The sequence below is a fragment of the Cytobacillus depressus genome, from assembly GCF_008923245.1.
In the GTDB taxonomy this organism is placed as follows: Bacteria; Bacillota; Bacilli; order Bacillales; family Cytobacillaceae; genus Cytobacillus; species Cytobacillus depressus.
Genome location: NZ_WBOS01000019.1, coordinates 1 through 57,671, shown reverse-complemented (window position 1 = coordinate 57,671; position 57,671 = coordinate 1). Strand labels below are relative to the sequence as shown.

Below are 57,671 nucleotides of genomic sequence, written 5' to 3'. Positions count from 1 at the left end.
AATAAGTGATCAATACCTTTGTAGTATAAAACGATATTCTACAAGATTCAACAAAATTCACCAATTTCACAAAAATTTCTACGAATAGGTAAAATAACCCTTGTTATGAGGGGATTTCCTATAATTAATTAACAAATAACTGGAGGACCTTCATCAACTCAAGATAAAGTAAATAATGAAGTGAAACCTCTTCTGCAATCTGGATTTAGAATTCAGGGGTATCGTGACGCAGGAGCTGGTTCGCAGTATATTGGCTGGAATGAAGGCAGATGGTCACTTGCCATACGCACCCGTACAAAGCAAGGTGGATAACTCAATAGAGTCGAGGAAACAATAATCTTGATCCAAATAGATGAGGTTTAGGTTAGTACCTAAACCTCATCACATAATCAGTTTGGAAAATTATTTTACTGATGCATTTGTCAAATAACGTGTTTTTAGTTGTGTCGATAGCATTTCAAGTCCGATGGCAACAATTAAGATGGCGTAAGTAATGTAACCAACTTCACGCAAATCAAAATAAAATCCGGAAGCCATGAACAATTCAAACCCGATTCCGCCCGCTCCAGCAGCAGCGCCCATTGCGACCGCCACAGTGAAATTCGTCTCGAAGCGCAGAAAAGTCCATGATAGAAGAGATGTAGCTGTTGAAGGAATCACTGCATGCGTGACGATATGCCACCAATTCGCTCCGCTAGCCCGCAATGCTTCTAAAATACCATCATCCATTTCCTCAAAAGACTCGGCAAATGCTTTCACCAAAAATGCGATGGTATGAAGTAACATTCCTAAAATGGCTGCCTCACTTCCAAGTCCTGCTGCAATCGCAAAAATCAACACCCATAATACTGTCGGTACTGCACGTATAAAAGCTACCATCATTATGATGCTGTTTGAAACAACCTTTGATGATAAATTCTTTGCCGCAAATAAGGCGATGAACAATGAAAGGACCGCGCCTAAAATGGTCGATAAAAAAGCCAGTGCCATCGTCACTACAATTTGGTATATAGCTTCCACAAATGTAAAGTGACTAAGCATTGGCTGTAAAAACATCAACTTCAAATTATAAAGCGTTGCCAGTGCCGCTTCGATTAACACAATCCCTTTATAATCAAAGGTTAGAAAACCATAGATTGTTAGAAAAAGAAGTGTGACAAACGTACCTATCATGACAACCTGAGACTTATTCCACACTTTAATTTTTATTTTCCCTGCCTGAGTCCTTTTCAAATTAAAACTCAGTTCACTTTCCATCGTGGTCATTATAAAATTACCCTCCTAACATAATTGGACACGAGTTCGATTCCGATAACAACGATGACAATGCTAATTGTAATTAGGCTCACAACGTTATAATTCATGCTCTTATAGTACAAATCAAATGCGAACCCTATCCCTGTTCCCGTCAAAATACCGACAAGCGTCGAGCTTCGAATATTCGTTTCAATCATGAATAAGATCCAGCTGATCATCTGCGGAGAACATTCTGGAAAGACGGCTTTCGCTACCACTTGAAAATAAGTAGCACCCGTAGCGCGCAGTGCTTCCACCGAGCTACTGCTTGTTTCATCAATCGTTTCAATAAAAGCTCGTGTCAAAAAGCCGAACGTAGCAAGAAATAGCGCAAAATAACCCGTCAATGCGTTTTGACCAAATGATAAAAGTAAGATTAACGCCCATGCAACGATTGGGATATTTCGGTAAACTGAGGCGATTATTCTACTCAAATTCCCGAAAAAGTCATTAATCTTCGTCGTACGTGAACCCATTAACGCCAATAGGAGAGCCAATACACTTGCAGTTGTCGTTGCAGTTATGGACAGAAAGATCGTTTCGATCAATTTATCCATAATGGACGGCAATTTTTCTAATGCTTGTTCCGTAACGATTAAATTCGAACCTATCCAATTGAACGCTTTAGGCATGGTTTGTATGCCGTGCAAAAAATCAAAATTTGTCATTTTTGCAGATAATATCGTAATTCCAATAAGAACAACAGCAAAAATCGTCATATAACGTTTCTTTTTCCTAAAAATCGTAAGATCCATAGATATGCCTCCTATTCCATTATGAGCTCTCCAGCTTCAGAGCCATAAATCATATGAATTGCATCAGATCTTAACTCACTGGAACCCCCATCGTATACGACTTTTCCACTGTTCAATCCAATAATCCGATCCGAATATTTTTTAGCGACATCAACTTGGTGCAAGTTGACAATACACGTGATATTCAATTCTTTAGAAATCGTCTTCAAATGATCCATGATCACTTTGGAAGCATTCGGATCCAATGAAGCAATCGGTTCATCACAAAGAAGGAGTTTTGGAGACTGTATTAATGCACGCGCAATTCCTACACGTTGTTTTTGCCCCCCACTAAGCTGGTCACATCTTTTATAAGCATGTTCTTCCATTCCGAGCTTTTTGAGTAAATTGAATGCCTGTAATTTTTCATCCTCAGTGAACAGTCCCAAAACACCCTGAAGTGTGGATTTATACCCGAACCTTCCATGCAGTACATTTTCAATGACTGTTAGACGGGATACTAAATTATAATGTTGAAATATCATCCCGATCTTCGTTCGATGTTTACGTAAATCCTTTTTGGTTAATGACATGACGTTGACATCGTCAAAATAGATTTCTCCCTCGGTTGAATCGATCATCCGATTGATACAGCGAAGGAATGTTGATTTACCTGCTCCTGATGGGCCGATTATTGATACAAACTGCCCTTCGCCTACTTCCATATTGATATCCGATAAAACTTGCTTGTCTTTTTCATATCGTTTGGAGAGATTATGAACATGTAACAAAGCCATTTTAAAAAAACTCCTTGTATCGATATTTGGTAACTAACAGCAAAGAAAAAAGCATGCGCCAAGAAACTGTCTACACTTTGGTACATGCTTTTTTATCTAACAAGCTACTTATTTCGACAATTTTCGAATCGGATCGAACCAAGAATCCTCTACGACAACGAACTTTTCATCTGCTGTTTTCTTGAAAAGACCCGGTGTATCAGAACCATCTGGAACAAAGATTTTTTCATTTTTCGATACTTCATCCGACACTAAAATTTCTTGAATCTTCTTGAAATCTTCTGCGCTTAAACTATCCATGTTTGCAGCAAATGGTGCATTTAATACGGGTGTCACATTAATCAATACAAATTCTTCTCCAGGAACTGTATTGAAAGGTTCAGCGGCATCCGCTTTTACTTTATAGATAGAGCCTTTCTTATTTGGTTCCCCTTGAGCGATTTCAATATAATTTCCAACACATGTATCACAAAATGCAGCTACTTCTGCACGTCCGCTTAGCAAGTTAACCGCAGATCCTTGGTGTGAGTCGCCATATAATACTTCTTTGAAAAATTTTCCGCCTTCCATTAAATCTTCTGGCTTTAAATCTTTCCATTTATCCTCTTTCGAAAAATACGAGACGATATCACTAGATGGTACTTTAAATCCTGATGTTGAACTGCTTGATACGAACGAGAATTGGGAGTCGATAATATTATCAATCGCAAAATCCCCATTCACTTTATATTTTTCAGCGTCTGCTTTTTTTACAGCCAACCAACTATAGTAAACTGCATCATCAATTGTGCCTGATTTTCCACTTGGTACAATAAGAGGCTCAATTTTGTTATTTTTGTTTTTCGCCTCGATATACCCTTGTGCACCCATGAATGCAAGTTGAGCATTGCCATTAGCGATTGTTTCAATTGCAATGGCATAATCCGTTGTCAATTTATGCTCTACTTTTTTACCTGTCACATCTTCAATCACTTTTCCAATTTCATCACGTGCCGCTTTTAAATCATTGCCAGACTCGTTCGGATACCAAACCATCGTTAACTTATCACTAGAGTTCGCACTACTTGAAGAACAAGCCGCCAAAATTGTTACAAGGAAAAGAATTGATAAAAAAGTTAGTAGATTTTTTTTCATGATTTTCTCCTCTTATTAGGTTGTTTAGTATGATTATTTCAGCTCGTGAGTTTTAGTGAGAAGATGTATGTCTTAGGACATTTTAACAACCACCCTTTCGTCCAAATCGTCTACATCTACTAGTTCACCATATTAATAGAAAAAAATCCCAATATTTACAGTATCTTTATACTATCTTTATATTCATTACATAAAAACTGATTCAAGAAGTTCATTGGGACTTACAAGATCCCCTATCATAATCGGTGTGCCATAATCTCCATGAAAATCGCTTCCGCCAGTTCGAACTAGGCCATAGTCATCTGCATACTGATCCACTCTGTGTTTATCTTCTTTTGAATGATCAAAATGATTGCGTTCAATTCCGTCGAGTCCGTTTTTCACAAGCTCTGGAATTAATTCGTATGAATCAAGTTGTCCAGGATGAGCCAACACCGCATAGCCATTGTCCGCCTTGATTGCCTTGATTGCTGCAACTGCATCCTCGTATTCAATATCTCTTGCACATATTCCGTTTCCTTTAAAAAGCGATTGATACAGTTTTTTATAGAGCGGTGTTGTAAAATGATGATCAAGTAAACAATGCATTATATGCTGTTTGTAAATGACACCCGACATCATCGCTTTTTTCTCAACATCCTCAAGCCGGATATTGTAGTTATTCTTTTGCAGTTGCTTAATTTGCCATAGGGAATTCTCATGTCTCCTTTTTAATAAAGGATTGCAAAGCTCCTGGATATGTACCGCGTCTTTATCAAACTGATAGCCGAGAATATGCACTTTCCGATTTCTCGTAAAATCATAAGCAGAAATTTCGATACCAGGTACGACTGTTATGCCATGCTTCTTCCCTTCCTGTTGGGCAGCTTCAATGCCAGCGATTGTATCGTGATCCACTAGGCTCAAATGGGTAATTCCTCTCTTTGAGGCCAATTCCATCAATTCTTCCACCGATGAGGACCCATCTGAATAGTGGGAGTGAACATGTAAGTCCGCCTTCATGCAAATCCCTTCCTTTTAAACGAGCGTTTTTTCCTGCAAATCATACACTTTATCACATAATCCATCCATGAATTCCAAATCATGAAAGATCCCGATCAGCGTCGTTCCATCTGCTTTCAATCGTTCAATCACTTCTCGCACCTTCAATTTCGAGGCATCATCCAAGCTTGCTGTCGGTTCATCCAACAATAATAATCGGGGGTTTTTCACAATGGCACACGCAATATTCAAGCGTAATTTCTGCCCACCTGAAAACGTATTCGGGTAACTATCCCATAGCTCGGGATCCAATTCAAAATGTGACAGAGCATCTATAGCCGCCTGCCGAGCTTCTTCTTCTGGCTTCCCCATTTCAATGACTGACTGTTCCACAAGTTCACGCGCTGTCGTTCGTGGCATTACATTCAAGAACTGCGATACATAGCCAATCTCATGTTTACGCAAATATAAAACTTCTCTTTCAGATAGCTGCGCTAGATCGACAATTCCGAACTTATCTGACCTATACAGAACCTCACCTTTTTCAGGTAAATAGGTTCGATAAATGCTTTTTAAAACGGTTGATTTCCCACTGCCGCTCTTTCCGACAATGCCAATGAATTCACCTTCGTTTAGAGTAAATTCGATGTTCTGAACAGCCTGCATAATTTTGTTTAAATGATGAATTGTAAAGGATTTACCCAATCCTTTTACTTCAAGCAGTGGTGGCATTGGATTCTCCCCTTTCTTCATATTTTTTCTATGAACTTTCCAATATCACTCTTTGAATAAAGTAATCTCTTTTATTTTCAACGATACATCGTCCTTGTAATCAATTTTCCATCTACGATGGAAGCCGTCACTACCGGAAAGCCATCATCCATTTTCTCGATAATGATAAGATCCGCTTTCTTACCTTCCTTAATGGAACCAATCTCATCATCAATTTGAACGGCTTTTGCCGGGTTTAATGTAACGAGCTGAAACATTTTATGAAGATCCTGTCCATATTCGTCACTCAATTTGAAAATAGAATGCAATAACGCAGCAGGATAATAATCGCTGCACAAAATATCAATTGTCTGTTCCTCAATCGCCTCAGCTGCTGATAAGTTTCCGGAATGTGAGCCTCCAAGCATGACATTCGGTGCCCCCGCGACTGTCCATAAGCCCATTTCTTTCGCTTTCCTCGCAACTTCTATCGTCGTTGGAAATTCACTGATTGTCGTCCCATAGCTTTTGACTAACGACAGCTTCTCTACTTCGTCATCATCATGCGAGGCGACAGCAATATTATTGTCCAAAGCAAATTGTGCAATCTCTTTTATTTGATCCAGCGTAATTTTCTCTTTATTCATGCTCTCAGCTATGAGTACGTCCGCTTCTGCATTCGTCATGGAACGGAAACCTTTCAAAGTTTCACGATAGATTTCCAAATTTCTATATTGTCCTTGTCCCGGCGTATGATCCATGAAGGAAATAAGATGGACTTTTCCTTCCTCAATGTTTTGTATAAACCGATCTACTGCCTCAATATTGTCAATTTCAAACCGTGCATGCATTCTATTGCGGATCAAATGCTCACTTGTATGTGTTTCGTTGATAGCATCGATGAGCCGGTTAACGTTTTGCGGATTGCGAATCGGTTTATGAGAAAACCCATCGTCCTTATAGATGGAAAGAGAATGGAACATGGTTGTAATCCCATGACTGATTAGAATTCTCTCTGCCTCTCGGATGCCCATATTAAAGTCCATTAAACTTGTAGGTCTTGGTGAAATAATTCCTTCAATATAATCAGAATGGATGTCAACGAATCCAGGTGAAATATAGCCGCCTTGTGCGTCAATGATTGTGTAATCATTGAACTTTGCAACGTCTTCCTCGGAAATGATTGCTTTGATTCTTTCATTTTCAATAACGACAGCATGATGTTGAAGAATTTGTTCTTCCATAATGAGTTGGCCATTTGTCAGTACGTACACATTAACACTCCTATCAGAGGTTGTTCAAAAAGTCCGGGAAAAATTCCTCGAAAAAGAAGAGCGCTTTTTCTTCGTGCGATTTATATTAGAGAAGATAATTCAAATAGCTGTCGAATTTCGGCGTCAGCTTACTTCTCCGCTCCTCACATATCAAAACCATACGGTCCGGTGCTCGAAGGCTGCGCTTCCTTGAACTTCTCGGCTCTTTTTGTCCTCCTTTTTGAACACAAATTATCAGATTAAAGAATAGACAAGTTGTTGCGTATAAGCATGCTGTGGATCTTCCAAAATCTGATCCGTTAATCCCTGTTCAATAATCGTTCCATTGAGCATGACAATCGTCCGGTTTGCAAGCATTCGGATGACAGCAAGATCATGAGACACAACAATCATGCTAATGCCAAGTTCCCGCTGAATCTTTTTGATTAAATCAAGGACGCTTGCTTGTACCGATAAATCTAGTCCTGTCGTTACTTCATCCAGCAAAAGAATAGGAGGATTATTGGACAATGCTTTCGCAATTTGAACACGTTGCTGCATTCCGCCTGAAAACTTTTTTGGTTCATCTTTCATACGAGCAAGTGGAATATGGACATGCTCAAGTAATTCTTTACTTCTCGCTTCCATTCGATTGACATTTCGATCACCAGCCGCAATGAGTTTTTCAGCTATATTTCCGATAGAGGAAAAATCCATTTTCAGTCCAAGCATCGGATTTTGGTATACCATGCCGAGAATTGTATCTCGGATAAAACGTTGTTGTTGAGAAGATTGTTCAAATACATTTACCATCCCGTCTTTGTAAGGGTTTATATACCCTTCCCCACTTGTTACGGTTTCGTCAAAATACAGGCATTTCATCATCGTCGATTTTCCACTTCCGCTCTCACCGACGATGCCAAGAATTTCACCTTGATAGACATCAAACGAAATATCACGACAAGCATAGACCGTTCTGCAATGTGGACAATAATTTTTCTCTAGCACTTCCTCATGAGCGTTCGTACAAATTGAACATCCTGGACCATATTGCTTCGTCAAGTTTTTCACTTGTAAGATAGGCTTATCTTGCATGTTCAACTTCCACCTCCACTTCGCGTCCCTGCTCATTCAAATTAGCAAGACAATAGCTCGTATCATTGCATTGGTAATAGGCCTCGCCCGTTTCTTGGTTGACCAATTCATCCATAAATACATTCGTCGCATGACATAGATGACAATGCTTTCCGTCGAATGATTCCACTTCAAATGGATGATCTTCAAATGCCAGTGAAGTGACATTTGTGTAAGGCGGTACAGCATAAATTTTCTTTTCTCGTCCGGCACCGAGTAATATCAATGAGTCCGATTGGTGCATTTTTGCATTATCAAAACGCGGAATCGGACTCGGCGCCATGACATAACGATCATGGACGAGCACAGGGTGATCTGCATTCGTAGCCGTTTTTCCGTACTTCATAATTTGTTCAAACAATAATAACCATGCTCCGCTATAATCATTCTCCGCATGCAGTTTTTTCGTTTTATATTCACTTGGTTCCACCCAACGCAAAGGTTCAGGAATCGGAACTTGCAGCACCATAATTTGCTTTTCTGTTAATGGCACTTCTGGAATTCGGTGCCGGGATTGGATGATTGTTGCTTCGCTCGTTTCGATTGTTGTCGCGACTCCCGTCGTTTTATGGACGAGTTTCTTAATATTCACCGCATTGACCGATTCATCAGCACCTTGGTCGATTACTTTCAGTACGTCCTGTTTTCCGATAATCGACAAAGTAATTTGTAGCCCACCTGTTCCCCAGCCGCGTGCAATCGGCATTTCTCTTGAAGCAAACGGCACTTGATAGCCAGGAATAGCAACCGCTTTTAAAATGGCCCTGCGTATTTCTTTTTTGGAACCTTCATCAAATAAAGCGAAATGGGTTTGTGGTTGCATTATTTTTCAGACTCCTTTTTAATTTTCCGCATACTATCCAGCTTAGATTGGAACGTGACGTAATGCGGCAATTTCAAATGGGATATAAAGCCGCTCGACTCGACCGAATCGATATGAAGCAAAACGAATTCTTCATCCTGTGTCGGGTGACCTTGGCTTCCGACTTCTAAGCTCTGATCTAAAATGCTCATGGCAATTGCCTTTGTTTCGTTCTGTCCATAACAAATCCCATAACCGACTTCAAATTCAAGTTCTTCCGTATTATCTTCTTTTTGAATGGAAATCGGAACGAACGCTTCCACTTCGGTCACTTTGATTTTACCGATATAATAATCATTTTCGATTTCATCTGATGAATCTGCGGGGTGGCTGATCGTTAATGGCAGCTTGCCGACACGCAATTCTCCTACTGTCGGATGGACTGCGCCATATCCCCGAATGGATGCATAGCCGAGCGACGTAATAGCGCCCGTTTGTCCTCGCGTTAATACTTGAAGTCTTTCACCGCGCGTCGTCGGAAACTGAATACTTTGTTTCGTCACATCAATTGGTTCAGTGTTATCGTCTGTCACTTCGGAAAGTAATTTTTCTTTTCGAAGATAATCGACCACCTTTGGCAATGACGTTAAATCAGACTTCTCAGTAACAGTCATTTCCTCATTCATATATTGCTCAAGCCATGCTTTCATTGCCGATTCCGTTTCATCAATCAAATCAAAGTCCATTAATCGATGTGTATAATCATACGATGCACCTAAAATTTGTCCGCCGGGAATGTCTTTGAAACTCGCTGATATTCTTCGTTCTACCGCCATCGTGTCCGGCTCTACAACTCTTGTATAATAGTGCCTTGGCAATGTGGAGCGATGTGCTCGCAAAAGGAAAACAGCTTCCTCCATATTTCCTTCCGATTGTTTAATAGCGAGGGCTGCCAGAAATTCCGAATATAGGCTGCTTTCTGACATTACTTGATCGACCATTCCGCGCATCGTTGCCATGATTGTTTTAATTTCCAACAGTTCCTGTAAGTGGATCCGTTCAAACGTCATCCGTTTAATCGATTCTTCAATTGCTTCCGTTCCGCCCTTTACTGCTACATACGCCATTTAGGACACCTCGCAATTGTCGATTATTGTTGTTCTTGGCAAGCACATTATGTTGCTTTGGTGGTCAATTAGTATCATATCCACGCCAAGCGGGTATTCTTTATTAGCCTTCGCCCTTCCAGATACCCACAACTCACTTGCAGTAATTTGTACGTTTTCCTTAGTCTTAATTCCGGGTCCGTGTAGCGTAAGTTGGGGGTCATTTGACAACTTTTCCATCTCAATAATAATCGTCGCGGATTGTTGCGGGTTTGTTAATGTCCCTTTTTTTGCTTGATTAAAAACTTCGCCTATCATTTGCGGCTGGACATCTTGCAGGATAAATATATAATCCGCCTTGTGCAGGTCAGTTGCTTTTGACAATGTATAAGCTGAAAGCACCTCTTCGATTTCAGCTGCATTTTCGCCGATAATATGAAAGCGTACTTCTGCATCCAATAATGTCATTGCACCTAGAAACGTTGCATGACGGCAATTTCCCAGTTGCTCCATCTGGTTTCCTATGTCGTCAATATTTTTAATCGTTCCCGGTCTCGACATGCAATGGAGAAAGGTACGAAAAACTTCTTGTGTATCATGCACTACGTCAATGACCATTTTTTCACTCCTATGTATTCGTTTTTATATCAAACGTCCATCATTTCAAAATTGACTTTTGTTTTTAAAATGGATGCTTCTTGTGTAGTTCGATTATGACGGATTCGTTTTTCTTCCTCTTCAAAGAGCAACGTCCAACCTTTCGTCTCCACTAAATTCGCTTCGTATGCCGCATCAATCACCGCTAACAAATAGGACAACTCTTCTTCATCCCCGACAACGATTCCGACGCCAAATGCCTGATTGATCTGTACCTTTGTTTCAGTAACGAGCACCTCACCAAGGTAAAAAAGAGTTTTTTTGGCCGTTTCCCTCATGTTGACCATCGTTAACGCGTGATGTGGTTCAGCTATAATGTGGATCGTATGGTTACGCTCAATTTCGCACACCAGTTCTCTTGCCAAATGACGTGAGCCATCAATAAGAATTTCTGTCCGTTTACGTCGATTCATCCTCTCACTCCTTCACAAACCCATCTTATCTTGTTGCCAATTGAGGTAGTGTTAAAGGTTTATTAAAAGAATGTAAATGTGAATAAATAAAGTGAAGCCTCTGTCAAATAGTTTGACAAAGGCTTCTCTTTATTTATTCAGCTGTAATGACATAGGTAAACGAGTCACTGCGGTAGATGATTTTTGTATATTCGAGTACAGTATGTTGATTAGCATCGATGCAATCACTCTGAAGAACAAATAGTGGAACAAGTGGTGCACAATCGAAAAGGGAACGTTCAACATTTGTAGGGAATGAAATGCTGACATTGCTTTTGCTACTCAAAAAACTAGTAAAACCTTTCTCCTCATAATAAGCAAACATGGACTGAATATAGGCGCCATCGCTTTCGATTTGTGGGAAAACACTTTTCGCTACGTATGATACATGAAGGGCAATCGGTAACCCGTCGATGATCCGCAATCGAGAAATCTTGTAAACGTCATCGTTCTGTTCCACGTTCAAGCAAGCATAGATTTTTGGATCATAGACAATTTTTTCACAGCCAAGATTTTGAGTTTTTAGATCGTAGCCTGCCTGTTTCATTTTTTCACTAAAACTTGAACTCCCGGTTAGATGCAATTCAATCTGGCGCTGTTTAGGCTTTAAAAAACGCCCCTTCCCTTGCTTTGAATAAAGATAGCCCATATCTTCCAACTTTAAAAAAGCATTCCTCACTTTGATTCTCGGCACACCGTAGTGGTCAGCAAGTTCATTTTCCGATGGAAATTGATCATTCGCTTTATATTTCCCTTGAACAATCTCTTGAATCAGGTTATCGATAATCATTAATTCGATTTGTTCAGCCATCGCTTCTCCTTCAATTCCGTTAGTTTTTATACATACGTCTACTTATAAGAGCTTAACGAAATATGCTACTCAGATGAAGCTTTTCTTACTAGCAATATTTAAAAATCTCCCATCCGTTCGATGAATAGATGAGAGACCTGATTTACAACAATGGGAGTTTCCTCCAACTTATGGAAAACCTCTATTTTATATTCCCCTAATTTATTTATCCTTTGAAACAGCATTATAATTTTTGAGCTTTGAAAATGGTTTTTTCTTTTTTAAGTACTTTTCGTTAAGGATAATAACCTTCATATTATCGCCGGGTGTGTATTTTCGATAGACTGATTTATATTTTTCAAATGCGAAGTGCCCTAAAATATAAATAGGTAAGATTATGAACAGAAGGATTATTATTTGTAGAATATAATTGACTTGATTTCCAATAACATAAGTTGTCATTACAACATGTGTCACAAAAGCAACCATTAAAATTATAACCACATTACATATATGAAATGGGAGTACATCTTTTTTTTCCTGAAACATCCGCTCTAGTTCAAGTTTGATAAAAAGAGTAATAAATACTGATAACACAATTACAAAAAGGGAAAATAAATATGCAAAAAAAGTGTACATTTTTTTCCGATTCCCTCCCGCTCAACCAATATGATCACTCAATTTTAGATGAGATAACTTCTTCCTTATCAACTTACAATATCTTCATTGTAACACAAGAAATGAAAAAAGAGGTTTCTCATAAATTTGCCCGATTTATGAGAAACCTCAGTAATATCCCCTTTTGTTAGTAACCAACATAAAACCTTGTGTAACAATGATTCAATAGATGAGGTTACATCATCCCGCGAAAAAGTATTATAAAGCTTTCTCTTCCAATATATATGTTGATTCCGCGCTGTCTTTGTTGTTATTAGCAGATATAATTTTCTAAAGATGAATGATTGGATAAATCCATGGGAGGATGATGGATGTAATAATAGCTACAAGTCCCATTGCTACACTTGACACCGCTCCTTGAATAGGACCTTCCATCATTGCTTGGCTCGTACCTATTCCATGAGAAACAGTTCCTAACCCAAGACCGCGTGAAAACGGGTCAGAAATTTCCACTAAGTTTAAAATGATCGGCCCCATCACTGCCCCAAAAATACCTGCAGTTATAACAAAAGCAGCCGTAAGTGAAGGATCCCCGCCAATATGGACAACAGCTTCAATCGCAACAGGGCTTGTGACTGCTTTGACAGCAGATGCCGCTTGGATTGTGTCAGATAGCCCTAATGCTTTTGAAAGCCATACGGCAGAAGTAATCGTTGATATCGTTCCGATCACCAGTCCCAGAACTGCAGGCTTTAATTTTTCTTTAATAATTTCCCGATTTTTATACATAGGCACTGCAAGAGCAACAGTAGCGGGTCCTAATAGAATAGTCATCCATTCTTTTGCTGGTACATATTGTTGATAGCTAATATCCATTAAACTAAGAAACACAATTATGATGATAGTAGCTGTTAAAATAGGGGTTGTTAATGGCGAAGAAACACGTTGTGATAGTTTTTTTGCGCCTATATATACGATAATTGTAATGAATATATTAAGCAGAGTGAGACTGTCCATGATATGTGCGCTCCTTCCTAGTTAGAGCCCTTTCCTTTTTCGATAAATACTGTGTTGTTCCAGCTGTTATGACTAAACCAACGACCGTACTTCCGGCTATCATCAGGACTAATTCTAATCCATGAGCTTTAATTAGCCCTCCATAGTTGATTAAACCGACAGCAATCGGCACAAAGAAAAATCCCAAATGCTTATTTAAAAATCCTACACCTTTCTCGATATGCCTTAACTTAATGATTCCGGTTGATAACATCGTATATAAAATGATTATGCCCAGCACACTAGCTGGTATCGGCACATCAAAAGTCTTAATAATGTAACTAGAAAATTCATAGATTGCCCAAATAAAAAATAGCTGAGCAAAAAAAAGCAAAGCACTTTTCACAATATAACATTCCTTTCGACTGCTTAATTTGAAGAGTAAGTATAATTCAGGACCAAAAAAAGAAACCTAAAGGTCGTTGGAATGACTTTACAAGTCGTCCCATTGAACTTTAGGTATCTTCATTTTTTCGAGCTCACAGTAAATAACTGAAATAGACAAACCAACCTTTCTATTATAACACTTTGTACTGAAGAACGTTATCCTTTTTCGCTCGCTCATACGCTAATATAATAACTCCAATGATATTTAAAACTACGCCGAGCCAAGTTCTTCCGTTCATTTTTTCCTCCAAAAAAAGAACGCAAGTAGAGCTAACTATTTATTCATTAGATAGATTCATTCTGACCGTAAAAACAAATGGTTAATGTAGCCGAATCTTGTCAATATCTACTCATAATTTGTAGATATTTCCCGGGAATTTGTTGAAATTTGCAAATTAGTGATTTCGTTTAATTGATTGGGGGCGAGGGGGGGAATTTCAAATGTATTAGGTATTGCAATCTCTGTTTCACTGGTTGCTTCTAATCTTTCTTTTTGTTGATTCACAAGGGCTTTAGCTGTATCGTTTAGAGACTTGCCCATATCAGGTAACGCAATAAGCGCTCCGATGTCGGATTGAACAAAGATACGCGGATTGCCCTCTTGGAAAAGAATGCTCGTTCATTCGGTTGTATATCACGTCGCATATCGACCTCCTTTTCTATTAAATAAGAAGGTTTTTACACTTTTTTGCAAGTCATATCGCCCAGCGATACGAAACAAAAAAGAGCCAATCAGCCTCTTTCATGAGGATTCCTTTAATCTACTCCAAAACAATTAAGTAACTATTGGAGTAGAAGCGTTAATACTGCCCCTTTGATCTTTTCAGTCTTTTAACAGGATTTTATCCAATTCACGTACTTGATCATATGCTTTTATTAGATATTCAGGCACCAGTGTTCTTCCATATTCCCAAGCATTCTCTTCGATTTCTGCTAAAAGCTGTTCCTTTTCTTTTTCTTCACCATAAATGAGAGTCTTTAAAACTCGTGGATTTTTCCTAAATTCTAAATAATAACCAAGCTGAAGATAAAGAATAAGTTTCACAAAGTTTTCATCCGTTTCTTTAATTTTAAAATTAATTTTTGCGTTATATCCGTTAATTTGTAAGTAGTTAAACTTTATCGTATTTGTCGCTATGTTATAACTCATCGGTGCAGTAAGCTTATCGCTGGATTCAACATTTATATTTAGTTTGAGTTCTTGTAATGTACTATTAATTATCTTCTCAATATTCCACATATATAGCATTATTCTTCACCATTCCTTAAAAAAACATTTTCAACAATCGCAATAAAACCCTCTTACTTCAATTTAATATATCCTACCAAAAAGTTGTTTTAATCAAATTGAAGCATATATCAATTTCTTAAACGAATTTTCCGTAAGCCGTTGCCTTTTCCAAAGCAAATATAAAATTGTCAAATTGAAGTCATTTTAACATTATAATACGCTGGATAACGTGACAAGAGTCATTTATCATGGGCGCGATTCACTGTCACTCCCCGATTATTCTTGTTTCACATTAATGTTTCACGGATTGACTTGTACATTTCTATTTCATTTATTATTAATCAAACGTTTAATTAACAACAAAAAAAGCTTCTTAAAAGTCAAACGACTCATGAGAAGCTTCTTTTAATTGGTAAGGCGTTATTACATCATACCTCCCCTAAGGTGAGAGTGTGTAATTTCTTTAACGTTATGTGCAAAAGGTGTGGTATATTAAGGTTTTTGCTAATGAGAAATGTAACATCTTTCACGGGATTTTATCGTTTTTCACTTGAATGCGTTAGCAAATTATTAGCATTGATAATTTGAATTCTATAGTCTGTCTACTTTCTTATCCGAAAAAAACAAATGGTTATTAAAATGCTGCTAATTTTTGTCGATATCTACTCATAATTTGTAGATATTCCCCGGGAATTTGTGGAATTTGAAAAATAGTGTTTTCTTTTATTTGAGTGGGGTCTAGGGGGGATTTTCAATGTATCAGGTATCATAATCTCTGTTTCATTGGTCGATTCTAATCTTTCTTTTTGTTGTTTCACAAGGTCTGTAGCTGTATCGTCTAGGGACTTATCCGTATCGGGTAACGCTATAAGCGGTCCGATGCCGGATTGCACAAAGATACGCAGATTGCCCTCTTTTAAGAACCTATATCCTTTTCACTCTAAAATATGTCCATACTCTTGAACAGTGGGTGTTGCATTCCCACTTCCTTGGAAAAGAATGCTCGTTCATCAGATGTATATCATGTCGCATATCAAACTTCCTTTTCTTAAAAATGAAGGTTCTGGGGATTTTATTGCTAGGTATATCGCCCAGCGATACGAATCAAAAAAAGAGCTTTCCAGCCCCTTTCTTGAGAAGCACTATTAAGTACATGTTGAACTGTTGGAGCCAGGAAACCTTGGTTTTAACAGACACATATCGTTTATCAGTTGGATATCACTTCACTCCTGGCTGCGAGTTCAAAGGTTCATTCTAATCTTTCTTTTTGTTGATTCACAAGGTCTGTAGCTGCATTGCCTAGCGACTTATCCGTATCGGGTAACGCTATAAGCACTCCGATGTCGGTTTGAACAAGATACACGGATTACTCTCTTATAAGTACTCGTATCCATTTCACTCTAAAATGTGACCATACTTTTGAACAGTGGGTGTTGCATTCCCACTTCCTTGGAAGAGAATGCCGTTCATCAGATGTATATCATGTCGCATATCAGACTTCCTTTTCTTAAAGATGAGGGTCCTGGGGATTTACTTGCAGGTTATATCGCCCAGCGATACGAAACACAAAAAAAAGAGCCGATCAACCCTTTCTTAGGGAACTCCATCAGGGATGACTCATGTTTTTATTGAGTTTCTTAACCGCCTCAACTCCCATTTTATTCAAACATTCTTTTTTTCTTGCTTCAAGTTGTGTATATTGTTTAGATTCATATCGCTTAAATTTTCTTCATCAAAAATTTCCTTCCACAAATCTTTACACAGTTAGGCATAAAAACCTTAAACAGACACCTTATTTTCTAAATATGGAGAAAAGCCCTCCCCATTTTTCTTTAGGTTTCTGTATCGCTTCTTCTAATCGTTTATTAAAATCATTTTGTGAACTCCATTCTTTTTTCTGTTCGTCACGCATATTTTGTATTTCTTTTTGTAAGAGTTCACTTTTTTGTTTTTCTTGTTGCAGCAATGTTTCGTAATGGATATTTTGTTGTTCAGTTAATTTTTCAATTTTAGCACTAGTTTTTTGCGCTGAATTTCCTATACTAGAACTTATAACATGATGATCTTGCTGGAGTCGGGAAACCTTTGTTTTAAGCTCTGACATATCGTTTGTTAGTTGGACATTCATCTCACGTGTGGCTGCGAGTTCATTGACTAAAAACATAAAGACCTCTTTTAATTGATTGGGATCATGAGGTATATTTCCATATGTATCGATTAAGGCAATCTCTTTTTCATTGGATCCTTCTAATCTTTCTTTTTGTTGATTCACAAGGTCTTTTGCTGTATCGTCTAGGGGCTTGTCCGTATCGCGTAACGCTATAAGCGCTCCGATGTCAGATTGAACAAAGATACGTCGATCGCCATCTTTTAAAAACTCATATCCATTCCGCTCTAAGATTTGGCCATACTTTCGAACAGTGGGAGTTGCAATCCCTACTTCTTCTGCCACTTCCTTGGAAGAGAAAGCTCGTTCATTTGGTTGTATATCACGTCGCATATCGGACCTCCTTTTCTATTAAATATGAAGGTTTTTAGATTTGTTTGCAAGTTATATCGCCCAGCGATACGAAACAAAGAAAGAGCCGTCAGCACCCTTCTTGAGGGATTCTATTAAATGGGGCTGTTAATATTGAACCTTACAGAAAATATTCAATCCCCAAAGTAACAAGTAAAAGTAGAAGAGATTAAATTTTTGGAAGAAGAGGCCGATTCTTCCGCCTGCTGATTCAGACAGCCATTAACACAACCATGAAACCATAAATACTCATATCACGGCAAACATGAAAGAAAAGGCCTCCCACCAGTTTAGTAAACTGATGAAAGACCTTCTCTAATAATTGGGGTTTTCATTTAAAAATGACGTTATACGGTGGGAACTGCTTAGAAAATTTATTTATCTCTTTCCTTTGTCATAAATTTCACCTAATGCTCTCGGAGCGCGATTTGATTTTGAGAAAAAGATTAATAACAATAAAGTTAATACATACGGTAAAATCATGAATAAATCGGTGAAACTACTTGGTAATGCCATTGACTGAGCAATAAACGCACCCCCAGATTTTGCAAAACCAAATAAAAGACAAGCGGCTAAAGTAGGGAGAATCCTCCAATTACCAAAAATTAATGCAGCAATAGCTAAGAAGCCATATCCCATATAAATATTTGAAGAAAAGTTAGCTGAAATGGAATAGGCAAAACACATGCCGCCTAGACCTGATAATAGCCCCGATATTAAAACCGCAGAAAACCTAATTTTCAATACATTTACACCTGCTGCATCAACCGAATGAGGATTTTCCCCACTCGCTCTTAAGCGCATGCCAAATCTTGTTTTATATAAAAGATACCAAGCAAAAAAGGCAATCACGATGATAATCACTTCAAACGGATACACATTCGTAAAGACTGCACCAATCACTGGGATATTGGCTAAACCTTCAATCGTAAACCGCTCCGATACACCTAATCGAAACTTGTCCGAAGCCGCTCCAAATACAAGTGCATTTATTTGTGTCGTTAAGAAAGTCGTTAGTGCTAACGCTAAAATATTTATCACGACACCACTGATCACTTGATTGGCCTTAAACTTAATACATAACACAGCATGAATAATGGAAAAAGTCATTCCGCCAATCATCGAAAATATTAATGCCACGTAAAATAGATTTTGAACATCCATGCCAGAAGCATTTGCGATTAAAACAGCTGACAGCGCTCCTACGAATGCCCCAAAACCTTGAATGCCTTCAAGCGCTAAATTGATAATGCCACTCTTTTCACTATATATTCCGCCTATTGCCAAAATAAAAAGTGGCAGAGCAAAGGATAATCCATCAATAATTATTGTATCCATTATGATTCACGCTCCTTTCGATCCACTTCTTTTTCCTTCAGGCGTCTGACTTTAAACTTCAAGTATTCACCACATGCACTAACCAATAGGATTAACCCAATGATCACAGAAGAAATTTCTTGTCTAATTCCAGCCTGTGAACTCATATACGTGCTTCCTTGATCAATAATAGATACTAAAAATGATGAAAAAATAACACCAATTGGATGAGAGTTTCCTAATAACGATACAGCAATGGAATCAAAACCGAGACTTGATAATACTTTTGGTTGTATGGAAGAAAAATGACCTAAATAATAAGTGACACCTGCAAGACCAGCCAAACCTCCTGACATAACCATGGCTAAGACTGTATTTCTTCCGACATTAATTCCTGCATATTTTGCTGCATTACGGTTGGAACCTACTGCTTTCATTTCAAAACCAACTACTGTTTTGTCCATCACAAACTTTACTAAAATAGCGGTAATGATGGCTAAAATAAAGCCTAATGGAATATCCATTTTCAAGTTGGCAATTTCGACATTTACTAAAGTTAATCTTGCTGCTTCTGAAATATATTGGGATTGTCTTGAAACTGGATCAATATAAAACATTTGAATAAAAAAGCTTATGACATATTGAGCAATATAATTTAACATAATCGTAGTTACTACTTCATTAATGTTAAATTTATATTTTAGCCAGCCTACTAATCCTCCTATTAATCCTCCAGCGACCATTCCGACTAACAGCACAAGCGGCTTTGCGATGACAGCATCTAAACCACTATAACCAACTATAATCGTCGCTAAAAAACCAGAGACAAGCATTTGACCGGAAACTCCAATATTAAATAGACCCGCTTTAAAAGCAACAGCAACTGCCAAGCTCGCAAATACTAACGGAGTCATTGCATTTAGCAAACTTAAAAAATCAGTCACCATGCTCTTATAGCCAGCATAAGAAGGCTTAGGTAAGATTCCAGCCCCTTGGAATAGGTTATAAAATGCCTGTATGGGGTTTTTTCCAATTAACAGGATAACAACAGCCGCAGCTATAAAACTGATTAATATAGATACTAATGGAATGGAGATAGGTTGCCATTTCTCATTACTTAATGGTCGAATAAGACTATAACTGAAGAATTTTTCCTTTTTATCTTTACTCATGCTTTGCCCCCATCATATATTCGCCGACTTCATTCGTCGTTAATGATTCACTACTAGCAATTTTTTGAAGTTGGCCATTATATATAACTCCAATGGTATCCGCTACATTCATAATTTCATCTAACTCTAATGAAATAAGTAAGACTGCTTTTCCTTTATCTCGTTCTTGAATCATCATTCTATGAATATTTTCAATCGCACCAATATCTACTCCCCGTGTTGGCTGAACGAAAATCATAAGTGGCGATTGTAATTCGATTTCGCGAGCAATAATCGCTTTTTGCTGATTACCGCCACTCATCGAACGAACTTGCGTCTTAATTCCTTGCCCGCTTCTAATATCATATTTATCAATCATATTACTGCCGAATTGCTCAAATTCTTCTTTATTTAAGATTCCCTTACTAGAAAAGGGCTCCCTATAGTACTGCTTTAAAGCTAAATTCGTTGATAAATCAAAATCCAAAACGAGTCCAAAACTTTGTCGATCTTCAGGGATATAAGATATGCCAGTTTCTGTTCTGTTTCTTATACTTTCATTCGTAATGTCCTTACCTTCGAGGAGGATTTTTCCACCACTAACCTTTGTTAATCCAGCAATGGTATCCGCTATTTCAACTTGGCCATTATCTGCTACTCCAGCAATAGCAAATATTTCGCCACTGTGTATCGTAAAGGAAACATCTTTAACTACTTCAAATCCATCTTCATTTTTAACGGTTAGATGTTCGACCTTTAATACTTCCTCTTTAAACTGAGCAGGTACTTTTTCGGATTCAAAATTGACCTCTCTGCCTACCATTAATTGTGCCATAAGATTAACCGGTGTTTTCTTCACATCCAACACGTCAATTAATTTGCCTTTGTTCAATACGGCACATCGATCGGCGACTTTCTTAATTTCTTCTAGCTTATGTGTAATTAATATGATTGTTTTTCCACCGTTTCGTAGACCTTCGATAATACCAAGTAAGAAATCAATTTCTTGTGGCGTTAAGACTGCAGTTGGTTCATCAAAAATAAGGATTTCTGCTTCACGATAAAGCACCTTTAAAATTTCCACCCGCTGCTGCATCGAAACAGTAAGATCCGCTATTTTTTTCGTAGGATCCACTTCTAGGCCAAAGTTTTTAGACAGTTCTTCAATTTTACGATTGGCATTTCGAATATCTACGTATGGAAAGAGACCTGCAAACTTTTTGATGGGCTCGATTCCTAAAGTAATATTCTCTGTAATCGTATAATCAGAGACTAACTTAAAATGCTGATGGACCATTCCAATGTTAAGCTTTGCCGCATGATTGGGTGAGCTAATTTGGACTTTCTCACCCCGAATATAAATTTCTCCTTCATCCGGTTCGTACATACCACTAAGAATACTCATCAAAGTTGATTTACCGGCACCATTTTCTCCAAGTAAGGCAAAAATTTCTCCCTTTTTAATGCCAAGGGAAACATCATCATTCGCCACGATGCCAGGAAATCGTTTGGTTATATGCTTCATTTCTACAATATAATCAGACATCTTTCGTCTCCTTTATATAGGAAAAGTAATTTAAAAGAAGTTCATCATTCCCTAATGTTTATTAAACAGGGAAAATGATAAACTTCTATTTGTTCATTTCAATATTCTGTATCTATCTATTTATTTTAATCCTGGAAACTTATCTGGAGTATGGCCATTAAAGTTAGATGCAGGTACGATTGTACCATCTTTAACTAACTCGTAAGCTTCATTCATTTTACTTAGAGTATCCTCAGATAATTGATGACGCCCTTCTTCTTTAATAAAACCAGTTGATTCTGTATCTGCATAAAGAACAACATTTCCGCCTTTAAAGCTGCCATCAACAACAGAATTTAATACCTTTTCAACATTCTTACTCATGAATTTTACACCAGATGTTAATACGATATTTTTAGAACCATTCACACCGTCATCATATTGGTCAACATCGCACCCAATCACTTTTACATCGCCTTTAGCTTCTTTAACTGCAGTGAATACTCCATTACCAGTACCACCTGCTGCAACAAAGATAATATCTACACCTTGTTTAATTAACGCATTTCCAATCACTTTACCAGTTGCCTCATCTGCAAAAGATCCGGCATAGTTACCACCAACATTAGCGCCGGTTACATCCGTCCCTGCATAACCTGATAATTCAACACTTTTAACATCTTTACCATATACTTTATTTACATAATTCACACCAGATTCAAAGCCAAATTGGTAATTTACATTTGAAGGATAAGCGATCCCATTTACAACCGCTACTTTATTTGATTTTGTTTCAAGTGCTGCAGCCATTCCTGCAAAAAAGCCACTTTCTTGTTCAGCGAAATTCATGGCATATATATTATCAAATTCTTTTTGGTCCCCTACAGGTGCAGGCTCAGAGTCATTTAAAATAAATATTTTATCAGGATTTTCTACTGCAATACTAGAAATTCCAGCAAATTGAAACCCAGGTGTTACAATCACATCATAATCTGCCACAATATCAGCAACAGCTTGTACAGCCGCAGCCAGATCACCAGTTTCTTCTCTAACAGCCTTTACCGTTGCTGTTGGATGCTTTTTAATAAAGTTCAAAATACCGTTATAGTTATCTTCATTAAAGCTGCCATCATCAACGCCTGAAGGGCTTGTTACAATGGCAATTTTTAATCCTTCTTCACCTTTTCCTGACTTAGCTTCATTTTTATTAGCTGAATCATTTCCGCATGCTGCCATAACAACAGTCATTAAAGCAATGAATAAGATCACTGTCATTTTCTTTATATTTTTTTGCATTGAAAATTTCCTCCTCTGTTAATCATGTTGAATTAATTACTTGAGTAAAAAATAAAAAGCACCGAGTTACACCGGTGCTTGACTTTAGGAAGGTAGATTAATGGAAATAAAAAATAAACTTATCTCCATATGTATATACACAACCTCGTAGTCAAGCTATTTATGGTAGCTTGGTAGAAACTTTCGGGCCATATCCCCAATATTATACGAGAATAATATTTAATTTTTACTAACTCATAGTACCACCTAAAGTCCCAATCCGTCAATAAAAAAATACGAACATTATACAGGTAAAATCGGTTAATATTCGCAAAGCGAATGTAAAACCTTTGGAATATTCACATAAAGCGAATTTTTGTTAAAAATATCCTAACATAAAGATACAATAATGAAGTAGGTGCATGAAATAACTCCAGCCTAACAAAAAGAAAAAAAGCCTCCCACAAGTTCAGTGAACTTATGGGAAGCTTCCTTTATTTTTCTCAATGTTAGGATGTCAACTTACTAACAACCCCAGTCATTTCAAGGGTTTGAGGGCGTTATTTCATCATGCAACCGTAGGTTGAGAGTGTGTAATATCGTTAACGAAAGGTGCAAAAAGTGCGTTAAATCAAATACATCATACGGAAAACTTACAATTATAGTAATCTTTTAAAAACAAAATATTCCAATAGGGTTACCCTATTGGAATATTTAATTTACCTGTTTCTAATTATCTAAGAGTGTTGGAACGGTAACAAACTCATAGCCCTGTACGCGTAATTCGTCAATGATTTGAGGCAATGCCTTAACAGTTTCAAATTGCCCGGATGCATGATAGTTATGTTGAAGGACGATAACTCCAGGTCTAGTGTCTTGCTTCACTCTTGATACAATTTCTTCTGCAGACACTCCACTCCAGTCCTTTGTATCGGCCGTCCACATGATCGAACGGTAGCCTTGTTTATTAAGCATTGCTACCTGTCGATCTTCAATTTCTCCATATGGCGGTCGGAATAGTTCTGGTTTGTACCCTATAATTTTCTCAATTTCTGCGGTAGTGGACTGTATATTTTTGTTAAATTGTTGGTCCGTGAGTTCAGGTAAATGCGGGTGATCCCAAGTATGGTTGCCTATAGCATGCCCTTCTTTGTAAATTTGTCTTAATTGTTCTGGATACTTCTTGGCTCTCTCACCTATCACAAAAAAGGTAGCCTTTACACCCTTTTGCCTTAAGATTTCTAAAATTTGCGGGGTATAGATATCTTCTGGACCATCGTCAAAAGTCAGGGCGATTCTTTTCTTACTAGTGTTCCCCATATAAATCATTTCATTTTTTATTGGAACATTGAATCTTTGATTAGGGTAAATCCAATTAGGATTTTCAATTGTTGGGTTGACTTCTAATAGCTCAGGTATAGAGACTCCGAGTTTAATAGAAATTTTATAAAGCGTGTCCCCTTCACTAACTATGTACGTTTTAGGAATTTCTAAGTATTGACCTGGTTCAATTACAGTAGTTAGCAATTTGTTCAAATTAACAATCTTTTCTACTGATGTTTCATACTTGTTGGAAATTTTCGAAAGGTTATCTCCTGATTGAACTATGTAAGCCTCAGCTATTGCAAATTTATCAAACATTGGCAGACAAACTAAGATAAATGCAATTAAAATGGTAGCTTTTTTAAGCATGATTTCACCTCCTCCCGAAGTTTTTGAAAATGTTTGATACACATGAAATAAAAAGCAATACAGATCAAGATAACGATAATACTCCTATTAGCGGGCGCTATTGATTCTCTTCTTCCTGACTTTTATTCAGAACATCAAAAATAGCGCTTGTTAAACTATGCGTCCTTTCAGCATCATGCCCCAGCTCCCATAGCATCAAACCACCAAATTCGTTAGCAAGAGCAAGTTTGGTTTTCTTTATCATTGTCGTTTCTCCATTATAATGATAGGTCGTCCCGTTCAAATTAACTTTGTCTCTTTCAGCATTTGTAGGATCATGATTAATGATAGCATTATAAGGTGATTGCCTTTTCGTTAAGTCTTCTGGTTGTGCATAAAGAGGGACTCCTAATACTAACTTTTTCTTCGAAATTCCAAGTTTGTCAAATAAATTAGACCAATAGCTTACGATATTCTTAGTGAATGGATACGGTGATAAATTTGCAGCATTATATTCCCCGTCCCATTGACCGTCATATGCCATGATATTAACGTAGTCAACATAATGAAACATGGATGGATCATAAACGACTGATTGAACTTCTGTCCCTGTCACACTATGAATCATTGAATATACGGCTATCGATAACTCCTTGTCATTTAAGTGTAACTTTTCTCCCAATGTTTTTGTAAAAACAGCTAGATAATGTGCGTCCTCTTTTGAACGCGGGTGCTCAAAATCAATATCAATCCCATCAAGATTCTCTTCATTCGTTAGTTCAATTAGTTCGTCAATAAGCTTTGTACGAGAAGTGGGATTTGCTATGGCAGTTTTAAAATAGTCATAAGATTCTCCACCTTCCAAGTGGCCCATGCCGCCTACAGCAATCATCACTTTTGTATCTTCTTGGTGTGCATTTTGAACCGTTTTGCGAAGATTTGATACGGCCTTCTCACCATTAAATATGAGACTTCCATCTTTTTCTGGATGGACAAATGAAAAAATAATATGTGTTAACTTCGTATAATCGATCGACGCGGGATCTCGAAAATCCTGAATATATCCTATTAATACTTTTGAATCGACAGGTTCTACCTGGCTTTGTGTTTGTGTCTGACCTTTTTCTGTATTGTTACTTGTAAATATAGATACTAAAAAAAATCCTCCTATAAAAATGAGCAATGCTACTATTGTTAGAAGGAGGTAGTGTTTCTTCATTCAATAACACCTCTTTTCGCAGAAAATCGCCTTTAAAAATAGTAGCAAAAAGAACTGTGAATGGGATGTAATGAGGTGGAAATAGTGTAAGCCACCTTATTATTCTAATTAGAGTTAACAAGGTAGCTTATTGTTGTTATAAATCTTTACTAAGCTGTTTAGTCCAAATAAAACTTGTGGTCGAAAATCAAAAATGTCCATTTATGATAAAGTGATTCTTTTGCATCGGAACCTTCAAGCTTGAAATCCATAGGCATAGACCGCTAGATAGAAAGTTATTGCTTGTCAATCTCAAGGTGTTTTTTCAATTCATTGGAAAGTTCATCGAGCTTTTCTTTATCTGGTATAAAAATGTAGGATTTATTTATTTTCGAATCTTTTCCATCGATTTGGTGCTGTACTATGTTTTGAAGGGACTTTTTATAATTGGATTGAATTTCCCACATATCATTGAAAGTCAAGTTTGTTTTCACGTTGTTTTCAATAACTTTAAATATATCATCAAATTTCGTAATAGAGGATATGTGGGATCCCTTATCAATCACAGCTTCAACTACTTGACGCTGCCGAAGTTGTCGACCAAAGTCCCCCCGTGGATCGTCTTTTCTCATTCGAGAGTACCCCAGGGCTTCTTTACCATTCAAATTGATCGTGCCTTTCGGATAATGAACACCATAAATAGTAAAATCTAAATCATTATCTACTTTCACTCCTCCTACTGCATCAACAATATCTACAAAGCTTTTCATATCACCCTTTATAAAATAATCAACAGGAATACCTAAGAACTTTTCTACAGTACGTATGGCCATTCCAGAACCGCCCAATGCATGAGAATGGTTAATCTTATCTTTTGTTCCTTTCCCAATTATCTTAGTATACGAATCACGAGGAATGCTTACCACGTGCATGGATTGACTATGAGGATTAATCGTTAATAAGATTAATGCATCAGCCCGTCCATGTAGTTGTCGACCTTCGGGATCATCAATTCCCATTAGTAAAACCGAAATGGGATCCCCTTCTTTAATGTTAATCTTTTCAAGTCGTTCTTTAGATTCGTATTTTACTTGAATACTTGCTACAGTTGACGTTACCATAGACCATAAGTAATATGTGAAACCGCCTGCCCCTAAAAGTAAAATAACAATTGTGGTTAATATAATAAGTAATATTTTTTTTCGCATTGTTTACCTCACTTTAATAAATCCAATGGATTATAGATTATTTGTTTATATTAAAAATAAGGAATTATAAACTTTTGAACTGTGGATAAGCGCTTCGACATCCAGCGTAAGCGTCCCAGCGACTAATAAACTTCCCCCTCCTACTACGAAAAGTCAACATCGAATCGCTTACGCTCTTCGTGTTTCCTTTATCTCATTCGGAGAGGCCAAGTCCATACGTCGCTAAACGGGCACTTACGCTTTTGTTCTGAAATTGTTAGTTGGACCAATCGGGCTTTTACGGGCAGTTATCCCCCACCTAGATTTGCTCGTTTACTCTTGTAACCTTTAGGTGGGGGTCTTACTGCCGTTTACTCGGGATAATAAGTAGTTGTCCTGAAAATACATACTCTCTTAATTATTGGACTATGCTACAGATTTAGTATCAGTTTGATAGTCTCGTCCCGTTCGATCTACTTTATTCCAGTCCTTGTTGAAGAAATAAGCAATACTTCCATACATTACAATGTACATAATGATAAAGCGATAGATAAAAATATCTAGGAGAATAGTAAAGATTAAGCGAAATATATCTTTCTTTTGAAATCTAAATCCGTAATACTTACCCACTCCAATTGCCACCAAATTATACATAAAATGAAATAATAAAATGTAAAGTAAATTGGTAAGAATATGTAAAATACCAGAAGAAAATGGATTAAAGATACTATTTACCACAAATAAACTCGTCATAATATAAGCAACAATGGTTCTACCTATAAAAGATTCAAATATATAGAAAAACGAGACTGCTTTAGTAAATAAAGTTTTACAAAAAAAAGAACGGAAATGGATGACACAGTCTATAAATGCCTTTTGCCAGCGTACGCGTTGTTTTAAAAAATCCTTCCAGTTTTCAGGTAATTCTGTATAAGCAACAGCATCTGAAATTAGCGCAATCTTCTTATTTTTTTGTTTGGAGACGTACTGATGGATGCGTAGTGTTATGTCAATGTCTTCTCCTACCGTTGAACGATAACCTCCTACATTAATAAGTGCTTGTTTCTCAAAAATACCAAATGCTCCTGATATGACGGCTAAAGCTTGAAAACGTGCAAGTGATAATTTTGTAACATAGAAAGCTTTTAGAAAATCCAATGTTTGGAGACGTACTAGCATGTTTGCATGAACTAAAGACAAATAGCTCAAAGGTTTAGATGTTTTTGCTTGTAGAACGTGCACGACTCCGCCTGCAGCAACGACGTCCTTATCTTCAAAGGTTTTGTTAATCACTGATAAGGCCTGATCTGTCAAAATGGTGTCTGCATCTAATGTGATAACTAAACTTTGACTCGAATATTCAATGCCTGCATTTAAGGCATCAGCTTTTCCACCATTCGTTTTATCTAAAACGTATATATAAGGGTAAAGCTTGGATTGAAAAACATTTTTTACTTTTTTATGGGACAGCTTTCTGAGTGGGGATCTAGAACATGGTGTTAATTTTAGAAACTTATTCAATAAAGAAAGTGTTTCATCCGTTGATCCGTCATTGATATAAATTACCTCAAACTGTGAATAAGGTAATGATTTCATACTGTTAATCGAAGTTTCAATAATTCCCTGTTCATTGTAACAGGGGACTATTATACTCATCCCTTTTTCTTTTTCTATTTCTACATTACGATTATCATCTTCGCTTTTTTCCCGAAACCAAGGCAAACAATGGAGTAAATGAAGCACGGGGAAAGCATTACCTAAAAAGAACAAAAATACGAGAATATCATCCCAAAAAACAATCGAACTTATAAAATCAATAATCGAAGGAGCTTTATCTTGCTCACTTGATATTGAATTGGCGTATACCACTTCCTTAAAAATAAAATCATTTAGAAAAAGAAATAATAATGATATTTTCTTTAACAATGATCCGTTCACCACCTCACTAAATTGTTATACTATCAGAAAATATGGAATAGAAATTATTTCTATTGGAAATTTAGAATAAATTAATATGAGTAATTTTGTTGTTATAAATGAAAAGTTATAAAAGTTAAATATGGATAAAAATGAATAATGATGAAGGCTTTAATACTATTAAGTAATGCGAGGTTTGTGTAGTAGTCAAATTAAAATCCGAAATACGCTTTTATAGATATTAAATGGGCATATAATCTGGATCTAAATACCTGTAAAATATGTTTTCTTTGAAATCCAAATGAAATTTTCAATTCTATCAAACTCGTTCTTCACTTATCTAGTTGTAGAATAAAATCAATACTAGCAACTGAAGTTAGTGAAAATTACTATACAAAATAATGCCGAAATTCATATCCTATCCCCTGATTTTTATAATTCCATGGATTCGCAGACCTTTATACCAGTAAATGGGGTAATTGGTAGAGGATAATCTCGATGTTCAATTTTTTATGATTCTTTCCTAACGGTGTAAGAGATTTATAGTTATCCTTTTTTTTACTTTTTTAACTCCTTTTACAATTGAAACAGAAATATTACATTCTGTGAATTTTCGATTAAATCAGTTTCCCTCCCTTTGTTTTCTGGTAATATGAACTTGTTTTGAAAATTTAGTGAGGTGGTGAACGGAATTTTGTTAAAGAGATTATTATCATTATGTCTTCTTCTGAATCTTATTATTTCGGGGGGAGTGGTACACGCCAATTCGGTATCCAGTGAACAAGATAGTACACCTTCAGTTACTGATCTCATAGGTTCACAAGAATTTTATGGTGTGAGTGCCTCTAATCCCTTCGCAGTCGAAGTGGGGATGAAAGTGCTTGAAAATGGAGGGAATGCCGCTGATGCTGCCATTGCTGTTTCCTACACGCTTTCAGTTGTTGAGCCATTTGGGTCAGGGATTGGCGGCGGTGGTCAAATGCTACTTATACCGCCGAAGAAAAATAAACCTGTTGTTTATGATTATCGAGTACAAGCCCCATCTGCTGAGAAATTGGGTGATAAAACATCAGGTGTCCCCGGTTTCGTTAAAGGGATGGATATGATACATAGAGAGTATGGGTCAAAGCCATTTGCTGAACTGATTTCTCCTGCAATTGACTTCGCAGAGAAAGGAGTTGAAGTCAGTCAAGAATTATCGGAACGTCTTACAGGCGCCGCTGCCCGGATGCCGCTAAAGGACTTGCCGCATTTCTATCCTGATATGAACCCCTTACAACCGGGGGAAACGTTAATACAAACGGAGTTGGCGAAAACTCTAACTAAAATCAAAGAAAACGGTCCAAACGCTTTTTATGAAGGTGAAATAAGTGAGAATTTTATAAAAGCTGTTCCATACATAGATAAGAAGGATTTTGACGACTATGAAATTCAGAAACCAGAACCTGTGAAAGGGAAACTGAAGGAATGGACCGTTTATTCTGCCAGTCCTCCTCTTACAGGAGTATCGTTTGTTCAGTCGTTAAAACTCGCTGAAAAAATGAATATAGCTGAAACAAAAGGTGATGAGGGTCGATTCATACATTTAATGGCAGAAATCTCAAGAGTCACTAACAATGATAAAATAAAAGAAATCGGAGATCCTACATTCAATAAAATAGATGTGGATAAACTTGTCAGTGATGCTCATATCCAAAAACTTGCTGATAATATTTCTCCTAACAAGATCTCAACAGCAAGAGAGGATGACGGGGAAAAGGTTAATGATTCCCATACAGATACGACACATTTTGTCATTGTCGATAAAGAAGGAATGATGATATCTGCAACTAATACATTGAGCAATTTTTTCGGAACAGGAAAATATACGGATGGTTACTTTATCAATAATGCCATTGAATATCATTTTAGCACTAAAAAAGATTCACCAAACCGTTATGAACCTAATAAGCGCCCAAGAAGTTATTCTACTCCGTCAATTTTGATCAATGGAGAAAGAGCTATTGGGATTGGACTCCCTGGAGGAGCAAGAATTCCGTCTATAATGGCAGAAGTGTTAGCCAGATATTTTTATCTGGATCAATCATTGGAAGATGCTGTGAGAGCTAAAAAGTTTTATGGTACAGATGAATATCTATATGTAGAAGATGGTTTTCCTGAAGAGTTAAAAGTAGACATGAGAAACCGAGGATATAAGGTTCAAGGAAAACATGTAGCCATCTACTTCGGTGGAATTCAAGCGCTTGAAGTGAACAAAAAAGAAGGTAGCATTCATGGAATTGCTGATTCACGACGAGGCGGAACATGGGATGCCAAGGGTAAAAGCGCTTATATAGTTCAAAAAGGGGATTCCCTTTGGATAATTGCTAATAAGTATGAAACATCGACAGATGAGATAGTAAATCTAAATAAATTGCAGTCTACTGACCTTTATCCTGGTCAACAATTAAAAGTTCCTAGACAGCAGAATACATACACAGTTGTTTCAGGGGACACATACTATGAAATTTCACGTAAACTTGATATTCCGATGTCTGAGTTAGAACAAGCCAACCCAGAAATTGAAAATCCTCAGTGGATTTATCCGGGCCAAAAAATAAATGTTCCATAAAAAGGTACAATAAAAGTAATTGAATGACTATAAACACAGATTCTGCGTTTAAGCTAAATCTGTGTTTTTTTCGTTTTCCCTCCTACTAAGACCACGGTAGTACCCTAACATTTGATTAATTTGTTCATCACTATAGACATTGATACATCTAAAATGTGTATCTCCACGTTACGTAAGAAATGAAAAAAGAAGCCTCTCAAAAGTTCAGTGAACTTATTAGAAGCCTCGATTAATATCCTCTATGTTAGCAAAATGTAGCATTTACTCTCATCTTACTTACAAACCCATTCATATCAAGGGTTAGAGGCACTTATTACATCATGCCGCCCATCTTTTACTTAATTTCCGCGCATTTTCACTAACTTTCATACTTACGATTTTCTAGACAACATCCTAATAATAAAAAGGGTTTACTCTCGTAAATCTTCATATCCAAATGTATTTTTTGTTATTTTGGTGTGATTTTTAAAAAATCACAAGTTTATTGTGGGTGATCTACTAGATCGCTCCACTAACCTCGTTTCAGACATTCAACGATTTTAAGTCTATAAGCCTAAAAATGTTCATAATCTAACACTACTAGGCTTTTTATGTTTATCTATTATCCAGCGTTTTAAACATTTAGGCTTCTTGCACCGTTTTGGTACACTGGATATTTTTCTTCTAATAAACAGATCATTTGCAAGAAGCAATTGAGCTAATTACACAAACGCGCCCTATTGCGAAATACTCTTACTCTGAAAATGGCTTGGAAATCCAAGCTCTTTTCTTGTGAATTGATAAAGGGTGCCCCCCTTTAAAAGTTATACTTTTGGGACACCCTCTTTTAAGTTTTTATTTATATCTTTTAATCTAAAAAAAACATAGAACAAAACCATATTGCTCACATGCTTCTTTATAAGAATAACAATGAAAAATGACAAGCTTTATAGAAATTTAAGATGCTAGTATTTTTTTCATCTATTTTCTCATTTATCCCAGATTTTAAAATCTCCATAAAACCAATCCTCCAGCTTTTCCCCAACACCGCTATGATGTTCTGCAGATATCCGATTATCTCTTATCCCCTGAAAAATGCTAAGATTGTCTCCATGCGCGAGGGCATAGGTAACGAACGGATAATCAACCATTGTATTGTTGTCTCCATGTACGAGAACCCAGGTAACGAGTTGTTTAACTCATTCGAGTCATAAAAAAATAAAAATTTATCCAATTGGATAGTTTAATTGCTCCATGATATCGCTACACTTCATTTCAATTCGGTGTAAATCATTAGGCTTAGTCGTTCCCTTATTTAACCCCTTTATTTTAACATCTAGGACGCTATTAAATTCTTCCATCGTGATATCAGCTACATCTAAGATCGTATTTAAGGTTTTCGGTTTTCTCGCTACAATGTCTTCGTATTTTAGAAAGTATGCATTAGGATCATTTTTTGCTAGATTAATATAATATAATACGTGATTTCTCCACTTTTTTATAAACTTTTCTAGGGAATGATTGTAAACTTCTTTTTTTAAATGATTAGAATGGCTTCTCCACACATCTATAGGATTACGAACGAGTAATATAATCTTGGTATGGGGGTAGCATTTCCTGAATAATTCCAGTTCAGCTTGACCGTATCGTACTTCCTTAAAACCAATAATATCATGGGTTTTATTATGTTCCGCGTAAAGGTTATCTAAAAAAGCTTTTACTGAATGATGTACAGCATTGTCAATAAATTTTTTGGATGGATTCATAGTGGCGATCCAGTTAGATGGATTTTCATTAGTTTTAAAATAAACTTCTCTTTGGTGTTCAAATTTGCTTGCGTAATCACTTAGCTTCTTTTCAAGTTCACAAAAATTTGTTAAAACCCCATTATGCTCTCCCCAAATTAAAGTTTTCATTCGTGCATTAAATATCCGCTGTAACAATGTTGATCCAGAGCGATGTGTAGCTGCGGAAATCAGAATATCCATTATTTCACTCCTTTTGCAGATTGAAATTTATTGTTTCTAGTTAAATTCTCTTCGATTCTAATATATATGCGAAAATATACATTTAAGGAGCTTGGGAAACATGGGGTATATAATCATTAGTTATCATTATATTAGAACAATTTCTTCTGAGTTTCCTTCCAGATACTTTCCATGCATGGTGGTTATGGCCCTTTCGTATATAGACATAGTTATATGGATTTGTTGTACAGATTTTAAAACCTCTTTTTTTTGCATCTTTTAAAAAAGCATTGTCTTCTCCCGAGTTTTTTGCTGGAAACTGAACTTTTTCAAAGACTCTTTTTCGAAACATAATAGTCCCCCCTCCTATTGGATTCCAGGTTTTTCGAATACACAGACGTTTATCCATTTGTATGTAAGTAAACACTTTAGATTCCCCTACGATATCTGCTTGTTTTTCCTCAAATACTTGCATTGCCTGAGCTATATAGTTCGGAGAATAATAATCATCGTCATCAAATTTTGCTATGATTTCATATTTTGCTTTGCTGACAGCAAAATTCAAGCATTGTCCTAAAGTAACTTTCGCAGGAAGTTGAAAAACAGATACTTTAGAATACTGTTCAGCCTTCTTTTTCCAGGTGCTTATTTGGGCTGCCATTTTTACAATTTCGCATGGGGAATAAATTCCATCGGAAGCGGTGGTATGCAAATGCAGATCAAAGCGGCCATTCTCAACGATTTTTTTTGTTTCCAATCAAATTCACTCCTTTTTATCCTACTTAAACAACATAGCTGGTTTCCTAGATACAAGAAAATCCAGCTATGCTTTTCTAGAATATAATCTTTATACCACTAATGAATAAAATCACTGCCAAAATGAATCTAAGGGGTTTTGCCGGTACTTTTGTGGATACTTTACTACCTAAGATAACTCCCGGTATTGATCCTATTAACAGGTTAACTACCAAGAGAAAATCGACATTACCAAGACCTGCATGCAGGATTCCAGCTACAGTTACTAAACCAAAAGCATGTGCAATATCTGTGCCGACGACACTCGATGTTCTAATACGATAAATGTATAACAGTGCAAGTGCAAATAAAGATCCTGACCCAATCGATGTTAAACCCACAATAAACCCTAGAAAGAAACCAATCAGAATCGTTAGTACTTTTTTTCCTTCTACAGGATTTTTCGTTACTTGGCCAGTTTCGAAACGATTACTAGAAAGGTTTTGAAAAACCATTGCCGCAGCTACGAAAATAAGAACATACCCAATCGAATGCTTAATAATCAGTTCTAGATTTTCAAAATAAGAATCAAAAACTTTAAGTAAAACGATAGCGATTACTGCACCTGGAATACTGCCAAAAGAAAAATACAACACTAACCAGCCATTAATTGTCTTCTGTCTCCAATGCTGGATTGTTCCAAACAGTTTTGTTATGGAATTATAAAATAGGTCGGTTCCAACAGCTACGAAAGGGTTAATCCCAATTAGCATTAGCAACGGGGTCAAAAGTGATGCTCCCCCTACCCCAGTCAAACCAACAAGAAAACCAACAAACCCCCCCATAATAATAATTGATACTTCCATTTTCACTTCCCCAATCAAATTCTTATAGGAAAATGCATGTTTCCAAACTGTTGATGAATGTTTACTTCCTGTTACAGAATATGTATACATCTATTAAGTTGGACTAGTTATTTTGCTGAAAAACAATGTTGATCATTGAATATAGTAAATGAAACCTAGAATACCAATCACCATATAACAATAATTGTAAGTTTGATTATCGAAAAATATTAAGCTCCCCCTATTTTTTACTTCTTGGGCTTGTGTTTGTTTTAACACATGCCGATTCCGATGTCTCAATCCATACATAAACTGTATTACGAATAAAATTGGTTTTTGTTTAACGAAATTTTTTATATGGAAGGAGAGTAGCTTCTTGAATAATAATGACGAGACAAAAAATAATGTTTTCTGGCATCAATCAGCTATAAAAAAAGAAGATCGAGAAAAACAAAATGGTCATAGAAGTATAATGATTTGGTTTACGGGGTTATCAGGATCAGGGAAATCTACAATAGCCAATGCACTTCAGCATAAATTATTTGAAAAAAACATCAATGTTTATTTATTAGATGGGGATAATCTCCGTCATGGTATAAATAAGAATCTTTCATTTACTGCTGAAGATCGACAAGAAAATATTAGGAGAACAGCTGAAATAGGAAAGCTGTTTGTAGATGCTGGAACCGTGGTACTTTCAGCACTCATTTCTCCATTTGAAAAAGAGAGGTTAAACGCACGAGCGCTTTTTAAACAAGGTGAATTTATTGAAGTGTATGTCAAATGTTCAATTGAAGAGTGTGAAAACAGGGATCCGAAAGGACTTTATAAAAAGGCAAGAAAAGGAGAAATACCCCATTTTACTGGAATTGATCAGCCTTATGAAGAGCCAAAAAATCCTGAAATCGTTATGGATACTAATAAATTATCAATTGGTGAATCAGTTGAAATTCTTATTTCATATCTTTTCGATAAGGCAGGCCTCTTACTAAATATAAAGGAGTGATTGATTTTGACATTAAGTATTCCTCACGGCGGTAAGTTAATAAATCGAGTTGATTTAAATTACAATTTTTCTGCACTTGCATCTGAGATTGAAATGGATGCAATGGCACTTTCCGATTTAGAGTTAATCGCAAATGGAGCATACAGCCCGCTGGTTGGTTTTCTCGGAAAAAATGATTATGAATCGGTATTACAGAACATGAGATTGGCAAACGGAATTGTTTGGAGTATCCCGATTACCCTTCCTGTTACAGAGGATACAGCACAAAAGCTAAAGATAGGGGAAAAAGTGAGACTTACGTTTGAAAATGAAACTTATGGTGTAATAGAGCTTCAAGAACTATATACACCAAATAAAAAAGAGGAAGCAGAAAACGTCTATCAAACAGCTGACCCTGAGCATCCTGGTGTCAAAAAACTCTTGCACCGTTCCAATATTTATGCCGCAGGACCAATTGTTTTAACAAAATTTCCACTCAAACATCCTGATTTTAAACGCTACTATAAAACGCCCATAGAAGTGAGAAAGGAATTTCAACAAAGGAATTGGAACACAGTGGTTGGATTCCAGACAAGAAATCCTGTTCACAGAGCACATGAATATATCCAAAAGACAGCACTAGAAATGGTTGACGGCTTATTTCTAAATCCTTTAGTGGGCGAAACAAAACCCGATGATATTCCAGCAGCTATTCGATTGAAAAGTTATGAAGTGTTGCTAAAAAACTATTATCCTAATGATCGTGTATATTTAGGTATCTTTCTTGCATCCATGAGGTACGCTGGTCCAAAAGAAGCAATCTTCCATGCTCTAGTTCGCAAAAACTATGGCTGTACACATTTCATTGTTGGGCGAGACCATGCCGGAGTTGGCAATTATTATGGAACCTATGATGCCCAAAAAATCTTTAACCAATTTAACCTGGAAGAGATTGGCATAACGATTCTTTCTTTCGAACATAGCTTTTATTGTACAAAGTGCAAAAGTATGGCTTCTAGTAAAACGTGCCCACATAACAAAACAGACCATTTACATCTATCAGGTACAAAGGTTCGAGAAATGCTTCGAAATGGGGAAATGCCGCCTCCAGAATTTAGCCGCCCAGAGGTGATAGAGGTCTTAATCAAAGGATTACAGGATTCATAAAGAAAAAGAGCTGTTCAAAACAGATAACAGCTCTTTTTTATGAGGGAATGGCATATTGGTCCACCCCTTTTTTATAGAATTGGCTTATCGTTTAGAGATAGCCGTTCATCAATCCATAAAAACTCTCTATTCTGGGCACGCTCCATAATCAGCTTTTTCATTTCTTCTAAATTTCCTCTATTATTATTGTAACGTTTATATAAATTAACATTTTTGTGATAGTTAGGGTTACCACGAGATCCGACCTTTGGATGCCATAAATGATAGATGGAGGTTGCTTCTGGCCATTTATAAGGTCCACATACAGTATTCATTGCATCTTTAAATGCATTATCTTCTTTCCCCCATCCTGCAAACCTTTCATCAAATCCCTTTACCATATTAAAGTTTTCTTTAGTAACAATGATTACTCCGCTAATTGGTTTAGCCTTCTTAAATTTGCGGTCATCTATAAAATCTTGATATGCAAATTTTAGCAACAAAAAAAGACTACCTCCTTTAAATAGGAAATAGTCTCTTTCTTACAAACTATTTATACATTGGACTGCTTCACAAACTCAATGAAAAACGGGGGGAAAAATAGCCTTAACTATTTCTCAAATGTATGGCTTAAAAGCCTTACATCATGCCGCCCATTCCGCCCATAGCGCCCATGTCAGGCATTGCAGGTGCGTTTGGTTCTGGTTTGTCAGCGATAACTGCTTCAGTAGTTAGAAGCATAGCAGCTACGGAACCAGCGTTTTGAAGAGCTGAACGAGTTACTTTCTTCGGATCTACGATACCAGCTTCGATCATGTTAACCCACTCGCCAGTAGCAGCGTTGAAGCCGATGCCAACATCTTCGCGCTTTAAGCGGTCAACGATAACAGATCCTTCAAGGCCAGCGTTTTGAGCGATTGTGCGTACAGGCTCTTCCATCGCACGTAATACGATGTTGATACCAGTTTGGATATCGCCGTCTTCTTGAAGAGCAGCTACTTTGTTGTAAACGTTAAGAAGAGCTACCCCACCACCAGATACGATTCCTTCTTCAACAGCTGCACGAGTTGCGTTTAGAGCATCCTCAATGCGAAGCTTGCGCTCTTTTAATTCAGTTTCTGTAGCAGCACCAACTTTAATCACTGCTACTCCACCAGCTAATTTAGCTAAGCGCTCTTGAAGTTTTTCTTTATCAAATTCAGAAGTAGTTTCTTCTAATTGAACGCGGATTTGGTTTACACGAGAAGCGATTTGTGCGCTGTCTCCTGCACCTTCAACGATTGTTGTGTTTTCTTTCGTTACAACAACTTTAGAAGCACGTCCTAAAGATTCGATTGTTGCAGATTTAAGATCACGGCCTAATTCTTCAGTGATTACTTCACCGCCTGTTAGGATCGCGATATCTTCAAGCATAGCTTTACGGCGGTCACCGAAGCCAGGTGCTTTAACCGCTACTGCATTGAATGTTCCACGAAGCTTGTTTACTACTAATGTAGCAAGCGCTTCCCCTTCAACATCTTCTGCAACAAGCAATAATGGCTTGCCTTGTTGAACCACTTGCTCAAGAACTGGAAGAATTTCTTGAATGCTTGTGATCTTTTTATCTGTGATTAAGATATATGGATTTTCTAGAATAGCTTCCATTTTATCTGAGTCTGTTACCATGTATGGAGATGCGTATCCACGATCGAATTGCATACCTTCAACTACATCAAGCTCAGTAGTGAAACCTTTTGATTCTTCGATTGTGATAACTCCGTCGTTGCCAACGCGCTCCATTGCTTCAGCGATTAATGCACCAACTTCTTTATCATCAGAAGAAATTGCAGCTACTTGTGCAATGGACTCTTTGCCTTCAATTGGCTTAGCGATCGCTTGTAATTCTTGTACAGCTGTAGCAACTGCTTTTTCGATTCCTTTGCGGATACCCATTGGGTTTGCACCAGCAGTTACGTTTTTAAGTCCTTCGCGGATCATTGCTTGAGCAAGAACCGTTGCAGTTGTCGTACCGTCACCAGCTACATCGTTTGTTTTGCTTGCAACTTCAGCAACAAGCTTTGCACCCATGTTTTCGAAAGCATCCTCTAATTCGATTTCTTTCGCGATTGTAACACCGTCATTTGTAATTAACGGAGAACCGAATTTTTTCTCAAGAACCACGTTGCGTCCTTTTGGTCCAAGAGTTACTTTTACTGCGTTTGCAAGAGCATCTACACCGCGAAGCATCGCACGGCGTGCATCTTCAGAGAACTTAATGTCTTTTGCCATTGTAAAAAAACCTCCTCATAATATTTAAATTTATCTTTAAAAAAGTCTTAAGCTAACTGGCTGATTAACCAATTACAGCAAGAATGTCATTTTCACGTAAGATTAAATACTCTTTGCCTTCGTACTTTACTTCAGTACCAGCATATTTTGAGAAGATAATACGGTCACCAGCAGCAACTTCAAGAGCTACTCGCTCACCGTTATCAAGAACGCGGCCAGTTCCTACAGCAACTACATTGCCTTCTTGAGGCTTTTCTTTTGCAGTGTCCGGCAATACGATGCCGCTTGCAGTTTTTTCTTCAGTTTCAACAAGCTCGATAATAATTCGATCACCTAGTGGCTTTAACAAGTGAAACAACCTCCTCAAATAAATATGTAAATTTTTAGTTTATTAGCACTCTCGTCAGTTGAGTGCTAACACAATTATTATATTAAAGAATCTCCTCTCTATTTGCAAGAGTGAAGCACAAATTTTTAGCAAAAAATATAAAAAAGTACATTTCAGCATTTGTAAAAGTAAAAGGCACAAATAAAAGTTTAACCTTAATAAGAAGACATCAAACGGTTTTCTTAAGTCTAATATTTGATACGAAAACCTTTTTACGGGTAAAATGAAAGGTAGGACATTGAATAAGGAGATAAAATATTGAAGAAAGAATTTTGGTATATTCTCATTGCTTATATAGGTATGCAGTTATCGAGCTTTATTGGGGTCCCATTCATTGTATATTGGGGAACGTTGTATGGCAAAAGCATGGCGGACATGGAGACATTAGCCGTAACCTCTTGGATCGTTTTCAGCTTTACAATCACATTAATTCTTACATTAGTTTTACTTCGAAAAGAAATAAAAGCTAGCTACTCTATGAGAAATACGGCATCTGTTGGTTCTTCCATTGCTTGGGCTATCGGCGGCGTGTTTCTGGCATTGATCGCACAATCGATTGCGGCAAATATCGAAACAATGATCGGGATTGAAGTGGGCTCTGAAAATACGCAGCAAATTATTCGTCTCATTGAAGCCGCTCCCGTTGTCGTTATTATTAGCTCTGTCATTGGCCCAATTTTAGAAGAAATCGTCTTCCGAAAAATCCTTTTTGGCACCCTGCACAAGCGTTTAAATTTCTTCTTTTCAGCTCTCATTAGTTCGGTCATTTTTGCGCTTGCTCATTTTGAATTTGCACATATTCTTTTATACTCTGCAATGGGTTTTACCTTTGCCTTTTTATATGTCAAAACGAAGCGGATCATTGTACCAATGTTTGCGCATGTCGCAATGAATACTTTTGTCGTTATCATCCAATTTAATAAAGATCAGATTGAAAACTGGCTAAAAGAAATGGAGAAAATTCAAAGCTTTATCGGAGGATTTTTATGAAAAGAACACCATTGTTTTCAGGCATCATTTATATTATCCTAGGGATCCTCTTTACTTATATCGCGATCCAAAACGTCCAAAGAGACCAGAACTGGGGAATGTTTACTTACTTTCTTATTATTATCGCCACTTTTGACTTAGGCACTGGATTACGGATGGTTGCCTTTCACTTCAAAATCGTAAAAAGCCAACAAAAAAAATGAGCATCTGTGTGCTCATTTTTTTTATTCCTCTTCTGTAGGGTAATGCTTTAAGAAGTAAATTAGCGATTGTAATTCAACAGCTAGATCAATATGATGAATTCTAATGGAGGACGGTACAGATAACCGGGCAGGTGTGAAATTCAAAATCCCCTTCACACTTCCTTGTACAATCCGATCAGCAATAGGCTGAGCGGCTAGCGCAGGAACAGTTAGAATAGCAACCTGTATTTGCTGCTCCGCGATTACCTTCTCCAGATCATCCATATGGTAAATTGGAACATCGCCAATAAAAGTCCCTACTTTCCCCTCATCCACATCAAATGCAACTTCAATCTTCGTATTATTATTTTTAAGAAAATTATAATGTAAAAAGGCCGTTCCTAAATTTCCTACCCCAATAAGCGCTACCTTCGTTAGTTCATCTTGATCCAATGTTTTCCGAAAAAATGAAAGCAAGTAATTGACATTATAGCCATATCCCTTTTTGCCCAATGCACCAAAGTAAGAGAAGTCCCTCCGAATCGTAGCAGAATCGACCTTTACCGCTTCACTTAATTCTGCTGAAGAGACTCGCTGCTTACCAGAAGCGTGCAAATTTTTTAAGAATCGATAATATAAAGGAAGCCGCTTGGCTGTTGCTTGTGGAATTTTTAATGACTCATTCGTCATTATATATTCTCCTCTCATTAACCTTGGCATTTGCTCATTCTAACGGCAAATGTTTTGATTTTTATATTCTAGGCAGTGGTCACAGTTTTTTGTTCCCTATATAGAATCTCTTTTGAAATCTCCATTTTTTCCGCCTGTTTTTTCAACTAAATAGGTTTTACCGATAACCATCCCTTTATCAACCGCTTTACACATATCATAGACGGTAAGAGCGCAAACAGACGCAGCTGTTAACGCTTCCATTTCTACACCCGTATTCCCCTTTGTTTTAGCCGTTGCAGTAATTTGAAGTATGTATTCTTCTTGATCCACATTCCATGAGAAAGAAATATCAACCCCAGTTAAAGGAATCGGATGACACATTGGGATTATTTCCCACGTTTTCTTGCTGGCCATGACACCCGCAACTTGAGCAACCGCGAGGACATCCCCTTTTTCCATTGTATTCGATGAAATTTTTTCATATATTTCTTTGTTAACTGTAATACTTGAACGGGCGATGGCAGACCGGGCAGTCACCGGCTTTTCACTGATATCTACCATTTTTGCTCTGCCTTCTTGATTAAAATGCGTTAAATCAGACATTTAAAACACCTCACATCAAAATCATACACTATTTTTATGTAAATGTGTAAAACACTTCACAATTAATTCCTTTCAACCTTACACACATTGCCCAACATTTATGAATGAGTTACACTATTTTTATACGTTAAGACAATATAAATTGTCAGCGCGGAAGATGACTCGACGCAGTTGCCAATTTTAGGAATTAAGTACGACGGACAGGATGTCCTAGTCGGGCGAAGACATCCGGACGTGGCTGCCATGAGCGCGATAAGTTCAACTACGCCTCTGTCTTCGCCTTTCCAAGGCTCGCCAATCGGTGAGTTTTCCTTATAATACTGAGGTGAAAAAAATGATTTTATTACAAGTTAACCAATTAATAAAGAACTTCGGTGCAGAAGTGATTTTATCGAATATAAAGCTTGAAGTGCAAACGAGAGATCGAATTGCTCTAGTTGGACGGAATGGAGCCGGCAAGTCTACTCTTTTAAAAATAATTGCGGGACAGCTTTCTTATGATTCTGGTGATCTGATTAAGCCGAAGGAAGTCGAGATTGGCTACCTGGCACAAAATACAGGCCTTGAATCAGAACGGTCCATTTGGGATGAAATGTTAACTGTGTTCGAGCCTCTGCAAAGACTTGAAAAAGAATTGCGCAGGCTGGAGACTAATATGTCGGATCCGGAAGCCATGGCTGATCATGATAGCTATAATCGAATATTACAAGAATATGATTTAAAACAAGTCCAATTCAAAGAACAAGGCGGCTATCAGTATGAGTCGGATATCCGTTCAGTCCTCCACGGATTGAATTTCCAATCGTTCAGCCATGATACAAAAATATCGACATTAAGCGGAGGACAAAAAACAAGACTTGCTTTAGGGAAGCTGCTTTTAAAGAAGCCCGATATTTTAATTTTGGACGAGCCTACAAACCATTTAGATATTGATACGTTATCCTGGCTTGAACAATATTTGCAAACATATGACGGCGCCATTTTAATCGTCTCTCATGATAGATATTTTCTCGACAAGGTCGTCTCGCAAGTTTATGAACTATCAAGAAATCAAATAAGGAAATATATTGGAAACTATAGCTCTTATCTTGAACTGAAAGCAGCAAATTATGAACGAGAGCTCAAGCAATATGAAAAACAGCAGGAAGAAGTGTCTAAGCTCCAAGATTTCATTCAGCGCAATCTAGCACGGGCCTCCACAACGAAAAGAGCGCAGAGCCGAAGAAAGCAGCTGGAGCGCATGGAATTAATGGATCGTCCATTAGGAGACGAGAAGTCAGCCTCTTTCGGCTTCCAGATTGAAAAGCAGACTGGAAATGATGTTTTAAAAGCAGATGCAGTTGCTGTAGGCTATCAAGGCGAAGCAATAAATAAAAATATTTCTTTTCGCATCACCCGCGGAGAGAGCATTGCCCTTGTTGGCCCGAATGGCATTGGTAAATCCACATTATTAAAAACAATTATTAAGAGTATTCCTTCCCTTGCTGGAAATATTCACTACGGCTCCAATGTGATGATTGGCTATTACGATCAGGAACAAGCTAAACTTACATCCAATAAACGGGTGCTTAATGAGCTCTGGGATGAATATCCGCTGAAACCTGAAAAGGAAATTCGGACCGTTTTAGGAAACTTCCTATTTTCGGGCGATGATGTCCTTAAAACAGTCTCTACTTTAAGTGGAGGAGAAAAAGCACGTCTAGCATTAGCCAAATTAATGATGCAAAAAGCCAATTTTTTAATTTTAGATGAGCCGACAAACCATCTTGATTTAGATAGCAAGGAAATTTTAGAGAATGCCTTAATCGATTATCCCGGAACATTGTTATTCGTTTCCCATGACCGCTATTTCATTAATCGAATTGCAACGAAGGTTCTTGAGCTTAGCAATGATGGAGCGACTGAATATCTCGGGGACTACGACTATTATGTTGAAAAAAAGGAAGAGCAAAAAGAGCTGAAAGAATTGGATTTGGCTGAAAAGGCCTCCTCCACTACTCCAATACAGCAAGATAAAACGAGCTATCAGCTGGATAAAGAAGCTAAAAAAGTTGAAAGACAAAAGCAAAGACGATTAGAGGAAGTTGAAAAGCTGATTGGAAATTTAGAAACAAAAATAGCTGAGCTCCAACAGCTGCTTTGCGAACCGGATGTGTATCAAGACCATGAAAAGGTTATGGAGATCACAAAGGAAAGTAACGCGGCAAAAGCGCAATTAGAAGAATTGATGGAAGAGTGGACCGTTTTGGCGGATTAAAAGAAAAGCGGAAGCGCCTTCGGAACAATTATAGATCAAATTGTAACTGCTATGATTATTCGAAGTAGCTTTCCTTAGTGATTAGAATTTTGGACCAGAAGTTTATTCACTTCTGGTCTTTTATTATCCACATCTTTATTCACATAAGACAAACTGAAATATAGGGCTTCCACAGACTTTTCCACATTATCCACAAAAACCACGTTTTTTATCCACATTATACACAGAAAAATTGAATAACTCTGATTTAATCCACAGAAAAAGCCCCTATTTTAAAGGGACTATTCTCTCAGTACTCTAATTGTGGATAGTTATATCGAGACCTGGATTAGCATTCAGAGCCATTGTGGATCGAACACCTTTTTCAAATAGAATACTTCCGGCCGCAGCGATCATTGCCGCATTATCTGTGCATAATTTTAAAGGAGGGATAACTATCTCTACATTAGGCAATTTATCGAATGCTTCCTGCAAAGTCTTACGCAAACCTTTATTGGCAGCAACTCCACCAGCTAACAACACTTGTTTTACTTTATATTCTTCAACTGCTCTAAGAGTTTTCGTTACTAATACATCAATTACACTTTCCTGAAAACTCGCAGCTAGGTCCTCTGGGGATATCTTTTCACCACGTTGCTCAGCATTGTGGACAGTGTTGATAACCGCTGATTTTAATCCACTAAAACTAAAATCATAGGAGCCTTCCTCTAGCCATGCTCTTGGCAGATTTATAGCTGGATTCCCTTCTTGGGCAAGTCGGTCAATATGTGGACCACCTGGATAAGGCAAATTTAGCGTTCTTGCTACTTTATCATAAGCCTCTCCAGCAGCATCATCCCTCGTCTCGCCAATTACCTCAAAATGCCCATGTTCTTTCATATATACGAGCTCGGTATGCCCTCCTGAAACTACGAGAGATAGCAGTGGAAACTTCAGCTCTGTTACAAGCCGATTCGCATAAATATGCCCTGAAATATGATGAACACCCACTAATGGAATGTTATGCGCAAAGGCAAGCGCTTTTGCTGCGTTTACACCAACTAACAAAGCACCAACAAGCCCTGGGCCTTCTGTCACTGCAATAGCGTCCAGATCATCAAAGCCAATATTCGCTTGCCTTAAAGCTTCCTCAAGTACAATTGTAATTTGCTCCACATGATGTCGCGAAGCAATTTCGGGTACCACACCGCCAAACCTTTTGTGACTTTCTATTTGAGATGAAACAATATTGGAGGCAATCTCTTTTCCATTTTTTACAATGGCGACGGATGTTTCATCACAGCTTGTTTCGATACCCATTATCCATTGATCTTTATTCATTATAAATTCACCCACATTACTAATGCATCTTCTTGATTATCTAAATAATATTTTTTTCGAATGGCGCCATCTTGGAAACCTAGCTTCCGGTATAGGGATTGAGCAATATGATTAGATACTCTAACCTCAAGAGTCATCGATTTAGCTCCCTTTTCAGAAGCCACCTCCATGACTTGCTTCATTAATGCTTCCCCTAGTTTCTTCCCTCTGTATTCGGGCAAGACAGCAACATTTGTTATATGTGCCTCATCAATAACCACCCATACTCCACAGTAGCCAATAACTTTTCCTTCATCCTCTAATCCAATATAAATTGCAAACTTGTTTTGCAAAAATTCATTATGAAATGCTTCTTTAGTCCATGGGAGCGTAAAAGAAGCTTGCTCTATTTCAAATAATTCATTTACATCATTTTCATTCAAAAAGCGAAAGGTGAAGGAACTAGTCATGGTTTATTTCCTTCTTCTCTTTGTTTGCTTTTAGCCAATTGGTTTCCGCCTCAGCTAAACGAATATAATTCGGTACAAAGGTATGGATATCTTCCCCTTCTTTATCCCGGCCTATTAAGGCAAGCTCAGAAGGACGAGGATTCTGCTCCGTGATTTCGGCAAACACAGCTTGATCGCCCAAAACTTCTTCAAAAATGGAACGATGAATCGGCAAATCATTTCCGATAAACAGAATTTTTCTTTCTTGTTCCTTTAATTTTGGAGCCCAATCTGCAGATAATAAAAGCTGATCTTCCTGTAAAGTATGGAGGTGTCCATTATCAAATTGGTAGAGTCCTGTATAAATTTGTCCTCTCCTTGCATCAAACAAGGGAGAAATGACACCTTCAAAATAACGCCCTGCCGTAGCTGCACACACCTCTAGACTTGATACGCCAACTAATGGAATATTGAGTGTCCAAGCTAAAGTCTTCGCAATCGTAACTCCAATTCTTACACCAGTATAGGAGCCTGGGCCTTTGGCAACCACTATTTTTGAGAGATCCGCAGGCTTAATATCACAATCCTTCATTAATTGTTCAATGGCTGGCATCACTCTCACAGAATGATTTTTTTTCAAATTCGTGATATACTCTCCCTTTACATAATCACCATCTAATAATGCTACACCTAAAGTGTAATTAGATGTATCGATTGAAAGCACCGTCATAATATTATCTCCTTACATAACTCCTCATATCTTTTACCCTTTGGTTCTAAAACGAATTGTCTTGAGCCATTTTCACCTAAATAAATATAAATAGTTAACAATTCACTTGGAAGCTGACCTTCTATTAAATGGGCCCATTCAACAACCGTAACCCCGTCACCTTCAAAATATTCATCAAAACCAAGATCCTCAAAGGAATCCTCCACCCGATACACATCCATATGATAAAGAGGCAGCCTGCCTTGATATTCCTTTATAATTGTAAATGTCGGACTGTTCACATTGCGTTTAATTTCTAAGCCATGAGCCAGTCCTTTCGTAAATGTGGTTTTCCCTGCTCCTAAATCACCTTCTAAAGCAATAACATCTCCAGGACACAGATGCTTAGCAAGACGGTTAGAAAATTCAAATGTATCATTAGGGTTTGTCGAAATAAACTCATATCTATTCATAGTAAGTAATCACCGTTATTTTTCTTAAATTTATGATTTGACTTAGGACTCGTCGAATATTAGAAAAAAACCTTAGGATGTATCCCTAAGGTGTATTGTTCTTATATAGTGTACATGATTTTAAACACTTGAGCAAAACAAGCTTAAAAAAACAAAAAAAAAGAAGAAGGGATTGCTCCCTCCTCCTTGTAATATTGAGATATTTAGAACTTATTAATTATTGCTTGGGAATGCAAATGACATGGTTTTGTCTTCACTTGTTGATAGCCAGCGTTCTGAAACCACCTTTGATTTTGTATAGAATTTTGCTTGATCTGGACCAAACATTTGTCCATCCCCAAATCTTGAGCCTTTAAAACCAGCAAAATTATGATAACCGACCGGAATTGGAATTGGAACATTGACACCGACCATTCCTACATCAATTTCAGTTGTGAATTTCCTAGCTGCCAGCCCATTATTTGTAAAAATCGTTACGCCATTTCCTAGTTCATGCTGATTGATTAATTTGATTGCTTCATCTAAGGAATTTACACGTACAACATTTCGAACGGGACCGAAGACTTCTTCATCGTAAATTTCCATGCCCGGTTTTACATGATCAAGCAAAGTTGGTGCCAAGAAGAATCCTTTGCTATTTTTTGTAATGTCTTTATCACGACCATCACAAATGATTTTTGCACCTTCTTCTTCACTACGATCAATAGCTTTTAAAATGCTTTCTTTTGCTTGCGGAGATATTACAGGACCATAATCGGCATTCTCTGTATAAGCTCCCACTTTTAAGTTATCAATCTTTTCTTTTAAAATTTCTACTAAACGATCTGCAGTTTCTTGTCCTACTACCATTAATGTAGATATGGCCATACAACGTTGGGAGGCAGCCCCATACCCTGCACTTATGAACGCATTCGCAACTTGTTCTAAATCAGCATCTGGCATGACTACCATATTATTTTTGCCACCGCCTAATGCCACTACACGTTTTCCATATTTAGCGCTTGTTTCATAAATATAATGTGCAACAGGTGTAGAGCCAACAAATGAAACTGCCTGTACCGCAGGATTTTCGAGCAGTTCATTAACCGCCTCTTTATCTCCATTGATTACTGTCCAAATACCATCTGGAAGCCCTGCTTCTTTCCATAATTCACTCACAAATAAAGCTGTCATAGGCACTTTCTCAGATGCTTTTAAAATAACAGCATTTCCGACTGCTACCGCCATGCTCGTCTGGGCTAGCGGCACCATAATTGGAAAATTAAATGGAGAGATTGCTGTTACGACACCTAGCGGATATTTAGCAGAATACGCATTAATTTGCCCGCCAACATTTACTGAGTATTCGCCCTTCATTAAATGAGGAGCATTGATCGCTAAATCGACAGATTCTAATCCGCGGGTAATTTCTCCCAATGCATCTTCTTCTGTTTTTCCGCTCTCCGTACAGATTATCTCAATTAATTTATCTTTATTTTCCGTTACCAAATGCCGGAATTTCATTACAACTTCTGCGCGTTTAGCTACTGAGATATCACGCCATGCAGGGAATGCAGCCTCTGCTTTTTTAATGGCCTCTTTCACTTCCTCTGCTGAAGCTAATGGCACCCTAGCAATGACTTCTCCGGTAGCAGGATTGAACACTTCGGAGAAACGGCCGCTTTTTCCAGCAGTCATTTTTCCATCAATAAAATGTGTAAGTTCTTTTACGTCAGTAATGTTTGTCATCTTCGTAATCTCCTTTCACTTATAAAGATTCAATTGCTTGCACTAATCTTTCAAGAATGAAATCCTTTTCCTCCAAGGTAATGTTTAATGGTGGAGATAGTGTTAATACATTGTTATACCCAGCAACTGTCACACCGTTTTTCCCAATAATCAGCCCTTGTTCTTTACATTTTGCAATTACTTGATTGACTTTCTCTACAGGTAATGGATTCTTCGTGCTGCGGTCTTCTACTAGCTCAATTCCTATAAGTAATCCTTTTCCTCGAATATCTCCAACATAAGGGCAGTGTGATATTTTATCTTTTAACTCAGTTACTAAAATCTCACCCATAATGGAAGATTGTTCAAATAAATTTTCACGATCCATAATTTCTAGGTTTTTCAGTGCAACTGCACATGCCGCCGGAGATCCCCCAAATGTATTAACATGACGGAAAAAGTCATAGTTGCCGTTCTTGGTGAACTCTTCATAAATTTCTCTCTTTACAGCTGTTGCAGAAAGTGGCATATAAGCGCTCGTCAGCCCCTTTGCCATCGTAATAATGTCAGGCTGTACTCCATAATTCTGATGCCCGAAGGCTTTTCCTGTACGTCCGAAGCCACAGATGACTTCATCTACTATTAATAAGGCGCCGTGCTTCTCACAAACTTCTTTTACACCTTTTAAATAATTATCAGGAGGCATAATTACTCCTCCGCCTGTAATAATCGGTTCCAAAATCATGGCAGCTATCGTTTCTGGGTGTTCCCATGTCATGATTTCGTCTACTGCCTTAACAGATGGTAAATCGGCCGCACTCTTATATCCATCCTCATTGTAACGATACTGATCTGGTGCTTTAACATGAATAAATCCTGGCGCTAATGGTTCGTATTTATATTTCCGTTCAGCTTGCCCAGTTGCTGCGAGTGCGCCCATAGAATTTCCGTGATAAGCGCGATAACGCGAAACAATTTTATAACGCGTTCCTTGCCCTTTTTGCTGGTAATACTGGCGAGCAATTTTAAACGCTGTTTCATTAGCCTCTGATCCGCTGTTTGAGAAAAACACAACGTAATCTCCGCCCAATAATTCACTGATTTTCTCGGCTAGTAAAATCGCCGAAGGATGACTAACACTTAAGGGAGTATAATTGTTCTCAAGAAGCTGGTCATATGCGGCTTTTGCAATTTCTTCCCTTCCATAACCAACGTTTACACACCATAATCCTGACATGGCATCTAGATAACGATTCCCCTCAATATCCGTCAGCCAAGCTCCTTTCGCTTTTTGAATAATGGTGGCAGCTTGCGGGTTATATGGCTTCATTGCATTCCAAAGATATTTCTCATCTTTTGTGACTAAACTTTCAGTAATATGAACATTCCCCATTTGAGTCACTCCTTTAGAAATTTATTACTATCTGCCTTAATTGTGACGTTTAATATCAAGATTATCATCAGACATAATGTAAAATGTTTACTAAATACTGTTTCACATATTGACACTTTGTGATGTTAGCCCAATTAATTGGCAGATCAACCCCTTGATATGAAAGGAATCGAAATTGATAAAAGAAGAGGAGCGAATATCTGCTGAAGATTCAAAATTAATGATATAAAATCCTGCAATTTGAGATTCTCCTAGTCTGTAAACTGGAAGTTATATTGAGTTGCAAGCAGCATTATTTCAACAGCAAGACGCTTAGGCGGAAGCGTATAATCACTTCCTATTAAACTTTCAATTTTAGCTAAGCGATGATATAAAGTTTGACGGACAATAAACAACTTCTCTGCAGTCTCTTTTTTTAAACAATTACATTGCAGATAAACTTGTAAAGTGACAATCAGTTGACCATTATTTTTTGCATCGTATTCATAGAGAGGCTTTAAATATTTTTTAGCTAAATCCATAATTGCTTTGTTTTTTTGCAGTTGAAGAACTAATTGATGTATGTAAAGATCGTCATAAAAATAAGAAAGTTGAAGTGCGTTATTGCGGATTAATAAGGTGTCATGTGCAGTATCGCAGCTTTGATTCACTAATTTATAATCATTAACAATCTGCCCGACAGCAGTAGTGACCGATAGATTTATATAATTATTATTCTTTCTAAAGTTCCTGATTTTCTCGATGCAATCTATGATACGGTGCTTTATATCATGTCCATATATATCAGCAATAACATAAATCAGCTTTTGTTTTTCTTCTAGTAGAAATAAAACGAACCCTTTATTTTCAAAGATATTGCGGGAATATAATTTATAATAATTTAAATCATATTCTTTTTTTGTATTTTTTATCTGATCGATTAATACAAAATAAGAGCAATTTAATAAATTATGAAAACCTTCTTCCTGTAAGAAGTTAGTTATCACAGAATCTTCAATTGTTCCATTTAACCAAGACTCCAATAACAGGCGGGAGTGAATGTTTTGTTTCTCTTCTATATATAGACTGCGCAGCAAATATTGCGATAAGGCAGTAACAGTTCTATCAAGGATTAATAATTCAAACTCATTTATTGTTCGTTCCTTTGTGAAAATACATACTTCTCCATAACTCTCTTCTAATATATTTACTTCACATTTGGCGAAATGATTTCCTTCTCCACTTTGTTCGTATTGATCCCTTAAGTTCTTATATACGTGATGTTTTTCATTTGGAATAAATAATGGCTGCTGTCCGTTAATGATAAATACAACGTTAACGTTTAAATATTTGTAAAGCTTCATTAAAATATGTTCATAATGGGTTATTCTCAATGTTAATTTATTTATTTCTTGTGAATAATTTTCAAGCCGTTTGATCATTTCATACTGTTGATTAATTAACATACTATGTATTTCTTGTGTTATTTCGATAAATGGAACTATTTCATTAAACACAATAATCGGTAAATTATGCTGATTCGCCAGCTCGATCACATTATTTGGAACAGATTGAAGATGTTCACCAAATTCAATACATAAAGCGGCTGCTTCTTTTGTAATCAGCTGTTCTACAAATTTAAATAGAGTCTCTTCAGATATTAGCTGAATTCCCGTTGTTAAAATCAATTCATTTCCCTTAATTAAGGTGCCGATCTCTTTCGTTTCTAGTATATGAACCCACTTAATCGTATTCAATATCCCGCCATGACCAGCTATCACTTCTGCTTTTTGGAAATGGTTTCTATCAAATAAATCTTGAACTTCCAGCGAATAAGACATATTTTACCCTCCCCAGAAAAAGGTTTTACATGCTTTATACAGAAAATATAACATAATGTAAAACGTTAAAGGGAACTTCTTTACATTATGTTCATATCAAGCTGTTAAAAAGCTATGCTATATTTTTTTTATAACGTTATTTGTAACAAGGAGGATGAGCCAATGACTCAGATAGCTTTATTAAATGGCGAAGTGATTACAGTTAATAGTAAAAATGAAGTCTATGAAGCATGTTTGATAGAAGAAAATAAGATTGCAGCAGTAGGAACAACAGAAGAAATCAAAAAACTCATTACAACCTCGGCAAAAGTCATTGATTTGCATGGAAGATCTGTTTTACCTGGTCTTATTGATGCTCATATGCATCTTTTTTTATACGGCAGTACATTAATGCATCTTAACTGCAAAGACCCTGCGATTAACTCAATTGAAGAGCTATTGCATAAATTAGCCGAAATTGTCGAAAAGACTAAAAATGGACAAGTTATACGCGTTTTTGGCTTCAATGAGTTAATGGTACAGGAACAACGTTACCCCACAATTCAAGAACTTGATAATCTCACACAAGAGCACCCCATCGTCATAACCCGTACTTGCGGACATATCGGCATGGTTAATTCAGCTGCCTTACAATTAGCCGAAATAGATTCAGCAACTCCTGATCCACAAGGCGGAACGATCGAAAAAGACAGCAACGGAAAATTAACAGGCCGCCTCATCGAGAATGCCTTTTTACAATTTAATCAACATGTAACTTATAGTGATGAAGAATTATTTAATGCGCTAACAAAAGCGCAAGAACAATTATTTGCACATGGAATAACAAGTGTTCATGATGCAGGAGGATTTGATGAAAATAGCTTTAGAATTATGCAAATTGCGTCAAATAAGAAGCTAATAAAAACTAGGATTTATGCCATGATCGGCAGTCTGAATGATTGCGAGAACTTTACTAAAAACATGTTAACAGCCGGTGTAATAACTCATACAGGCAATGACTTTTTCAAAATTGGACCTGCTAAACTATTCACCGATGGTAGCAGTACAGGACCGACAATCGCTACTCGTGAACCTTATACAAGTGACGACAATAATTACGGTTACTTGATGTACTCAGAAGAAGAACTTTATTCCATCTTCTCCTTAGCTCATCAAAAGGGATATCAGCTTACTGTACATGCCCAGGGGGATAAAGCAATAGAGCAATATTTAAATGTCATTGAAAGATTACTAAATGAATATCCACGCGAGGATCACCGCCATCGTGTTGAACATTTAGGCGTTTGTCCTCCAGACTTGCAGGAAAAAGCCAAGGCACTAAATGTTATTCCGATTCTCAACCCTTCTTTCCCATATGAATTCGGAGAAAGTTATATTCGCAATTATGGTGAACGAACTCATTATATGTATGCCGCAAGAGATTTGCTGAACCATGGAATAATCACCGCTGCTGGTTCAGATGCACCTATAACAACAGTTAATCCATTTGTTGGTATTTACACAGCAGTTACTCGTTTAACACGTGAACATACAGCTTTTGGTCAAGACCAAAAAGTTTCTCTAATGGATGCAATTCGTATGTATACGTATAACGCTGCCTATGCAAGCTTTGATGAGACTGCTAAAGGAAGCATTGAAGTAGGGAAATTGGCGGATTTAGTCATATTAAACACTTCCCTCTTAAACTGCCCTATGGAGGAGATTCCCCAAGTGAATGTAGATTTAACAATGCTAGATGGTGAAATAGTCTATGCAAATAAATCTAAGATTGGAGTGTGAGGCAAGTGAGAAAGTATGCACAACTATTACTCCTTATTCCTTTCATAGGAATGTGTGTCCTTCTACCAGTAGCTAATCGCATTGAACCCTATATTTTAGGAGTGCCATTCTTATTATTTTGGATCGCCGTTTGGATGATTCTATCATCTGTTATTTTGCTCATCGTTTATAAATTAGATCCAGCAAATGAAGGAAGTGAAGTAGAATGAACAGCGCCTTACTAATTATCTTTTTCGTTGCTGCTGTTGCCTTATACTTAGGAATTCGTGCAACCCGCGGAAAAGAAATGAACGTAAATGAGTTTGCAGTCGGGAACAAAGGGTTCGGAACACTGTTCATTTTCTTATTAATTGCTGGCGAAGTTTACACCACATTTACTTTTTTAGGCGGCAGTGGTTGGGCATATTCAAATGGTGCAGCAGCCTACTATGTTCCAGCCTATATTTGCCTGGCTTACGTGCTATCCTATTGGATTATTCCTAAGATTTGGCGTTTCGCAAAAAAGCATGAGGTTATTTCTCAGCCACAATACTTTATGAAAAATTATAACAGTAAAGCTCTAGGTGTTGTTGTAGCTTTCATTGGTTTAATCGCTCTTGTTCCCTATATTGTAATCCAATTAAAAGGATTAGGAATTATTGTATCCGAAGCTTCATATGGAGTCATTTCGCCGTTAATCGCTTCTACTATCGGTGCTGTAATTGTCACGATTTATGTTACGGTCTCAGGGATCCATGGATCTGCCTGGAATGCAGTATTAAAGGATATCATGATCTTATTTGTTATCGTCTTCTTAGGCATCTATATCCCGTATCATTATTTTGGCGGCATACAGCCTTTATTCGAAGCCGTTCAAGCAGTTAAACCAGAAGCTTTAACCTTCGCAGCTGAAGGCTATAGTACGCCATGGTTTATTTCTACTATTATATTAAATGCATTTGGTTTTTACCTGCTGCCGCAATCTTTCACTGTCGTAATATCAGCTAAAAGTGAGCGTGCTTTAAAGAAAAATGCAATCACTTTGCCTCTGTATACGATTTTAATATTATTTGCCTTCTTTATTGGATTTGCAGCGATTATTCAAGTGCCGGGATTACAAGGAGCAGAAGGTGACCTATCGCTGCTGCGACTTACGATGCAAACATTTGATCCTTGGTTTGTAGGGATTGTTGGCGGGGCCGGCCTATTAACTGCTTTAGTACCGGTATCCGTTATGGTTATGTCCGGAGCAGTCGGGCTAATGACAGGTTTTTATAAGTTAATTAAGCCGAACTCAAGTGATCGCCAGCAGCTTACAGTATCTAAATTATTTGTTCTATTAATTATATTAATCGCTTATGTTTTCACTATTTTTGGCGGAAATGCATTGGCTATTTTAAACATCATGTCATATGGCTTAATTACACAATTAGTACCAGCCATGCTTTTTGGTTTCTTCAATACGAAGTTTATGAATAAATACGGCGCTATTGCTGGTATTTTAACAGGCGTTTCGATCGTATTGTTTAACGCAATAACTAAATTTAAACTAATTAACATTTTCCCAAATATTCCAAGTGCCATTAATGATATTAACATTGGATTTGTAGCAATTGCGGTTAATATTTTTATTGGAGTAAGTGTTAGTCTCCTAACTAACGCAATCGTGGAAAAAGAAAATGCTCGGGTAACAAAAGAAGTTGCCCAATAATTTAGGGAGGGATTTCTTATGAAACAGTGCAATGCTAATCGGCTTCAACAATTAATTGAATTATTTAGTGAGTATGGCAGAACAGAAAACAACGGAGTAACAAGACTTTCATTATCCGCCGAAGATGTTGCCGCAAGGAAGAAGTTCCAAGAATTATGTGAAGAACTGGAAATGGTCGTAACCTATGACGATATGGGGAATATATACGCAACATTACCTGGGAAGAAGAACTTGCCTCCTATCGTATTAGGTTCTCATTTGGATTCGGTTATCAAAGGCGGGCGTTTCGATGGTGTCCTGGGTGTCCTGACTGCTTTAGAGGTTGTTTATACAATTAAAGAAGAAAATATCGAATTAGATTATCCCATTACAATCGTCAACTTTACTAATGAAGAAGGAGCTCGATTTGAGCCATCCATTATGTCTTCGGGTGTCCTATCAGGCAAATTTGAAAAAACGAAAATGCTTGCTTCAACAGACACAAATGGCATTTCATTTTCTCAAGCATTAAATGAAAGCGGTTTCCAAGGTCCAGAAAAAAATCGTTTGCACGAAGCTAGCGCTTTTATTGAATTGCATATTGAACAAGGACCTGTACTGGAAAGAAATAATTTAGATATTGGTGTTGTTGAAGGTGTACTTGGAATGGTTTGCTATGAAATCTCTGTCTATGGAGAATCCAATCATGCAGGGACAACCCCGATTGGCATGCGCAAAGATCCAATGTTCACCGCTGCCAATTTGATTGTAGATATACAAAAGCAGCTTCAAAGACTAGATTCGGAACTTGTCTACACAATCGGACGTATAAATGCTTATCCTAATATTCATACTGTCATTCCTTCAGAAGTAACCTTTACTTTAGAGGCGAGACATCAGGATCCTCAAGTAATTGCCGAAGTAACAAGAATCGTAAATGAATTGCCGGGAAGCACAAATAACTGTTCGATAAAATCGACCCGCCTATGGGATCGAGACACAGTTGACTTTGATACAGAAGTGGTTAATTCTGTAGAAGATGCTTGCAAAGAACTAGGGTATAAAGGAAAACGGATGTATAGCGGCGCTGGACATGACGCACAATTCATCGCTTCTTATATCCCAACAGCAATGATTTTTGTCCCAAGTGTAAATGGATACAGCCACCGTGAAGATGAACTAACTTCTTATGAAGACTGCGCTAAAGGAGCTAATGTTCTACTTAACGCTGTTTTAAAATTGTCTCGAAAGAAAGTAAACTCTTAAGGTGTAGCAAATTCCTAACTCCTCTTATTATGCTAACTTCTAAAAACGTAAAAGAGCCCATATAAAATTGAATGAGACTTTTTTACGTTTTTTGAGTTTTTATCACTTCTACCTTGTTATACTTATCCCAATGTTTATGTTCATCAACAATATTCTTCTTATAAATATTGTTCTCCATTGCACAAAAATACCACAGCCTTAGTGACTGTGGTAGATAAAATTTTATTCTTTCTTATCTAAAAAAAAAAGACGAAACCTTGTTTCGTACTTACTTAAACATATAAATGGCGGTCCGGACGGGACTCGAACCCGCGACCTCCTGCGTGACAGGCAGGCATTCTAACCAACTGAACTACCGGACCATATTGCGGGGACAGGATTTGAACCTGCGACCTTCGGGTTATGAGCCCGACGAGCTACCGAACTGCTCCACCCCGCGATAATATTATTTATAAAAAATTTAATACAGCCTAGCGACGTCCTACTCTCACAAGGGGACAGCCCCTAACTACCATCGGCGCTGAAAAGCTTAACTTCCGTGTTCGGGATGGGAACGGGTGTGACCTTTTCGCTATCGCCAC

Annotated in this window: 51 protein-coding genes, 2 tRNA genes, 1 rRNA gene and 1 riboswitch; of the genes, 10 read left to right on the top strand and 44 right to left on the bottom strand. The window is 37.4% G+C overall.

Features of this window, described 5'->3' with window-relative positions:
* Positions 1-402: 402 nt before the first annotated feature.
* The 25 genes from F7731_RS22645 to F7731_RS22520 form a co-directional block, all read right to left on the bottom strand.
* On the bottom strand, positions 403-1,257 hold the full coding sequence (locus F7731_RS22645; protein ID WP_425482038.1) for a PhnE/PtxC family ABC transporter permease: 855 nt from the start codon (positions 1,255-1,257) through the stop codon (positions 403-405).
* Positions 1,258-1,265: 8 nt separating this feature from the next.
* The gene (locus tag F7731_RS22640) at positions 1,266-2,051 is read right to left on the bottom strand and encodes a PhnE/PtxC family ABC transporter permease (RefSeq protein WP_151537068.1); all 786 of its coding nucleotides are present in this window, start codon (positions 2,049-2,051) and stop codon (positions 1,266-1,268) included.
* A gap of 11 nt (positions 2,052-2,062) precedes the next feature.
* On the bottom strand, positions 2,063-2,827 hold the full coding sequence (gene phnC / locus F7731_RS22635; protein ID WP_151537067.1) for a phosphonate ABC transporter ATP-binding protein: 765 nt from the start codon (positions 2,825-2,827) through the stop codon (positions 2,063-2,065).
* Positions 2,828-2,935: 108 nt separating this feature from the next.
* The gene (locus F7731_RS22630; RefSeq protein WP_151537066.1) at positions 2,936-3,961 is read right to left on the bottom strand and encodes a PhnD/SsuA/transferrin family substrate-binding protein; all 1,026 of its coding nucleotides are present in this window, start codon (positions 3,959-3,961) and stop codon (positions 2,936-2,938) included.
* Positions 3,962-4,147: 186 nt separating this feature from the next.
* Positions 4,148-4,963 carry a PHP domain-containing protein gene (locus F7731_RS22625; RefSeq protein WP_151537065.1) on the bottom strand — a complete coding sequence of 272 codons (816 nt, stop codon included), beginning with the start codon at positions 4,961-4,963 and terminating at the stop codon, positions 4,148-4,150.
* 15 nt (positions 4,964-4,978) lie between these two features.
* Positions 4,979-5,674: a phosphonate C-P lyase system protein PhnL gene (gene phnL, locus F7731_RS22620; protein WP_151537064.1), complete on the bottom strand. Its 696-nt coding sequence runs from the start codon at positions 5,672-5,674 to the stop codon at positions 4,979-4,981.
* Positions 5,675-5,751: 77 nt separating this feature from the next.
* Entirely contained in the window at positions 5,752-6,927 is a 1,176-nt protein-coding gene (gene phnM / locus F7731_RS22615) for a phosphonate metabolism protein PhnM (RefSeq protein ID WP_151537063.1), read from the bottom strand.
* 234 nt (positions 6,928-7,161) lie between these two features.
* Positions 7,162-8,001 (bottom strand): ATP-binding cassette domain-containing protein, encoded by an 840-nt coding sequence (locus F7731_RS22610; protein WP_212031234.1) that lies wholly within the window; start codon positions 7,999-8,001, stop codon positions 7,162-7,164.
* On the bottom strand, positions 7,991-8,863 hold the full coding sequence (locus tag F7731_RS22605) for an alpha-D-ribose 1-methylphosphonate 5-phosphate C-P-lyase PhnJ (protein WP_151537061.1): 873 nt from the start codon (positions 8,861-8,863) through the stop codon (positions 7,991-7,993). The genes F7731_RS22610 and F7731_RS22605 overlap by 11 nt, the downstream gene beginning before the upstream one ends.
* Positions 8,863-9,969: a carbon-phosphorus lyase complex subunit PhnI gene (locus tag F7731_RS22600; RefSeq protein ID WP_151537060.1), complete on the bottom strand. Its 1,107-nt coding sequence runs from the start codon at positions 9,967-9,969 to the stop codon at positions 8,863-8,865. The genes F7731_RS22605 and F7731_RS22600 overlap by 1 nt, the downstream gene beginning before the upstream one ends.
* Positions 9,970-10,566, bottom strand: a complete 597-nt coding sequence (gene phnH, locus F7731_RS22595) for a phosphonate C-P lyase system protein PhnH (protein WP_151537059.1) — start codon at positions 10,564-10,566, stop codon at positions 9,970-9,972.
* 29 nt (positions 10,567-10,595) lie between these two features.
* Positions 10,596-11,018, bottom strand: coding sequence for a phosphonate C-P lyase system protein PhnG (gene phnG / locus F7731_RS22590; protein ID WP_151537058.1), 423 nt, complete (start codon positions 11,016-11,018; stop codon positions 10,596-10,598).
* A 133-nt stretch (positions 11,019-11,151) separates the two neighbouring features.
* Positions 11,152-11,868: a GntR family transcriptional regulator gene (locus F7731_RS22585; protein WP_151537057.1), complete on the bottom strand. Its 717-nt coding sequence runs from the start codon at positions 11,866-11,868 to the stop codon at positions 11,152-11,154.
* A gap of 927 nt (positions 11,869-12,795) precedes the next feature.
* Positions 12,796-13,482, bottom strand: coding sequence for an LrgB family protein (locus F7731_RS22575; RefSeq protein ID WP_151537055.1), 687 nt, complete (start codon positions 13,480-13,482; stop codon positions 12,796-12,798).
* On the bottom strand, positions 13,460-13,867 hold the full coding sequence (locus F7731_RS22570; RefSeq protein WP_246197408.1) for a CidA/LrgA family protein: 408 nt from the start codon (positions 13,865-13,867) through the stop codon (positions 13,460-13,462). The genes F7731_RS22575 and F7731_RS22570 overlap by 23 nt, the downstream gene beginning before the upstream one ends.
* A gap of 864 nt (positions 13,868-14,731) precedes the next feature.
* Positions 14,732-15,157 carry a hypothetical protein gene (locus F7731_RS22565; protein WP_151537053.1) on the bottom strand — a complete coding sequence of 142 codons (426 nt, stop codon included), beginning with the start codon at positions 15,155-15,157 and terminating at the stop codon, positions 14,732-14,734.
* Positions 15,158-16,931: 1,774 nt separating this feature from the next.
* On the bottom strand, positions 16,932-17,639 hold the full coding sequence (locus F7731_RS22560; RefSeq protein WP_151537052.1) for an SH3 domain-containing protein: 708 nt from the start codon (positions 17,637-17,639) through the stop codon (positions 16,932-16,934).
* A 396-nt stretch (positions 17,640-18,035) separates the two neighbouring features.
* On the bottom strand, positions 18,036-18,995 hold the full coding sequence (locus F7731_RS22555; protein WP_151537051.1) for an ABC transporter permease: 960 nt from the start codon (positions 18,993-18,995) through the stop codon (positions 18,036-18,038).
* A complete protein-coding gene (locus tag F7731_RS22550; protein WP_151537050.1) occupies positions 18,995-20,146 on the bottom strand; it encodes an ABC transporter permease in 1,152 nt (383 codons plus the stop codon). The genes F7731_RS22555 and F7731_RS22550 overlap by 1 nt, the downstream gene beginning before the upstream one ends.
* On the bottom strand, positions 20,139-21,671 hold the full coding sequence (locus F7731_RS22545; RefSeq protein WP_151537049.1) for an ABC transporter ATP-binding protein: 1,533 nt from the start codon (positions 21,669-21,671) through the stop codon (positions 20,139-20,141). The genes F7731_RS22550 and F7731_RS22545 overlap by 8 nt, the downstream gene beginning before the upstream one ends.
* Positions 21,672-21,791: 120 nt before the next feature.
* The gene (locus tag F7731_RS22540) at positions 21,792-22,946 is read right to left on the bottom strand and encodes a BMP family lipoprotein (protein ID WP_151537048.1); all 1,155 of its coding nucleotides are present in this window, start codon (positions 22,944-22,946) and stop codon (positions 21,792-21,794) included.
* 128 nt (positions 22,947-23,074) lie between these two features.
* Positions 23,075-23,176, bottom strand: a riboswitch (purine riboswitch).
* A 478-nt stretch (positions 23,177-23,654) separates the two neighbouring features.
* Positions 23,655-24,617 (bottom strand): polysaccharide deacetylase family protein, encoded by a 963-nt coding sequence (locus tag F7731_RS22535; protein WP_151537047.1) that lies wholly within the window; start codon positions 24,615-24,617, stop codon positions 23,655-23,657.
* Positions 24,618-24,714: 97 nt separating this feature from the next.
* Entirely contained in the window at positions 24,715-25,815 is a 1,101-nt protein-coding gene (locus F7731_RS22530) for a glycosyl hydrolase family 18 protein (protein WP_151537046.1), read from the bottom strand.
* A 275-nt stretch (positions 25,816-26,090) separates the two neighbouring features.
* On the bottom strand, positions 26,091-27,002 hold the full coding sequence (locus F7731_RS22525) for an LCP family glycopolymer transferase (RefSeq protein WP_151537045.1): 912 nt from the start codon (positions 27,000-27,002) through the stop codon (positions 26,091-26,093).
* Positions 27,003-27,407: 405 nt separating this feature from the next.
* A complete protein-coding gene (locus F7731_RS22520) occupies positions 27,408-28,907 on the bottom strand; it encodes a glycosyltransferase family 2 protein (RefSeq protein WP_151537044.1) in 1,500 nt (499 codons plus the stop codon).
* A 685-nt stretch (positions 28,908-29,592) separates the two neighbouring features.
* Between F7731_RS22520 and F7731_RS22515 the strand changes: the two genes are divergently transcribed.
* On the top strand, positions 29,593-31,509 hold the full coding sequence (locus F7731_RS22515) for a gamma-glutamyltransferase (RefSeq protein WP_151537043.1): 1,917 nt from the start codon (positions 29,593-29,595) through the stop codon (positions 31,507-31,509).
* A 968-nt stretch (positions 31,510-32,477) separates the two neighbouring features.
* Here the strand turns inward: F7731_RS22515 and F7731_RS26630 are convergent.
* The 4 genes from F7731_RS26630 to F7731_RS22500 all read right to left on the bottom strand — a co-directional run bounded on the left by F7731_RS26630 (position 32,478) and on the right by F7731_RS22500 (position 35,056).
* The gene (locus tag F7731_RS26630) at positions 32,478-32,639 is read right to left on the bottom strand and encodes a hypothetical protein (protein ID WP_170289783.1); all 162 of its coding nucleotides are present in this window, start codon (positions 32,637-32,639) and stop codon (positions 32,478-32,480) included.
* 75 nt (positions 32,640-32,714) lie between these two features.
* Complete coding sequence (locus F7731_RS22510; protein WP_151537042.1) at positions 32,715-33,476, bottom strand: sulfotransferase; 762 nt, start codon at positions 33,474-33,476, stop codon at positions 32,715-32,717.
* Positions 33,477-33,558: 82 nt separating this feature from the next.
* Positions 33,559-34,212 carry a glycosyltransferase family 2 protein gene (locus F7731_RS22505; RefSeq protein ID WP_151537041.1) on the bottom strand — a complete coding sequence of 218 codons (654 nt, stop codon included), beginning with the start codon at positions 34,210-34,212 and terminating at the stop codon, positions 33,559-33,561.
* A gap of 76 nt (positions 34,213-34,288) precedes the next feature.
* The gene (locus F7731_RS22500; RefSeq protein WP_151537040.1) at positions 34,289-35,056 is read right to left on the bottom strand and encodes a sulfite exporter TauE/SafE family protein; all 768 of its coding nucleotides are present in this window, start codon (positions 35,054-35,056) and stop codon (positions 34,289-34,291) included.
* A 355-nt stretch (positions 35,057-35,411) separates the two neighbouring features.
* Here F7731_RS22500 and cysC point away from each other — a divergent pair, with 355 nt between their 5' ends.
* The gene (gene cysC, locus F7731_RS22495; protein WP_151537039.1) at positions 35,412-36,041 is read left to right on the top strand and encodes an adenylyl-sulfate kinase; all 630 of its coding nucleotides are present in this window, start codon (positions 35,412-35,414) and stop codon (positions 36,039-36,041) included.
* A 6-nt stretch (positions 36,042-36,047) separates the two neighbouring features.
* Positions 36,048-37,187 (top strand): sulfate adenylyltransferase, encoded by a 1,140-nt coding sequence (gene sat, locus F7731_RS22490; protein ID WP_151537038.1) that lies wholly within the window; start codon positions 36,048-36,050, stop codon positions 37,185-37,187.
* A 71-nt stretch (positions 37,188-37,258) separates the two neighbouring features.
* On the opposite strand, the gene F7731_RS22485 is transcribed toward sat, so the two are convergent.
* The 3 genes from F7731_RS22485 to groES form a co-directional block, all read right to left on the bottom strand.
* Positions 37,259-37,669 carry a galactosyltransferase-related protein gene (locus F7731_RS22485; RefSeq protein WP_151537037.1) on the bottom strand — a complete coding sequence of 137 codons (411 nt, stop codon included), beginning with the start codon at positions 37,667-37,669 and terminating at the stop codon, positions 37,259-37,261.
* A gap of 136 nt (positions 37,670-37,805) precedes the next feature.
* Positions 37,806-39,434 carry a chaperonin GroEL gene (gene groL, locus F7731_RS22480; protein ID WP_151537036.1) on the bottom strand — a complete coding sequence of 543 codons (1,629 nt, stop codon included), beginning with the start codon at positions 39,432-39,434 and terminating at the stop codon, positions 37,806-37,808.
* Between the two features lie 64 nt (positions 39,435-39,498).
* Positions 39,499-39,783 (bottom strand): co-chaperone GroES, encoded by a 285-nt coding sequence (gene groES, locus F7731_RS22475; protein ID WP_151537035.1) that lies wholly within the window; start codon positions 39,781-39,783, stop codon positions 39,499-39,501.
* 297 nt (positions 39,784-40,080) lie between these two features.
* Here groES and F7731_RS22470 point away from each other — a divergent pair, with 297 nt between their 5' ends.
* Both F7731_RS22470 and F7731_RS22465 read left to right on the top strand, forming a co-directional pair.
* Positions 40,081-40,812 (top strand): CPBP family intramembrane glutamic endopeptidase, encoded by a 732-nt coding sequence (locus F7731_RS22470; protein ID WP_151537034.1) that lies wholly within the window; start codon positions 40,081-40,083, stop codon positions 40,810-40,812.
* Positions 40,809-41,015, top strand: a complete 207-nt coding sequence (locus tag F7731_RS22465; RefSeq protein WP_151537033.1) for a YdiK family protein — start codon at positions 40,809-40,811, stop codon at positions 41,013-41,015. Before F7731_RS22470 ends, F7731_RS22465 begins: the two co-directional genes overlap by 4 nt.
* A gap of 21 nt (positions 41,016-41,036) precedes the next feature.
* On the opposite strand, the gene F7731_RS22460 is transcribed toward F7731_RS22465, so the two are convergent.
* Entirely contained in the window at positions 41,037-41,684 is a 648-nt protein-coding gene (locus tag F7731_RS22460) for a redox-sensing transcriptional repressor Rex (protein ID WP_151537032.1), read from the bottom strand.
* A gap of 96 nt (positions 41,685-41,780) precedes the next feature.
* A complete protein-coding gene (gene moaC, locus F7731_RS22455; RefSeq protein ID WP_151537031.1) occupies positions 41,781-42,269 on the bottom strand; it encodes a cyclic pyranopterin monophosphate synthase MoaC in 489 nt (162 codons plus the stop codon).
* Positions 42,270-42,603: 334 nt separating this feature from the next.
* Between moaC and F7731_RS22450 the strand changes: the two genes are divergently transcribed.
* Positions 42,604-44,526, top strand: coding sequence for an ABC-F family ATP-binding cassette domain-containing protein (locus tag F7731_RS22450; protein ID WP_151537030.1), 1,923 nt, complete (start codon positions 42,604-42,606; stop codon positions 44,524-44,526).
* Between the two features lie 297 nt (positions 44,527-44,823).
* Here the strand turns inward: F7731_RS22450 and tsaD are convergent, their stop codons facing one another.
* The 7 genes from tsaD to F7731_RS22415 form a co-directional block, all read right to left on the bottom strand.
* The gene (gene tsaD, locus F7731_RS22445) at positions 44,824-45,846 is read right to left on the bottom strand and encodes a tRNA (adenosine(37)-N6)-threonylcarbamoyltransferase complex transferase subunit TsaD (protein WP_151537029.1); all 1,023 of its coding nucleotides are present in this window, start codon (positions 45,844-45,846) and stop codon (positions 44,824-44,826) included.
* Positions 45,846-46,295, bottom strand: coding sequence for a ribosomal protein S18-alanine N-acetyltransferase (gene rimI / locus F7731_RS22440; protein ID WP_151537028.1), 450 nt, complete (start codon positions 46,293-46,295; stop codon positions 45,846-45,848). Before rimI ends, tsaD begins: the two co-directional genes overlap by 1 nt.
* Positions 46,288-47,004, bottom strand: coding sequence for a tRNA (adenosine(37)-N6)-threonylcarbamoyltransferase complex dimerization subunit type 1 TsaB (gene tsaB, locus F7731_RS22435; RefSeq protein ID WP_151537027.1), 717 nt, complete (start codon positions 47,002-47,004; stop codon positions 46,288-46,290). Before tsaB ends, rimI begins: the two co-directional genes overlap by 8 nt.
* On the bottom strand, positions 47,001-47,456 hold the full coding sequence (tsaE, locus tag F7731_RS22430) for a tRNA (adenosine(37)-N6)-threonylcarbamoyltransferase complex ATPase subunit type 1 TsaE (protein ID WP_151537026.1): 456 nt from the start codon (positions 47,454-47,456) through the stop codon (positions 47,001-47,003). Before tsaE ends, tsaB begins: the two co-directional genes overlap by 4 nt.
* A 213-nt stretch (positions 47,457-47,669) precedes the next feature.
* On the bottom strand, positions 47,670-49,184 hold the full coding sequence (locus tag F7731_RS22425) for a CoA-acylating methylmalonate-semialdehyde dehydrogenase (RefSeq protein ID WP_151537025.1): 1,515 nt from the start codon (positions 49,182-49,184) through the stop codon (positions 47,670-47,672).
* A 19-nt stretch (positions 49,185-49,203) separates the two neighbouring features.
* On the bottom strand, positions 49,204-50,556 hold the full coding sequence (locus F7731_RS22420) for an aspartate aminotransferase family protein (RefSeq protein ID WP_151537024.1): 1,353 nt from the start codon (positions 50,554-50,556) through the stop codon (positions 49,204-49,206).
* 251 nt (positions 50,557-50,807) lie between these two features.
* A complete protein-coding gene (locus F7731_RS22415; protein ID WP_151537023.1) occupies positions 50,808-52,376 on the bottom strand; it encodes a PucR family transcriptional regulator in 1,569 nt (522 codons plus the stop codon).
* Between the two features lie 162 nt (positions 52,377-52,538).
* On the opposite strand from F7731_RS22415, the gene F7731_RS22410 reads away from it, so the two are divergent.
* From F7731_RS22410 to F7731_RS22395, 4 genes are read left to right on the top strand one after another with little or no spacing between them, the layout of a single operon-like run.
* Positions 52,539-54,155, top strand: coding sequence for an amidohydrolase (locus F7731_RS22410; protein WP_151537022.1), 1,617 nt, complete (start codon positions 52,539-52,541; stop codon positions 54,153-54,155).
* A 5-nt stretch (positions 54,156-54,160) separates the two neighbouring features.
* Complete coding sequence (locus tag F7731_RS22405) at positions 54,161-54,364, top strand: DUF3311 domain-containing protein (RefSeq protein WP_281352590.1); 204 nt, start codon at positions 54,161-54,163, stop codon at positions 54,362-54,364.
* The gene (locus tag F7731_RS22400) at positions 54,361-55,845 is read left to right on the top strand and encodes a sodium:solute symporter family protein (protein ID WP_151537021.1); all 1,485 of its coding nucleotides are present in this window, start codon (positions 54,361-54,363) and stop codon (positions 55,843-55,845) included. The genes F7731_RS22405 and F7731_RS22400 overlap by 4 nt, the downstream gene beginning before the upstream one ends.
* Positions 55,846-55,863: 18 nt before the next feature.
* A complete protein-coding gene (locus F7731_RS22395; protein ID WP_151537020.1) occupies positions 55,864-57,090 on the top strand; it encodes a Zn-dependent hydrolase in 1,227 nt (408 codons plus the stop codon).
* Between the two features lie 285 nt (positions 57,091-57,375).
* Here F7731_RS22395 and F7731_RS22390 read toward each other — a convergent pair.
* The 3 genes from F7731_RS22390 to rrf all read right to left on the bottom strand — a co-directional run.
* Positions 57,376-57,452, bottom strand: a tRNA-Asp gene (locus tag F7731_RS22390).
* A 3-nt stretch (positions 57,453-57,455) separates the two neighbouring features.
* A tRNA-Met gene (locus F7731_RS22385) sits at positions 57,456-57,529 on the bottom strand.
* 29 nt (positions 57,530-57,558) lie between these two features.
* Positions 57,559-57,671: ribosomal RNA gene (rrf, locus tag F7731_RS22380) — 5S ribosomal RNA — on the bottom strand; the annotation flags it as partial.

Coding starts and splice junctions, on each gene's coding strand:
- F7731_RS22645 (WP_425482038.1), bottom strand. CDS start 1,257: ATGGAAAGTGAACTGAGTTTTAATTTGAAAAGGACTCAGGCAGGGAAA.
- F7731_RS22640 (WP_151537068.1), bottom strand. CDS start 2,051: ATGGATCTTACGATTTTTAGGAAAAAGAAACGTTATATGACGATTTTT.
- phnC (WP_151537067.1), bottom strand. CDS start 2,827: ATGGCTTTGTTACATGTTCATAATCTCTCCAAACGATATGAAAAAGAC.
- F7731_RS22630 (WP_151537066.1), bottom strand. CDS start 3,961: ATGAAAAAAAATCTACTAACTTTTTTATCAATTCTTTTCCTTGTAACA.
- F7731_RS22625 (WP_151537065.1), bottom strand. CDS start 4,963: ATGAAGGCGGACTTACATGTTCACTCCCACTATTCAGATGGGTCCTCA.
- phnL (WP_151537064.1), bottom strand. CDS start 5,674: ATGCCACCACTGCTTGAAGTAAAAGGATTGGGTAAATCCTTTACAATT.
- F7731_RS22610 (WP_212031234.1), bottom strand. CDS start 8,001: ATGCAAGATAAGCCTATCTTACAAGTGAAAAACTTGACGAAGCAATAT.
- F7731_RS22605 (WP_151537061.1), bottom strand. CDS start 8,863: ATGCAACCACAAACCCATTTCGCTTTATTTGATGAAGGTTCCAAAAAA.
- F7731_RS22600 (WP_151537060.1), bottom strand. CDS start 9,969: ATGGCGTATGTAGCAGTAAAGGGCGGAACGGAAGCAATTGAAGAATCG.
- phnH (WP_151537059.1), bottom strand. CDS start 10,566: ATGGTCATTGACGTAGTGCATGATACACAAGAAGTTTTTCGTACCTTT.
- phnG (WP_151537058.1), bottom strand. CDS start 11,018: ATGAATCGACGTAAACGGACAGAAATTCTTATTGATGGCTCACGTCAT.
- F7731_RS22585 (WP_151537057.1), bottom strand. CDS start 11,868: ATGGCTGAACAAATCGAATTAATGATTATCGATAACCTGATTCAAGAG.
- F7731_RS22575 (WP_151537055.1), bottom strand. CDS start 13,482: ATGGACAGTCTCACTCTGCTTAATATATTCATTACAATTATCGTATAT.
- F7731_RS22565 (WP_151537053.1), bottom strand. CDS start 15,157: ATGCTATATATGTGGAATATTGAGAAGATAATTAATAGTACATTACAA.
- F7731_RS22560 (WP_151537052.1), bottom strand. CDS start 17,639: ATGCGACGTGATATACAACCAAATGAACGAGCTTTCTCTTCCAAGGAA.
- F7731_RS22555 (WP_151537051.1), bottom strand. CDS start 18,995: ATGGATACAATAATTATTGATGGATTATCCTTTGCTCTGCCACTTTTT.
- F7731_RS22550 (WP_151537050.1), bottom strand. CDS start 20,146: ATGAGTAAAGATAAAAAGGAAAAATTCTTCAGTTATAGTCTTATTCGA.
- F7731_RS22545 (WP_151537049.1), bottom strand. CDS start 21,671: ATGTCTGATTATATTGTAGAAATGAAGCATATAACCAAACGATTTCCT.
- F7731_RS22540 (WP_151537048.1), bottom strand. CDS start 22,946: ATGCAAAAAAATATAAAGAAAATGACAGTGATCTTATTCATTGCTTTA.
- F7731_RS22535 (WP_151537047.1), bottom strand. CDS start 24,617: ATGCTTAAAAAAGCTACCATTTTAATTGCATTTATCTTAGTTTGTCTG.
- F7731_RS22530 (WP_151537046.1), bottom strand. CDS start 25,815: ATGAAGAAACACTACCTCCTTCTAACAATAGTAGCATTGCTCATTTTT.
- F7731_RS22525 (WP_151537045.1), bottom strand. CDS start 27,002: ATGCGAAAAAAAATATTACTTATTATATTAACCACAATTGTTATTTTA.
- F7731_RS26630 (WP_170289783.1), bottom strand. CDS start 32,639: ATGGTTGATTATCCGTTCGTTACCTATGCCCTCGCGCATGGAGACAAT.
- F7731_RS22510 (WP_151537042.1), bottom strand. CDS start 33,476: ATGGATATTCTGATTTCCGCAGCTACACATCGCTCTGGATCAACATTG.
- F7731_RS22500 (WP_151537040.1), bottom strand. CDS start 35,056: ATGGAAGTATCAATTATTATTATGGGGGGGTTTGTTGGTTTTCTTGTT.
- groL (WP_151537036.1), bottom strand. CDS start 39,434: ATGGCAAAAGACATTAAGTTCTCTGAAGATGCACGCCGTGCGATGCTT.
- F7731_RS22465 (WP_151537033.1), top strand. CDS start 40,809: ATGAAAAGAACACCATTGTTTTCAGGCATCATTTATATTATCCTAGGG.
- F7731_RS22460 (WP_151537032.1), bottom strand. CDS start 41,684: ATGACGAATGAGTCATTAAAAATTCCACAAGCAACAGCCAAGCGGCTT.
- moaC (WP_151537031.1), bottom strand. CDS start 42,269: ATGTCTGATTTAACGCATTTTAATCAAGAAGGCAGAGCAAAAATGGTA.
- F7731_RS22450 (WP_151537030.1), top strand. CDS start 42,604: ATGATTTTATTACAAGTTAACCAATTAATAAAGAACTTCGGTGCAGAA.
- tsaD (WP_151537029.1), bottom strand. CDS start 45,846: ATGAATAAAGATCAATGGATAATGGGTATCGAAACAAGCTGTGATGAA.
- rimI (WP_151537028.1), bottom strand. CDS start 46,295: ATGACTAGTTCCTTCACCTTTCGCTTTTTGAATGAAAATGATGTAAAT.
- tsaB (WP_151537027.1), bottom strand. CDS start 47,004: ATGACGGTGCTTTCAATCGATACATCTAATTACACTTTAGGTGTAGCA.
- tsaE (WP_151537026.1), bottom strand. CDS start 47,456: ATGAATAGATATGAGTTTATTTCGACAAACCCTAATGATACATTTGAA.
- F7731_RS22425 (WP_151537025.1), bottom strand. CDS start 49,184: ATGACAAACATTACTGACGTAAAAGAACTTACACATTTTATTGATGGA.
- F7731_RS22420 (WP_151537024.1), bottom strand. CDS start 50,556: ATGGGGAATGTTCATATTACTGAAAGTTTAGTCACAAAAGATGAGAAA.
- F7731_RS22415 (WP_151537023.1), bottom strand. CDS start 52,376: ATGTCTTATTCGCTGGAAGTTCAAGATTTATTTGATAGAAACCATTTC.
- F7731_RS22410 (WP_151537022.1), top strand. CDS start 52,539: ATGACTCAGATAGCTTTATTAAATGGCGAAGTGATTACAGTTAATAGT.
- F7731_RS22400 (WP_151537021.1), top strand. CDS start 54,361: ATGAACAGCGCCTTACTAATTATCTTTTTCGTTGCTGCTGTTGCCTTA.
- F7731_RS22395 (WP_151537020.1), top strand. CDS start 55,864: ATGAAACAGTGCAATGCTAATCGGCTTCAACAATTAATTGAATTATTT.